We start from the raw sequence: 44,780 nt of genomic DNA on the forward strand, positions 1-44,780 counted from the left end.
CCTGGAGGTGGTGGCCGAGGGGGTGGAGACGACGGGGCAGCTGGGCTTCCTGCGGCTGCACGGGTGCGAGGGGTTCCAGGGGTATTTGTTCGGGCGGCCGGTGCCGGTGGATGTCTTCGCCCGCGAGCACGACCTGGGCGCGGCTGCGGGCACGCAGGCAGCATCGCCAGCGCCACAGCATCCGCAGCCCGCGCCCGCTGCCGCCTCTTTGCCCAAGGGCCCTGCCGCATGAGCGGGCCGGGCGTCCTGTGGGTGGACAGCGACACGCAGCACGCGGCGCTCGCGCGGCGGCTCATCGCCGTCAACCACCCCGACTGGCGCGTGGTCAACAGCCCGGGGCCAGAGGCCGCCATGGCCCCGCTCGCATCGCAGGCGTGGGACGCGGTGGTGCTGTGCCTCAAGCCTTCGGTGCAGGAGCTGCCCGACGTGCTCGAACTGTGTGCGGGCCGGCCCGTGCTGATGTGCATCGACGTCCAGCAGGAGGCCCTGGCCGCGCGCGCCTTTCGCTGTGGCCTGGGGGACTACGTGCTGCGCGATGCCGACGGCACGGCCCACCTGGGCGAGCTGCTGCACCGGCTGGCCGCGCTCATGAAGACCGCCAGCGTGCAGGGCCAGCAGTCCGTGCGCATGGTGGACGCACGCATCTGGCAGGACGCGCTCGCGCTGCTGCAGGAGCAGCGCTCTGCCCTGCAGGCCACGCTGGGCAGCATGAGCCAGGGCATCTTCAAGACCGGGCCCGACGGGCGCATCACCGTCTACAACCAGCGCGTGCTGGAACTGCTGAACCTGCCCGAATCCCTGATGGCGGCGCGACCTACGATGGCCGAGCTGACCCGCGTGCAGGCCGAGCGCGGCGATTTTGGCGAGGGCTACAGCCTGGTGGACCGGCGCGGGCACGAGTACGTGGCGCGCGGCGCCGTGGCCCCCGCGCCCGAGCTGTACTGGCGCAGCACGCGCGAAGGCCACACGCTGGAGGTGCGCACCACCACCTTGCCCGACGGCAGCCTGGTGCGCACCTTCACCGACGTGAGCGACTACGTGCGGGTGGAGAACGAGCTGCGCGAGAGCGAGATGCGCTTTCGCTCGCTCAGCGACCTGTCTTCCGACTGGTACTGGGAGCACGACGCCGAAGGCCGCTTCGTGCAGCTGGCGGGCGACCTGAGCGTCAACGGCCTGCCGCTGGCAGACGTGCTGGGCCACACCCGCTGGGAGCTGGGTGCGCTCAACATGACCGATGCCGACTGGGCCGCGCACCGCGCGGTGCTGCAGGCGCGCCAGCCGTTTCGCGACCTGGAACTGCACCGCCACCGGCCCGACGGCACCATGCACTGGATCTCGGTCAGCGGCGTGCCCGTGATCGATGCGCAGGGCACGCTGCGCGGCTACCGCGGCGTGGGCCGCGACATCACCGAGCGCAAGGCGGTGGCGAGCCAGATCGAGCGCCTGGCCTTCTACGACGTGCTCACCGGCCTGCCCAACCGCCGCATGCTGGTGGACCGCCTGCAACGCGCCATGGCGGCCGTGGGCCGCTCGGGTGCGCAGGGCGCGCTGCTGTTCATCGACCTCGACAACTTCAAGGACCTGAACGACACCCTGGGCCACGACACCGGCGACCAGCTGCTGCTGCAGGTGGCCCAGCGCCTGACCACCTGCGTGCGCGATGCCGACACGGTCTCGCGTTTTGGCGGCGATGAATTCGTGGTGCTGCTGGAGGGACTGAGCGCCGACGGCCCCCACGCCAGCGCCGAGGCCGCGCTGGTGGCCAGCCACATCGCCGCCACGCTGGGCACGCCCTACGCGCTGGGCGAGACCAGCCACCACAGCACGCCCAGCATCGGCATCGCGCTGTTCGGCCTGCAGACCGGCAGCGTGGACGAGCTGCTCAAGCACGCCGACCTGGCCATGTACCAGGCCAAGGCCGCGGGGCGCAACACCCAGCGCTTCTTCGACCCCGACATGCAGGCCGCCGTGAGCAACCGCTCCGCGCTGGAGGCCGACCTGCGCCGCGGCCTGCAGGAGCGCGAACTGGTGCTGTACTACCAGCCCGTGGTGGACGGCAAGGGCCGGCTGATGGGCGCCGAGGCGCTGGTGCGCTGGAAGCACCCGCGCCGCGGGCTCGTGTCGCCGGCCGAGTTCATCCCGCTGGCCGAGCAGACGGGGCTCATCCTGCCCATCGGGCAGTGGGTGCTCGAAGCCGCCTGCGCGCAGCTCGTGGCCTGGTCGCGGCACTCGCTCACGCGGCAGTTCTTCCTGTCGGTGAACGTGAGCGTGCGGCAGTTCCGCCAGCCCGACTTCGTCGAGCAGATGCTGGGCATCCTGCACAAGAGCGGTGCCAACCCCGAGCGCCTGAAGCTCGAGCTCACCGAGAGCCTGCTGCTGACCGACGTGGAGGACGTGATCTCGCGCATGGAGTACCTGCGCCGCTACGGCGTGGGCTTCTCGCTGGACGACTTCGGCACGGGATATTCGTCGCTGTCCTACCTCAAGCGCCTGCCGCTCGATCAGATCAAGATCGACCAGGGCTTCGTGCGCGACCTGCAGACCGACCCCAACGACGCGGCCATCGTGCGCACCATCCTGGCCCTGGCGCACAGCATGGACCTCACGGTGGTGGCCGAAGGCGTGGAGACCACGGGCCAGCTGGAGTTTCTGCAGCGCCACGGCTGCCAGGCCTTCCAGGGCTTTCTGTTCGGCCGCCCCATGCCGGCCGAGGTGCTGGAGCGGGCGCTGCGGCCTGCGCTGTGAGGCCGCGCACGGCCGCATCTCACCCGCAGGTTTTGGCAGGCAGCCCTGCGCCATGACAAAAAGCGGCGCCCGGGCGCGCGGCACAATCGGCGCATGACACATTGCATGCGCGCTTTCCGTCCCGTGTGGTCGCAGTCCCGTGTGGGGGCTGCGCTTCAGCCTGCGGTGGGGGGGCGATGAAAAAGCAGGTCCTGGTGGCCGGCGGCGGCATCGGCGGGCTGGCGGCTGCGCTGGCCGCATCGCGCGCGGGCTGGGAGGTGCGGCTGTACGAGCGTGCGGCCGCGTTCAGCGAGGTCGGCGCGGGCGTGCAGATCGGGCCCAACGTGGTGCGCCGCCTGCAGGCCTGGGGCCTGCAGCAGCCGCTGCAGGCCGTGGCGGCGTTTCCCAGCCGCCTGCAGGTGCGCAGCGCCGTCAGCGGCCGCGGCCTGGCCGAGCTGCCGCTGGGCCCGACGGCGGTGCAGCGCTACGGCGCGGCCTACGCCACCATCCACCGCGCCGACCTGCACGGCCTGCTGCTGGCCGCCGTCGAAAAATACACCGACACCCAGCTGCACCTGGCCCACGCCATCGACAGCTTTGCCGACGACGGGACCGCCGTCACCGTGCGCACCAGCCGCGGCAAGGAGGTGGAGGGCGATGCGCTCATCGGCGCCGACGGCCTGTGGAGCCGCACCCGCACGCAACTGCTGGGCCCCGTGCCGCCGCGCGTGACCGGCCACCTGGCCTACCGCGCCCTGGTGCCGCAGCACGCGCTGCCCCAGGCGCTGCGCACCGCCCAGGTCACCGCCTGGCTGGGCCCGCGCCTGCACGCGGTGCAGTACCCCGTGCGCCGGGGCGAGCTGCAGAACATCGTCGTCATCGTGCAGGGGCCGGTGCCGCACGACCTGGAGAACTGGGACCACGCCGCCAACGCCGCGGGCCTGGAGCACGCCCTGAAGGGCACCTGCACCGCGCTGCAGGACGTGGTGCGCAGCGTGGCCGCGCCAGGGGCCGCCGGCTGGCGCCTGTGGCCGCTGTGCGACCGCCCGCCGGTGCGCAGCGCGGGCGAGATGGCGCGCGGCCTGGTGGGCCTGCTGGGCGACGCGGCCCACCCCATGCGCCCTTACCTGGCCCAGGGCGCGGGCATGGCCATCGAAGACGCCGCGGAGCTGCAGCGCGCCCTGGCCATGCACGACCTGGAAGTGCCCCTGCGCCTGACCCGCTACGCCCTCAACCGCTGGCAGCGCAACGCGCGCGTGCAGGCGCGCTCCACCCGCAATGGCCGCATCTTCCACGCCACGGGGCCCGTGCGCTGGGGGCGCGATCTGTCGCTGCGCCTGCTGGGCGAGCGGGTGCTCGATGTGCCGTGGCTGTACCGGGGCGACGGGTCGATCGCCAGTTCTCTGTGATGCTATTTATTTGATAGCTGGTGGCGCTTTCCCATAGCGCGGTAGAGGCTGTTTCTGTTCGAAAGCAGCGGTGTGGGTCCGGGTGTGGCGGGCCGGGTGCGCCTTCAGCGCGGCTCGGCGGCGCGCAGCGGGCAGTCGGTGGCCACGCGCTCGGCCAGGGTCTGCCGCAGGCTCTGCAGTGCAGCGATGCGTGCGTCGATCTCTCCGAGTTTGCTGGCCAGCACCTCGGCCAGGGCGGGTGCCGGGTCCGGCGCGTCCCAGATGGCCGGCAGGCGGTCGCCGATCTCCGCCAGGGTGAAGCCCAGCTGCTGCGCGGTGCGGACGTACTGCACCAGCATCACCGCCTCGGGCGGGTAGTCGCGGTAGCCGTTGGCCAGGCGCCGCGCGCGGATCAGGCCCTGCTGCTCGTAAAAGCGCAGCGCCTCGCGGCTCAGGCCCGACGCGGTGGCGAGCTCACCGATCAGCATGGCCGTCGCCCTGGTGGGCCACCCGTTTGGCATCGGCCTCGGCGGCGGCCGCCAGCACCCAGCGCACGATGGCGATCTGCACGGGCAGCAGCAGCTCCTTTTGCGCGTAGCCCACAAAGCCGGGGTAGGCCGCAGGGTCCACCGTCAGCTCGCGGCCCAGGGTGAAGGGTGGCGTGGGCAGCAGGGCGGGGGAGCCCATCGCGGCCAGGTGGTCCTCGGACAGCGGCGTCAGGTCGGTTTGCGTGGTGGCGTCGGCTTCGGCACTGGCCGGCCAGCTGTCGGTGATCACCACGTCCACCGCCTGCGGCAGCGCGGACGGTTCCACGAATTCAACCTGCGGCAGCACCTCGTGAAAGCGCCGGTCGCACACCTGCACCAGCGCGAACCCCAGCACCTGTGCCAGTTCGTGCCACGAGCGGAACACGTTGGTGCTGGGCCCCCACAGGCACACGCGCGCGTCCTGCAGCGGCTTGATCCGGGTGTCCACGTAGTACGCATCGGTGAGCACCTCGCACGGGTGGCCCTGGGCCGACATCGCGTTGATCACCGGCCGGCGCGACGCCGCCGCAAACGCCGACAGCCGCGGGTGGTCGGACTCGCGCACCACGTACAGCGCATAGAACGGGTCCAGGTACCCGGCCAGGTCCTCGGGCCGCTCGCCGGTCTTGAGCAGATTCGGCAGCTCGGTGAACCCCAGGCCCAGCTGCCGGAATGCCTCGATGAAGGTCGTGCGCGTGCGGATGCCGTTGCCCTCGAACGACCACGCCACGGTGCCGCCAAGTGCGGGTGTCAGTGCGGGGCCCGGCGCCTCGCCCGCGAGCGCCCAGATGCGGCGGATGTCGTCAGGTTGCAGGTCGGTCAGTTGGAGAAGGTTCATGGGAGTGCCCGCTGCCGGGATGAAGGCGTGTAGAAGAGAAACAAAGAAAGAGCAGCACGCGTCGCAGAAAGTGCTTGACCCTGAAGCGTACTTCAGGCCTGAAGCTCGGCGCTTCCTTCACTTCGATGACCGCGTTGCCATGGCCACCATTCCTGCATTTTCCGAACCGCGCTACCTGCGCATCGTGCGCGCCAGCGGCTGGTACGACCTGCTCGTCACCTGGCCGTTCGCACTGCCCTGGACTTTTGCGTGGCTGTACGCGCAGCTCACCGCACTGGCCCAGGCGCTGGCCCTGCCAGGCACGCTGCACCCGCTCGACACCACGCACATGCTGTTTGCCAACCTGCTCGGGTCGGTGGTGGTGGTGTGGTCCATCGCCCGCATCGCAGCGCCGTCGCGGCGGCTCGGGCGGCTCGATGGACTGGCGCGCATGCTGTTCTCTGCGTGGCAGATCTATGCCGTGGCCCACGGGGCCAATGCCATCGTGCTGGGCTTCACCGCATTCGAGCTGCTGTTCGGGGTGTTGCAGTGGTGGCGGGTGCAGGGCACAGGCCCCGCCCAGTGCCCTCCGCGGGCCGCTGGCGTCAGCGCGCAGGGCCGTGCCGAGGCGCAGGCAGCAGCCTGAAGGCCAGCACCCCGGCTGCCAGCATGCCGGCGATGGTGAGCATCACCGCCACGTACGGGTCCGCGCCCCGCGCGGCAGCCAGCGATGCTGCCAGGCCCGTGGCCCACTGCATCAGCGCCACGCCCAGGAACAGCGCCATGGTAAAGACCGCCATGGCACGCCCGGTCATGGCCGCGGGGTAGGCCGAGCGCACGTCGGCGTACTGCAGCACCATGTAGCCCGACAGCAGCCCCACGGCGATGGAGCCCGCCACGTCCAGCCATTGCGCATGCAGCAGGCCCACGGCGGTGAACAGCGCGGTCAGCAGCAACGAGAAGCCCGTGATCCAGCGCCGCCGCCGCCCCGGCCCGGGGTCGAGCCGCCCGAACAGTGCGGGCGTGAACAGCGACACCAGCGACGACAGCATGGCCACGTTGCCGCTGGCCACCAGCGAGTAGCCGTGCCGCTCGATCAGCAGCGGCCCGAGCCACAGCCCGCGCAAGGTCAGGAACGACGCGTACGTCATCAGCGCCAGCAGCATGATGCCGGCCGTGTGCGGCAGCAGGAACAGCGCGCCGAAACCGCGCACCGCGGCACCCACCGATTCACGCGGCTGGGTGCCGTGGCCGGCCGCTGCAGGCTCGTGCACCTTCCAGAAGATGAGCAGCCAGGCCAGCGCCGCCAACACCGCCAGCACGGCAAACCCCATGCGCCAGGACGACTGCTGCACCAGCCACGCCAGCGGCGTGCCCGTGAACAGCATCCCAAGCCCGCCCACGCCCATGGCCACGCCCGACACCATCGCAAACCGGCTGGCCGCAAAGTAGCGTGCAATGAACACCGTGCAGACCAGGAAGGCCGGCGCGCAGCCCACGCCGATCAGCACCTGGCCCAGCAGCACCACGCCGTAGCCGGGCGCCAGGGCCGACAGCAGAGACCCGGCGATGGCCAGCGGAAACGCCACCAGCAGCGTGCGCCGCACGCCATACAGATCGATCCCCACGCCCATGAACAGCTGCATGGTGCCGAAGGCGAACGCAAAGGCACCGGCAAACACCCCCAGCGCCTGGGCCGACAGGCCGAACTCCGCCCGCAGCCCGGTGGCCATGATGGCCGTGATGGTGCGAAACGCCTGGCTCAGCGCAAAGCCGGACACCAGCGCCAGCAGCATGGCCCAGGCGGTGCGGGCGGGCAGCAGGGCAGGGGGCGGGGGCGACGCTGAGGGGGATGGGGGCGCAGGCAAGGGGTGGTCTCCAGAAAGAGGCGGCGCTCGGCAGTCATATCCGGCCCGCTGGGTCCGGCGAGCGTACCTGCTGATCGGCATGCCCGCTGTCGCCGGTGCGGACGCGCAGCCAAGGCGCCGAGGCGCGCGGCTGTGCGCAGCTGGTGTGCGGCCCGGTGTGGCAGATGGCTGTGGCAGGTGGCCGTGGCAGCGCCCGATCCGCCCCGCCTAGGGTATGTCCTGATCCCCTGCATGGGGTGCTACCTGCACCGCTGCGGGGCTGCTTTCTTTTCAACAGTTGCATGCAATCCAGCAATTCAAAAGCCCATTGGGATCGTCGGTGGTCTCAATGAGGGCTTGCCTGGGGTCTTTTGGTGCCGTCACGGGCACGCCACAGGCGCGGGGCAGACTTTAGAGGAGCCTCTCGATGTGGGGATCACCCCAATGACGGGCCGAAAGCCCTGGGGCACTCTTGTGGACATGCCTCTGCGGGGCTCCGAAGGATCTGGAATCCCGTGGCTTCGGCCTCGTGCCAGCAGGCTGGGAGGCCCCATCCGGCTTGGTACCGCCCACACGGGGTACCGGCAGGCAGCAGTGGCAAGGTTTGTGCTTGGTGGTAGCCGGGGCCGCGAGTCCGCAGGCCCCAAGGTGTGGATGTTGGATGGTTGTTGTCGGGTGTGCCGCCAAGGTGCACCGCGACGTCAGGAGTGACCGATGAAGAAGATGGTTGTGCTGGGTTCGGGTGCGCTGATAACTCTCATGCTGACGGGTTGCGCCAGCCAACCGCCTGCGCTGCAGGCTTTCTCCGAGCCCACGGACCGTGGCAGCATGCAGTTTGCATGCGGCAACGGCGAGAAGGTGGAAATGCAGTTCTTCCCCGACCAGGACATGGGCGTGCTGCTGCGCAGCGGCTGGACGGTGGACCTGCCCAAGCAGGCGGCTGAAACCGGCTACGCCTACAGCAACGGCCCGACCACCGTGCTGGGCAAAGGCAACGAGCTGACGATCCAGATCGGTCACCTGGCACCGATCTGGTGCCGCAGCAACCGCCCCATGATGGTGGCGGGCGGCACGCAAGGCAGCGTGCGCTGATTGCGTTTTTCTTTCATCGCCTGTGCGGCGGTGAAATGGCTGCGGAGTCCGTGATGGGCCCCGCGCCCTGCGGTCATCCCTGCCTGAGCCTGAGCACCTGGAGAGTGCCGTGCGGCGCTCTCATCCGCAGTGTGTGCGGGCTCTGATCGTGCAGACAGCAGTAGCGCAGTAGCGCAGTAGCGGCCATTGGATGGCCTGTTCACCGTGCAGTGAGCAGCCTCCTTGTTCGCGTGGGCCACGTCACAGGTCCGTGCGCAGCTTCCAGATCTCAGGGAACAGCACCACGTCCAGCATCTTGCGCAGGTAGCTCACGCCGCCGGTGCCGCCCGTGCCGCGCTTGAAGCCGATCACGCGCTCCACCGTGGTCACGTGCCGAAAGCGCCACAGGCGGAATGCGTCTTCCAGGTCGGTGAGCTCCTCGCCCAGCTGGTACAGGTCCCAGTGCTCCTTGGGGTTGCGGTACACCACCAGCCAGGCCTGCTCCACGCCGTCGCTTTCTGCGTAGGGCTGCGTCCAGTCGCGCTCCAGGTGGCTGGCGGGCACGGGGATGCCGCGGCGCGCCAGCAGGCGCAGGGCTTCGTCGTACAGCGACGGCGCCTCGTACGCGGCCTGCACCTGGGCCAGCAGGTCGGCGCGGTGCTCGTGGGGCTTGAGCATGGCGCGGTTCTTGTTGCCCAGGGCGAACTCGATGCTGCGGTACTGATAACTCTGGAACCCGCTGGACTGGCCCAGGTACGGGCGCATGGCGGTGTACTCGGGCGGCGTCATGGTGGCCAGCACGTCCCAGGCGTGCACCAGCTGCTCCATGATCTTGGAGACACGCGCCAGCATCTTGAAGGCCATCTGCAGCTCGTCGTTGGCGATGTGCGCAATGGCCGCGCGCAGCTCGTGCAGCATGAGCTTCATCCACAGCTCGCTGGTCTGGTGCTGCACGATGAACAGCATCTCGTCGTGCGCAGGCGACAGCGGCTTTTGCGCGGTGAGGATGGCGTCGAGCTGCAGGTAGTCGCCATAGCTCATCGACTGGCTGAAGTCGAGCTGGGCGCGTTCTTCATGCACGATGGACTCGGGCAGGGCGGCCGGCGTGTCGCTGGCGGGGACGGTGGTCTGGGAAAAAGGGCACATGGTGGGTCTCCTGCGTTCGCGTGGCGTCGTGCGTATTCGCGGTCGATCATTCAAGCCCGTTCGGGCGGAGCCTGTCGACGCCTTGCGCGGCACATCGACAAGCCCGGTGTGAACGGTTGAGGTGTTTTGGGATGCCGACAGGCCTCAGGTCACCGCGTGCGTCTGGTTGAACTCGGGCTTCTGCCAATCGCCACTCTCCAGCACCTGGCGCAGGTGCTCCACCGCATTCCACACGTCTTCAAACCCCAGGTACAGCGGCGTGAAGCCAAAGCGCAGGATGTCCTTGTGCGGGCCCGTGCCGCCGTCCCCTTTGCGGAAGTCGCCGATCACGCCGCGGGCGATCAGCGCCTGCACGATGGCGTAGGCGCCACTGCCCTGGCCGTTGACGCCCGCGCCTTCGTCGCGCGTCAGGCAGACCTGCGAGCCGCGCTGTGCGTGGTCGCGCGGCGTGGCCAGGCCCAGGCCGTGGCCTGCGCAGCGCTCCTCCACCAGGCGGATGAACAGGTCGGTGAGCGCGAGCGACTTGGTGCGCAGCGCGGCCATGCCGCCCAGTGCCTGCGCGGCGGTGAACACGTCCAGCCCGCACTGCAGGGCCGACAGGCTGATGATGGGCTGCGTGCCGCACAGGTAGCGCGTGATGCCGGGTGCAGGCTGGTAGTCAGGGGTGAACTGGAACGGCGCCGCGTGGCCCCACCAGCCCGACAGCGGCTGCCAGAAGCGGTCGGCGTGGCGCGGGTGTACCCACACAAACGCCGGCGCGCCGGGGCCGCCGTTGAGGTACTTGTAGCCACAGCCGACGGAAAAATCTGCACCCGCGCCGTTCAGGTCGACGGGCACCGCACCCGCGCTGTGCGCCAGGTCCCACACGCACAGGATGCCCTGGGCATGCGCGGCGGCCGTGATGGTGGCCATGTCGTGCATGGCGCCGGTGCGGTAGTTCACATGGGTGAGCATCAGCACGGCCACGTCGGGGGTCAGCGCGGCGGCGATGTCTTCGGGCTCCACCAGCACCAGCTCCAGCCCGCACTCCTTGCACAGGCCTTCGGCGATGTACAGGTCGGTGGGGAAGTTGCTGCGCTCGCTGACGATGCGCTTGCGCGCGGGGTTGTCCTCGCGGGCGATGTTCAGCGCCGCGCTCAGCACCTTGTAGAGGTTGATCGAAGTGCTGTCGGTGCAGACCACTTCGTTCGGGCCGGCGCCGATCAGCGGGGCCAGCTGGTTGCCCAGGCGCTGGGGCAGGTCGAACCAGCTCGCGGTGTTCCAGGATTTGATGAGGTCCGTGGCCCACTCGCGCGTCACCACATCGGCCACGCGCGCCGCGGCAGCCTTGGGCGCCACGCCCAGCGAGTTGCCGTCCAGGTAGATCACGCCCGGGGGCAGCGCGAAGTGCTCGCGCAGCGGGGCGATGGGGTCTTGTGCGTCGAGTGCGCGGCAGTCTTGTGCGGTGATGGTCATGGCAGAAAGGTGGTTGTTTGCTTCTGTTTTGATAGCTGCTGGCGCTTTATCAGCAAGCGGTAGCGGCCTAACAGCTTTAAAAAATGAGTGATCAGGCCAGCGCGCGCAGCACGGCACGCACCGGCGATGCGTCGGCGGTGGTGAGCCTGAGCGGCAGGGCGATCAGCTCGTAGTCGCCTTCGGGCACGTCGTCGAGCACCAGGTTCTCCAGCACGCGCAGACCGCGGCGGCGGATGACCTGGTGGCTGTCGAGCGTCTTGCTGTCGGCCGGGTCGATGCTGGCGGTGTCGATGCCCACCAGCAGCACGCCGAGGTCCGCCAGGCGCTCGATGGTGTCGGGGGCATAGGCCGCCAGGGCGCCGTCCCAACGGTCCTGGGGCATGTGCTGGTAGGTGCGCACCAGCACGCGCTGCGGCAGCGTGGCGTCTACCGCGTGGGCGATGTGCTCCCAGGTAATGAGCGGCCCGCGCGCGATCGCGTGGATCACGCGGCAGGGGCCCAGAAAGGCGTCGAGCGATATGTCACCGATGCTGGCGCCGTGCTCGTCGTAGTGCAGCGGCGCATCGGCATGCGCGCCCACATGGGGCGACAGCGTGATGGCGCTCACGTTGACCGGGCAGCCGGGCCCGATGGTGGCGCACCACTGCTGGCTGTACGCCGTGTCGCCCGGGAACACGGGGCTGCCCGCATGCACGGGCGGCGAAATGTCCCAGAGCCTGCGGGCGGTGGGGGAAGAGGGGCTGGTTGGCATGGGACAAAGTTTGCATGTCCCGGAAAACCCGTGGTGTCGGTTATTTCCAACACGGCGGCGGTTTTTGTTGAGGCTTCAACGATCTGCGAGGCTGCAGATCAGAAGAAGAGGCCGTCTGTCAGCGGCTGCAACCCATGCCGCATGCGCGGTCGGTGGCAGGCGTGATCATCGGCCTGAAAATCGCTGCTGGGCGACAGGCGGCGCTCGCAGGTGTCTCACGCGGCTTTTTCTCCCATCTTGCCGGTGAGCGCTGCGCAACTCGCCGGCACGTGGTCGGGCCGCGCATGGGGCTGGCGGTGTCGGTCACTTCCACCGCCAGCCCATCGGGCAGGGTGCCGCCCCTGTGCAGAGCCGACCCGCAGCGCAATGCGTGGCGACCAGGGCACTGCCGCGGCTTGATCGTTCAGCGAAGCCATGCAGATCGATTGCGCAGAGCTGCGCGGTGAACTGGCCAGCCAGGCTGGCGCGCCTGTTCTCGGGGTTATCCGAGGTACGGCCGCTCAGACACCAGCAACGCCTTCTTGGCGAAGTCGCGCCACGCGGGCGGCGCCTGCCGCCCCAGCACAATCAGCCCCACGACATACGCCTGAGCACGTCGCTGCAGCGGTTCGTTCTGCAGTACCTTTTCTGCTTGAACGACATCCCGCGTTGTCTGCATGATGTCGACAAAGCGGCGCAGCGCCAGGGACTCCTCGCTCTTGTCCTCATGCAGCTTGGCCACAAAAGGTTCCATATTGCGCCGGTGTTTCAGGGCCAAGCCCAGCGCACTCCAATATGCGTCCCCATCGATTCCTCGTTGGGCGTCCAGGCTCAAGCTGCGTTCCACCAGATCCGCAGGTGCACCGTCGGACGCTGCAATCAACCTCAGCGTGCGCTCGCTGCCGGAGTTGGCTTTCCACCGCCTGGCTGCCGCGTCGATCCTGCCTTGATGGAGTTCAAAGTAAATCTTTGCAGGATCATTGTCCAACAAGCCTTCTCCGGTTTCCAGACTGCGGTTATTCCGCAAAGCTTCCGACTTCGGCAACAGGTCCTGCACATTGGCGTTGACTCCGTTCATCAGCCGCCTGATGCGGGCGAGGTCGAGGGAGGCGAACTCCGCCAAGGCGGGGTTCTGGCTTGCCACACCATAGGCTTTCGATGCCTCTGGCCAATTGCCTGCCGATGAAAAATCGTACCCGGCAGCCAAAGCAAACCATGGGTTTCCAGGATGTTTTTGGTATCCCGCGACAAATGCAGCCTCGCGCGAAGGGCCGTGGTCCATGCATCGCACCGCTACGTATTGCATGCTTGGGTTCGCTGCATGTTGAGCGGACAGCGCTCTTTGCCGCTCGCAGGTGGCCGCGCGATCAGCAGAGCTGTCTTGCTGCGCGCGCAAGGCCACGACATCGAGAGCGTTGTGGGCCAGGCGCGTGCTCAAAACTTCTGGGTACTCAGGCAGCACAGACGCTTGCGTCAACCAGTCCATCAGGCTGGCCGACTCGGGAGAGTCCCACCGAGCGTGTGCCAGGATCACGGCTTTGCGGGTGTCTTCTTTTTCCACCACACCCAGGTTGGAGCGCCACGAGTTCGCGGGCGGCGCGCTCAGCACCGTCCGGGTACCGCCACTTCCCTTGGTTTGAATGCTCTTCGGGGGCTCTTCAAGCACTATCTGAACAGAGGTTGGAAGCCAACGCTCGTGCGGGACTTCGTGGGCCGCGGAGCCGGTGTAGCTCCCGTAGCCGACGCTCCACTCCATCAGGGGGCTTGCGAGGGCGATGTTGTAAACGTATTGACCGCTGATAACGTCCGGGGTTTCTTCAAAGGACTCGATCTCCTGGCCCTCCACGGTACGTGAACTCAATCGCAGAGATTTGTCGACGTCCACATTCAGATGTTGGGTGGCGCCGGGGGGCAGTGACAGTTTGTGGGCTCCTACCTGCGATATCACCGGGCGATCCAGGCCGTTGTGCACCCAGACGGTTGCCGTTCCTACACTGGCACTCGTGCCCATGAGGCTACCGATGATGCCGCCCGCCACCAGCAGGCGTGCCGACCCAGGCACCCAGCCGTCGGCCACCTGAAAGCGCGACCACCAATCCAGCCGCTTTTGCAAGGGTCGTTCCTGCCCCGTCACAAAAGTGCTGTATTGACGCGGGACTGCAGGCGCTGGGGGCGCTTCGCCCATGTCGGCGCCTTGTCCGACTGTTGTCTGCAATCGCCTTTCCGCATTGAGCATCTGGTCCAGCGCTGCGCGGCGCAACCGCCCCAGCGACCCACTGAAAGCTCGCACCCAGCCGTCGATCACGTTCAGCCAGTCTCCGATGTTGCTCAAGCCGGGCGCGCCCAGGGTGAACTCTTCCAGCATGGCGCTCCAGCTCGCGGCTCCGACCTGGCGCAGCGTCTCCTCATCCACGACGACCGAGTTGCGGGCGTTGTCGACCTCTTGCAGCAAGAGATACAACTCAAGTGCGTGGCTCACTACGCGGTTGCGCTCTGCATCACTGACTTTGCGCTTGGCCGTCACCATCGCCACCTGATTGGCCAACGCACCGTGTGCATCGGCAATGTTGGCCTGCAAGTGTTCCGTGTAGTGCACCAGCGACAGCAAGCCCCGCCAGTAGGCTTCCCAGCCGCGACCCGCCTTGCGCGCTTTGGCCAAAGCTGCCGTACGGCACAGGCGGTCGTGCTCCACGACCCGCCCTGTCAATGCCTCCATCTCCTCATCGATCGCCCGCAGGGTCGCACCCAATTCCTTGAGCTTGATGCCCTTGCCCCGGAAGCGAATCACGCCGTCCGCACTTTTGGCTGCGCCGTCCTGAATGGCGGTGAGCTGTGCTTTCTCATTCGACAAGATTTCCAGCTGCCGCAAATCCTGTTGCAGCGAATCGGGGTACAGGCCTTCCACCGAGTCGGGGCCCTCCCGGTACAGCCCGTCCAATTCCGCCGTACAGCGGGTGATGGAGCGAGACAAATAGCAGCCTCTGTAGCCGCGCTTGTACGATTCGCGGCCATATTCAATGCCCAATGCCGCCAGCGATTCTTCACGGGTTGCCGTAGGCAAGGGGGGATCGATGTCCTTCACCATGTCCGCGCACATCTTGCGCTTCAGTGCATCGGTGTTTTTGAACAGCCCCCAGGCCGAGCCCTCATCCAAAGGCACCGGCAGGTAGATTTGCTTGGCATTGGCTTCACGCTCATGGTTGAGCGGGTGACTTGCCCACATGCGCGAAATCTGCACCGCGTGCTGCTCGAAAATCCGGTGGGCGGCAGGGTCGCCCAGTGGCTTGGTAGGCTCACCAAACGTGGGGTCGTCAAGGATGTTGCGCAGCCTGGCGATGATGAGGGACTGGATTTCGAACAGATCCGCCGTCACACGCCCCGCCCGCACTTCTGCGTTCGCGAACGCCAGTGTTCTGTCCCAGGCCGTGTCTGCGGCCTGGCAGCGGTAGAGGGCGTTGATCAGTGCATCACTGCCTGTGAGGCTGACCGACACACGGTCTGCCTGGAACTCCATTTCGCGGGACAGTGCCCGCTCTGCGGCGAGAACCACCTTGAAAAAAGTGTCGACCACCGAGCGGATCGCCCACACCACCAGCGACAGGATCCAGCCTATCCAGGCGATGCGGATGTCAAAGCGAGACAGGCCTTGCAGAAAGCCATCCAGGCGGTCGCGCTTGGCCACCACATGCCCGGCAATCTGCTGGGCGATGTAAACCCAGCGCCCCACCGCCATGGACCTTTGCGCAAAGTGCCCGAACTCGTGGGCCAGCACGGCCTTGAACTCGGAGGCATTCAGCACGTTGACGAGCGGCAGGCCGATCTCCAGGTTCTTGCGGGACGGGAAGATAAGGTTCAACAGCGACAGGTCATAAAACACTGCCGCGTTGACCCGCGCAGACAAGAAGACCTTGCGGGGCCGCGGCGCCCGGGCATCGTCGGCCAGACGGTACAGGAAGGCGAAGAGTTTTGGTTGATCCTCTTCCTTGATTTCGGTGAGATCCGCGATGCTGTTGCGCTTGACGAACCAAATGGCCTTCAGCATGAAAAGCGCGATGAAACCCGCCGCCACTCCACCCAATAAAAGCCATAGGCCGTCATGCGGCGTTCGGGTGCTGGCACGGATCAGCGCATAAGACTTCCAGACAAACCAACCCGACAGCGAGAGGTAAAAACCGACGAACCCCAGAAGGGCCGCCAACGCAATCCAGGCATGGCGCCTGTAAGCCGGTGTTGCCTTGACCAGTTCCTCTGGATATGTCTTTGGCCCAGCTGGATAGTTCAGCTCCATGTGATCCCCCTGCCTTTTTGAGTAAATTTGCCGAGGAGTTTATTCGCGACGGCAGGTGCAACAAGCTCAGGCAGGTGTCGACGGACTGTGAGAGTTGTCCCAAGCTTGCCTTCGGCAGAAAGTGCTTGAATCGGCTGCAGCCGGTGATTCTGACCATGCTGTTTTAGCTTGTGCACAGAGCGATCGATCAGAACGGACTGCTGTATTTCAGGCTTGGATCGCTTGGTACGATGTTGGCTTTCGGCCAAAGGCGGACATTCGATGAGCGATTTCACTGTCGTGAAAGAAGGAACGTGGCTGTACGACGGCACAGTACCAACAGGCGTCCGTATTGTTAGCTGCTCGATTCGCTACGGATCGGGCGACTGGGAAGACCCACCGGAGATACAGGAGGATCAAACGGTTCCGGGATTTGACGTCCAGTGGGCCTCACCTACAACGCCGCGTGACTTTTGGAAGTATCCGTCTGCAGTGTTCCCCACACTGCGCGATGCATTAGCTCACGCGGAACAAGCAGCATGGGCCTCATCGACCTTGAAATGGAACCAGTTCTGACGGCGGCTATGGGCCCACTGCCGTCTTCCGACTTTGCCCGAACCGGACGTTCACATTTTTCCGGTCCAATGCAGTTCAATCTCACCGACTGCGATGGGGGTGAGGGAACTCACTGCAGCGGCCACGCTTTCAGCATTTACGAATCCTGAAATCTCGCAACTACGCACCACGCCATCGACGCTGAACCCCTCGCCAATGAGAAGAACTTGCCAAGTTTTCATGTTGTGCTGATGTCGGCTTCTGACCGGTAGGGGGTGCGGACGAAAACTTGGACTACTAGAAGGTAGTTCATGTATTCCTACGAAGACAGAACTCGTTCCGGCCAAGTCAGCATCACTGCGTTGGCTGCCTAGGTTTCACGAGTGAAAACTCGTGGCGAGGCTGACGCGCGAATAGAACGTCAGCCACTTTGGGTCCAAAGCCTCTTTGAGCAGCCTTTCTTTGGCTGAATCCGCGCCAAAGGCGGCACCAATCAGTGCCAAAGCGCGCGGCGAGCAATTCGCTACGGGCGCATTTGCGCTGCATCAATCACCCCTCCCCCACGGAACCAAACCCCCAAACCCAGTGTCAGTAAAATGAGAATCAATAACATTTAAAAAGCAGACTCCGATGACCACCCCGCACGACAGCTCTGCTGTGCCGCAGCATGCTTCCACTGGCCCCGCGCCATCCATAGCCCTTGACCGGCTGCCCCTGCACACCCCTGCGCTGGTGACGGGCCTGCATAGCGCCAGCGGCGAGCAGGAAGAAGGCACGGTGCTGCGTCTGATGGAGATCGGCTTTCTCCCCGGCGAGGCGGTGCGTGTGGTCGCGCGCGGTGGGTTCGGGGTGGACCCGATTGCGGTGCGGGTGGGGCAGGCCACGTTTGCGTTGCGCCGTAGCGAGGCGTCGATGGTGCAGGTGCAGGTCGAGGTGCAGCCATGAATGCGCGAAGCACGTCCGCTGCCACCAGCACAACCCCGCCATCGACAACTGCCCCGCTGCGCATCGCCCTGCTGGGCAACCCCAACTGCGGCAAGACCGCGCTCTTCAACCTGCTGACGGGTGCCCGCCAGAAGGTGGCCAACTATGCGGGCGTGACGGTCGAGCGCAAGGAAGGCTCGCTGCAGACCGCCAGCGGCCGGCGCGTGCGCGTGCTGGACCTGCCGGGCGCCTACAGCCTGCATGCGCAAAGCATGGACGAAGCCGTCACGCGCGACATCGTCACCGGGCAGCGGGCGGGCGAGCCCGCGCCCGAGGTGCTGGTCTGCGTGACCGATGCCACCCACCTGCGGCTGAACCTGCGCCTGGTGCTGGAGGCCCGCGCCCTGGGGCTGCCCATGGTGCTGGTACTGAACATGAGCGACGTGGCCGAGCGCCAGGGCATCGTGATCGACCGCGAGGCGCTGGCGCGTGAGCTGGGCATGCCGGTGCTGGCCACCGTGGGCGTGCGGGGCGGCGGTGCGCAAGAACTGGTGCAGTGGCTGGACACGGTGCAGCCTGCGGCGCTGGCTGCCGCGCAGGTGCCGCTGGCGATGCCCGAAGGCAGCGCGCAGCAGCAGGTGATGCAGCTGCACCAGCAGGTGCGCCGCATCATCGACCTGGCAGTGCGCGCGCCGCAGGTCAGCCTGCACCGCGACGACCGCATCGACGCGGTGGTGCTGCACCCGGTGTGGGGCATGGTGCTGCTGGCCGTGACGCTGTTCCTGATGTTCCAGGCGGTGTTCAGCTGGGCCGCTGCGCCCATGGACTGGATCAAGGCCGCCACGGAGGCCGCGGGCGCGTGGGTCAACGCGAACATGGGCGAGGGCACGCTGCGCAGCCTGCTCACCGACGGCATCATCGCCGGCGCGGGCGGGGTGGTGGTGTTCCTGCCGCAGATCCTGATCCTGTTCTTCTTCATCCTGGTGCTGGAAGACTCGGGCTACCTGCCGCGCGCGGCGTTTTTGCTGGACCGGGTGATGGGCGTGGTGGGCCTGTCGGGCCGCTCGTTCATCCCGCTGCTGTCGAGCTTTGCATGTGCCATCCCGGGCATCATGGCCACGCGATCCATCCCGAGCTGGCGCGACCGGCTGGTGACGATCATGATCGCGCCGCTCATGACGTGCTCGGCACGTTTGCCGGTGTATGCGCTGCTCATCGCGGCCTTCATCCCGGAGCGCACGGTGGCCGGTGTGTTCAACCTGCAGGGCTTGGTGCTGTTCGCGCTGTACGTGGCCGGCATCGTCAGCGCCATGGCGGTGGCCGCCGTGGCCCGGCTGGCGCGCACCAACACCGGTGCCGCGCCGCTGCTGATGGAGCTGCCCACCTACCGCTGGCCCAGCGTGCGCAGCCTGGCCATCGGCCTGTGGGAGCGCGCCAAGATCTTCCTGCGCCGCGTGGGCGGCATCATCCTGGCGCTCACCGTGCTGCTGTGGTTCTTGTCGTCGTTCCCGGCGCCACCGGTGGGCGCCACCGGGCCCGCCATCGAATACAGCCTGGCGGGCAAAATCGGCAGCCTGCTGGCGGTGGTGTTCGCGCCCATCGGCTTCAACTGGCAGATCTCCATCGCCCTGGTGCCCGGCATGGCCGCGCGCGAGGTGGCCGTGGGGGCCTTGGGCACCGTGTATGCGCTGTCGGCCACGGGCGAGGAGACCGCCGCGCAGTTGGGCCCGCTGATCGCCGCCCAATGGTCACTGGCCACGGCGCTGTCGCTGCTGGTGTGGTTCATCTTCGCGCCGCAGTGCCTGTCGACCATCGCCACCGTCAAGCGCGAGACCAACAGCTGGCGGTACCCGTTGATCATGACGGCGTACCTGTTTGCGCTGGCCTACCTGGCCAGCTTCGTGACGTACCGCATCGCACTGGCGATGGGTGGAGGGTAGACAACCATGGCGCAGGACATCATCGTCGGCGTGATCGTGGCCGTTGCCATGCTCTACGTGGCGTGGCGCTACATGCCCCAGGGCTGGCGGCAACGCCTGGGCCGGGTGCATCCGGCGCTGGTGCAGGCACCGGGCTGCGGCAGCGGGGACGGCGGTGGGGGGTGCAGCAGCTGCAGTAGCGGTGGCGGTGGCTGCGGTCCTGCAGCATCGTCGCCGGGCGAGGCTGCCGAGAAAACAGTGGCCATGCCACGCTCGCGGCATTGATATGGGTTGCTATATTATTTGTAGCTGCTTGCGCTTGTCCATCAAGCGGTAGAGGGCGCTGGAGCATCTAATAGGCTTGGATGGTTTGGATGGCCACATGCGTCACATACCCCCAATCCGTTCGGGCTGAGCCCGTCGAAGCCTTGCACGCTGGGGGCATGCCCTGGCTTCGACAGGCTCAGCCCGAACGGATGGTGAGGTCGCTGAGGCTGCAGTTCATCAGGCCGCGAGTTCGCTGAGGCTGAAGCTCATCAGGCCGATGGCCAGCGGTTGTCACGACGGCCATGGCCCGCTCGGATCAGCGCCGCATCAGCCCCGGCGCGCCGCCAGCGGTATCTCCACGAAGAAGCCCACGCCCCTTCCATCCAGTCCCTGGCCCAGCCGCACTTGCCCGCCCATGCGCAGCGCGGCTTGGCGCACGATGGCAAGGCCCAGGCCGGAGCCGTTGGTGGCATGGTCCCCATCGTTGTGGCTACCGCTGCCGGCCGCATGGCCCGGGCCGCGGTAGAAGCGTTCGAACACCTTGCCCTGCTCGGCCACTGGAATGCCCGGCCCGTCGTCCTGCACCGCCAATTGCAGCGTTGTGCCACCGTCGCCCACCCGCAGGCCGACAGCCACCGTGCCGCCTGCGAGCGAGTAGCGCACCGCGTTGTCCAGCAGGTTGTGCACCACCGATTCCAGCGCGGGCAGGTCCAGCCGCGCAGTCAGGCTGTCGGGCGCGTCCAGCGACAGTTCGATCTGCCGGGCCATGGCCCGCGGCGCGGCCTGCGCCAGCGCGGCGCGCAGCCACTGCGCCACGTCCAGGTCGCGCGGGGCTGGGCGCTGAGCTTCATCGAGCGCAGCCAGGTCCAGCAGTTGCTGCGCCAGGTGCGAGGTGCGGGCGATGGCCTGCTCCAGGTGCGCCTGGGCCTGCGTGCGCTCGGCTTCGCTTTGCGAACGTGCCATGACATGGGCTTGGGCGGTGATGACGGCCAGGGGCGTGCGGATCTCGTGGGCGGCGTCCTGCACGAAGGCGCGTTCGCGCTCGACTTTCTGGCGCATGCGGGCCAGCAGGGTGTCCAGGGACTGCTCCAGTGGCTTGAGCTCGCGGTGGCGGGCGTCGAAGCCCACAGGCTGCAGGTCGTCGTTGTTGCGCCGGGCGATGCGGCTGGCCAACTGCTGCAGCGGCTTGAGGCCGTTGCGCACCGACAGCCACACGGGCACCAGCACGAAGGGCATGGCCAGCAGCAGATAGGGCAGGATGAAGCGGCCGTTGTAAGCCAGAAAGGCTGCATCCGTGCGCTTGGGCTCGAACACCTGCAAGGCCCACCGGGCGTTGTGGCCTGTGTAGATGCGGTACACGGTGCCCTCTGCGATGGCTTCGGTAATCACGCCCACCGCCTCCGGGTGCCTGGGGGGGAGATTCAGGGTCTTCAACTCATGCGAGGCAAACACCGGATTGCCGTCTGCATCACTGAGTGCGTGCAGTGTCTTGCCAGGAAAAATGCCAATCTGGCGGCGTCGTATGTAGGTCCACGTTTCGGTGGAGTCGATGGCCGCTGCAGCGTGTGCGGGGTCGGTCACGTCCTGCAGAGACACCAGCAGGGCGTCTCCGTACTTTTGCAGGCCCGGGTCGTTGGTGATGGTGTGTTTGTAGGTCATGAAGATGTAGCACAGCAACACCCCCCAGACCAGCACAAACGCCAGCAGCACCGATACCACGCTGCGGCGCACCAGGGTGGGCTCGGCCAGCCGCTGCCATCTGGCGCGCAATGTCGTGCGTGCGCTCATGCTTGAAGCAGGTAACCCACGCCACGCACCGTGCGGATCAGCTCCGGCCCGATCTTGCGGCGCAGGTTGGACACATGCACTTCGATGGCGCCAAAGTCCACCGGCTCGCCCAGCGGGTCCAGCCGCTGCGCGATCACGCCCTTGGGCACCACGGCGCCGGGCTCGCGTGCCAGCTCCAGCAGCAGCTGAAACTCGCGCGGCGACAAGTCCAGCGCCTCGCTGCCACGCCGCACCTGGTGGCGCCGGGGCTCGATCACCAGCTCGCCCAGCACCCAGCGCTCGCTGGCCTGCCGCGCGCTGCGGCGCAGTACCGCGCGGATGCGCGACATCAGCTCGGCCGTGGCAAAGGGCTTGATCACGAAGTCGTCCGCGCCGCCGTCCAGCCCCGCCAGCCGGTCCTCCACCGCCGAGCGCGCGGTGATCACGATAACGGGCACCTGCTCCCCCTGCGCCCGCCAGCGTGCCAGCAGGTCGAACCCGCTGCCGTCGGGCAGCGTCAGGTCCAGCAGCACGCAGTCCACGGTGGTGGCATCCACTGTGGCGGGCGCGTCCACCGCGCGGCGCAGCCACTCGCTGGTCAGTCCCTCGACCTTCAGTGCCGACTGCAGGGCCCGGCCCAGGTCCAGGTCGTCTTCGATGAGCAGGATGTGCATGGGGGGATTGTGGCGGTTTGCACCACGGTTGGACGGGGCAACAGCATGTTGGCGCGCCGTCTTTGGCTGCGCTTAAGACACGCGCTGGACAATGACCGGAGGAGGGTAGGTATGAGAAAAATCAAGCGCCATGCCGCGATGTGGATGACTTGTCTGGCGGGCCATGCTGCGTGGGCCCAGGGTCAGGCCGAGGGTGCGGGTGCACCCCCGCAACTGGAGGGCGTGACGGTGACGGCGCGCCGCTCGCTCGAGCAGCGCTTCTTTGCTGCGGGCTCGCTGGTGGTGGTGGACCGCAACGACATCGAGCAGATGGGCGCTTTCTCGGTGGCCGATGTGCTGCGTCAGTTGCCCGGCGTGCAGGTGACGCCGTCAGGGGACGGCAGTGTGGAGATTCGCATGCGCGGCATGGACCGTGGCGCGACCCAGTTGCTGGTGGATGGACAGCGCGTAGGCAGCAAGCGATCGCAGTTGCCCATCGACCAACTGCCGCCAGAGCTGATCGAGCGCATCGAGGTGGTGCGCGCGCCGACGGCGGAGTTCTCAGGGGCCACGGGCGGCACCATCAACATCGTGCTGCGCCAGGCCACGGTCAAGCGCGAGACAGTGCTGCGCCTGACGGACAACCATGTGTGGGGGCGCGATGCGGGCCAGGCCTTCTTCTCGCGCACGGGTCCTATCGGCGCCACGCCGACACGGGCTGGCGATGAGAGTGATGCAGCGCCCAGCCCGCCGTGGTCGTACTTCGTGGCCGCGTCGGCCACAGGGCTGCTGCTGGGCTCGGACACCCACCGCAGCACGCAGCGTGCGGGTGTGGAAGTCGCCCAGTCGGACACCAGCGCTCGCTACCGGCGCACCGACTATGCGTTGGTCCCGCGCGTCAGCGGTCGGCTGTCGGCGCAAGACCAGCTCACGCTGCGCGCAACGTTCAGCCGGGGCGAGTTTGCCGGCGAGTCTGTCAGCGTGGGTAGCGGTGATGGAACCTATGCGCTGAGTTCACAGGAAGCGCACCGTTACGAGCGCCGCTACCTGCAGGCCGCGGCCGACTGGACGCACCGCTTTGCCGCCAGCAAGCTCGAAACCACACTCGCCACAAGCCGGGCAAGTGACACCGTGGACCGCGATGGAACGCTGGTCCGCGCTGCGGGAATGGCGGGGGCCGCTGCAGTGACCGACAGCTACAGCTTTCTGGATGACCGGCGGGAGGACCTGGTGAGCCTGAGTACCAAGCTCACCGGCACCACCAGCGCTTTGCTCTGGAGCGTGGGTGCGCAGCTGGAAGACCGTCAGTTGCACGTCCGCACGACAGCGAGTGGCGAGTTGCCGTCGAACACTGCGTTGGAGTCTGGAATCCGCCGCGCCGTACTGTGGGGGCAAAACGAATGGGAGCTGCCCGCCAACACCACGCTCACCCTCGGGTTGCGGGGCGAGCAGGTCACGCTCCATGGTGGCAGCTCGCTGGTGGCGGGCCAGAGGCAATGGAACATTTTGCAGCCCTCGCTGCACACGCGCACACCGCTGTCCGACGATCTGCAATGGCGCTTCAACCTGGCCCGCGTAACGCAGCTGCCGCGCGTGTGGGACCTGGTGGACCGGACCATTCCCAGCCAGGGCAGCAACAGCCTGAGCAACCCCGACACCATGGGCAACCCGAACCTTCGCCCTGAAGTGACGTGGACGCTGGACACAGGCTTCGAGCGCCGGCTGGCGGCGGGCCACATGGGCTTGAACGTTTTCGTGCGCAGGGTGAGCGATGCGCTCGCGCCCACGCTCCAGCTACAGGGCGCACGCTGGGTCGAGCAGCGCAGCAACGTGGGCGACGCCATGGTCTGGGGCCTGGAGACGGACGCCCGCACCGGCCTGGGTTGGCTGGGGCTGGCCAGCGACTGGACGCTGTCTGCCAACGCCAGCCTGCTGCAGTCGCGCATGACCAGTGGGCGCAACGAGGGCCAGCGCATTCCCGGGCAAGCCCGCTACATCGTCACGTTGACTGCAGCCCGCCCTATGCCGCGCGGCGGCGGTTGGTACGGCGGCGCCACGCTGTCGATGACCGGGCCTGCAGACCAGAATGTCGACCCGGTGTTGACGGGGCGCAGCCGTGCCCATGCGATGCTGGATGTGTACGTGGGGCAGTTGGTGCGGGGCCTGGGTTACTGGCGGCTCGGTATCTACAACGTGGGGGACGCACGCTTTCGCCGCGACCGTGTAGATGCATCGGGCCCGGTGCCGCTACTGAGCACCAGCAGCATGCGGCTGACACCGCGTGTGTACCTGACGGTGGGCACGCAGTTCTGACGGTGGCTGCCGCCTTGTCTTGCCCCTGGCTGCGCTGAGCGGTTCAATCCCACCTGTCTACCCATCGCCTGGAAATCATGGATGCTCCCAACGCTTTGATCGAACTGCGGCAGCTGTCTGCCGCCAATGCGGAGGTGTTTTCGTCGCTGCGCCGCGAACTGACAGCGGACAACCCGATACCCATGGGTCTCACGTTGGAGGAAGAACTGAGCCGCTCTCTGGACGGCTTCAGGGAGCAACTGGCGTATCCGGCGCCGAATGCCGTATTCGGAGTCTTTTGCGATGGTGTGTTGGCGGGGACGGCAGCCGTGGCATGGCAGAGCAAATTCGCATCGTCTCGCCACAAGGTATTGTTGTGGGGCACTTTTGTTTCCCCACGGTTCAGACGCCGAGGTTTTGCGCGCAGGCTGGTTGTGCGGGCCATTGAGCACGCACATGCTCAAGGTGCGCGGCGGATCAATCTCATGATGTATTTGCCCAACGATGCGGCGGCCCAGCTGTACCGGTCGCTGGGTTTCTCGACATACGGTGTGGAGCCGGAGGCCGTGTGTCTTGACGGGGCGTACTTCGACGCTGCGCTGATGAGCCTGCGGTTGGACTGAGCCCTGCGCGGGGTGGCCCTGTTACCTGCTCAGCCGTACAAGCGGCCTGAGGAAAGGGCTTGCAAGGCGTTCTGGAGGTTTGCGCGCGCCTGTGCCTCATAACGCTCGTGGAACCACTCCGAGCCATATATCCGCGGCCGCTCCACAAACCCCTGCAGCACCGCGCTGCGGCCCGCCACGTAACGCGGCCAGCGGACAAAGAAGTATTCACGCCGCACGTTGCGCTCGAACTGGCGGTAGACCGCCTCGCTCTGGCCGAGGATGGACAGGTCGATATCGACAACCCATTTCGCATCACCGGCCAGGGTGCCCGGGTTGTGGCGGGTGTCGAGGATGTGCTGGTGCACGCTGAGAACCATGGTTTCGGGCAGTCCCTGGCTGCGCAGGAAGCGCACGGCCCAGTCAGCGCTGCGCTGCTCGTTGTGGCGGCTCCACGGCCAGTAGACCGCGTCGTGGTACCACAGCGCCAGGGCCACGGCATGGGGGTCTTGCAGGGCACCGGGCTGCGGGTCCTGCACGGCGTGCAGGTGCCGCAGGCAGGCCCACAGGTGCGTGGTGTCGTGGTACGCGCGGGGCCAGTGGGCCCAGCTCAGGATGAGGCGGCGGCCCTCGGCGCGCCAGGCGGGGGTGTCGCGGCCCAGCGCCTGGCCCAGCGCGTTCCAGTGCGCCTGCAGTTCGGCGCTGTGGACGGGCTGGCGGCGCCAGGACATGGTGGAGCGGTGGATCAGGCCACGCGGCCGAGCAAAAGGTACTCCATGAGTGCCTTTTGCACGTGCATCCTGCTGTGGCTTCGGCGCGCGGCCTGCGGCCGCTTCATGTCCGCTGTGCGGACATGAGCCTGCGCCGAAACAGGCTGCTGGCGCTGGCGCGCCACCGGATTGCATGTCATGCAATCCGGCCGAGCAAAAGGTACTCCATGAGTGCCTTCTGCACGTGCATCCTGTTTTCTGCCTCGTCCCAGACCACCGACTGCGGCCCGTCGATCACATCGGCTTCGACCTCTTCGCCGCGGTGGGCGGGCAGGCAGTGCATGAAGAGGGCATCCGGCTTGGCGGCGGCCATCATCTCGGTGTCCACGCACCAGTCGGCAAAGGCTAATCTGCGCTCTTCGTTCTCGGCCTCGTAGCCCATGCTGGTCCACACGTCGGTGGTGACCAGGTCCGCACCCTGGCAGGCTTCGAGCGGGTTGCTAAAGAATTGATAGCTGCCCGCGCTGATCCCACGGGCGCCAGCAGCCAGTTTCTCGTCCACTTCGTAGCCGCGCGGGGTGCTCACATGCACCTTGAAGCCCAGCAGCGATGCCGCCTGCAGCCAGGTGTTGGCCATGTTGTTGCCGTCGCCCACCCAGGCCACGGTCTTGCCCTTGATGGCGCCGCGGTGCTCGATGTACGTGAAGATGTCCGCCAGGATCTGGCAGGGGTGGTATTCGTTGGTCAGGCCGTTGATGACGGGCACGCGCGAGTTGGCGGCGAAGCTTTCGATCTTGGCTTGTTCGTACGTGCGGATCATCACCAGGTCGACCATGCGGCTGATGACCTTGGCGCTGTCTTCGATGGGCTCGGCGCGGCCCAGCTGGCTGTCGCCCGTGGTCAGGTGCACCACGGAGCCGCCCAGCTGGTACATGCCGGCCTCGAAGCTCACGCGGGTGCGCGTGCTGGCCTTCTCGAAGATCATGGCCAGCGTGCGGTCCACCAGGGGGTGGTGCTTTTCGTAGGCCTTGAACTTCTTCTTGATGAGCGCGGCGCGCTCGAAGAGGTACGCGTATTCGTCGGCGGTGAGGTCGTTGAACTGCAGGTAATGTTTCAGCGTCATGGCGTGCTTGCTCTTCATTCAGCCAGGATGGCTTTGACCAGCGGGGTCAGCTTGGCGACGATCTCGTCGGCCTCGGCAGTGGTGAGGATCAGCGGCGGCACCAGGCGGATCACGGTGTCGGCGGTGACGGACAGCAGCAGGCCAGCCTCGGCCGCGCGGGCGATCAGGGCGCCGCAGGGCTTGGCAAGCTCGATGCCCAGCATCAGGCCCTGGCCGCGGATGTCCTTGACGCCCGGCAGGCTGCCCAGCTCGCGCTGCAGCGCCGCGCGCAGGTGGTCGCCCACCTTGGCCGCGTTGGCCAGCAGGCCATCTTCTTCCATGATGCGGATGGTCTCGACCCCGGCGCGCATGGCCAGCGGGTTGCCGCCGAAGGTGGTGCCGTGGTTGCCGGGCTGCAGCACGTTGGCGGCCTTGGGGCCGGCCACCACCGCGCCGATCGGCACGCCCGAGCCCAGGCCCTTGGCCAGGGGCATCACGTCGGGCACGATGCCCGCCCATTGGTGGGCGAACCACTTGCCGGTGCGGCCCATGCCGCACTGCACTTCGTCGATCATCATGAGCCAGCCGCGCTCGTCGCACAGCTTGCGCAGCTGCTGCAGGTATTCGATGCGCATGCCGTTGATGCCGCCTTCGCCCTGGATGGTCTCGAAGAACACGGCCACCACGTTGGGGTTGCCTTCGGTGGCCTTCTTGATGGCCTCGATGTCGTTGAGCGGCACGCGGATGAAGCCTTCAACCAGCGGGCCGAAGCCGTTGTGGATCTTGGGGTTGCCGGTGGCCGACATGGTGGCGATGGAGCGGCCATGGAACGCTTTCTCGTACACCACGATCTCGGGCTTGGCGATGCCCTTGTCCACGCCGAACTTGCGGGCGATCTTGAGGGCCGCCTCGTTGGCTTCGAGGCCCGAGTTGCAGAAGAACACGTTCTGCATGCCCGACAGCTCCACCAGTTTGGCGGCGAGCTGCTCTTGCAGCGGCACGTGGTAGTAGTTGGAGGTGTGGATCAGCTTGGTGAGCTGGTCCTGCAGCGCGGGCACGAGCTTGGCATGGTTGTGGCCCAGCGTGTTCACGGCGATGCCGCCCAGGCCGTCCAGGTATTCCTTGCCGTTGACGTCCCAGACTCGGCTGCCCTGACCGCGGGCCAGCGCGATGGGGACGCGGCCATAGGTGTTCATCACGTGGGGCGAAGCTGCCGGGGTGGTAGCGGTCATGCAGAAATCTCCTGACGGTGCGGTGAATGGGCTGCCCTGTTGGGATCAAAGCCCGAGAAAGCGAAGCACGATTCTAGGGGGAGCACGGTGAACGGCTGTTGACGATTGCGCATTACTGCAATGCCGTGCGTTGGCAGCAGTCCGGGCCTGATTCCCGATGCCGGCCGTGGATTAGAGGGGTAGCTCTTATATAAGAGTTAGAATGTCGCGTTGCGGTGCAGCATGCAGTGATCCTGCCTTGGGGCGCCCTTACTACCACTCCAATCCCCCGATGGTTTCCCCCTCCTCCAAAGAAGTCTTCATCCAGGGCATCACCCACGACGGGAAGACCTTTCGCCCCAGTGACTGGGCCGAGCGGCTGGCCGGGGTGATGAGCAGCTTCCGCCCGGGCGGGGCGCGGCCTGGCAGCCATCTGAGCTACTCGCCGTGGTGCATTCCGACGACGCTCAATGGCGTCAAGTGCGTGGTGGTGCACCGCGACCTGCAAGGGCACGAGCCCATGGCGTGGGATTTCGTCATCAACTTCGCACGCGACAACAACTTGCAGGTGGCCGAGGCCTGCCTGCTGCCCGACCCGCCGCCCAAGGGCTGAAGGCGCAGCGCCCGGGTTGTTTAGCGCTGGACGTTGCTGCCCGCAGGCCCCGCGCGCAGCAACTGGTCCGCCTGCAGCCGGTTCATCCAGGCCTTTTCCACGAACGGGTCGGTCACGCCGTAGTGCCCGTGCTTCACACGCATGAGCAGGTTGGCCGAGGTCATCATGCCGATGATGCCCTGCACCTCCTGGGCCGTGACCTCGCGGCCGATCTGCGCGGCGTAGGTCTTGAGCGCCTCGCCGGTAAAGACGCCCTTCACGTCGCCGCCGATGCTGCAGATGCGCGAGAACACCGCCTCCGCCAGCGGGCCCATGGCCTCCACCTTCTGCAGTTCCACATCGGCCGCCGCGGCGCCCAGCGACTGCGCAATGGTGGGCAGGTGCTCGTCCGGCAGGGCATCGGCGGGCAGGCTGCGCAGCACGTTCAGCGCCTTCATCAGCTCCTCCGGCCGGCTGCCCATGCTGCGAAAGGCAGATTCTGTGACGTCGGCCGAAGGCAGCATGGCGCCCAACTGCGGGCGGACCTGCTCCAGCACGTAGTCGATGAAGTCCCGCCCCAGCACCGGAAACTCGTTGGTCACCGCGCCGTTGAAGGCCTGGTTGCCCTTGAGCGTGAGCTCCTGCACCCGCGCGCGGTGCGAGCCGGTGCCGATGAACAGGAAGTATCCAGGGGTGTCGGGGCGGGTGTTGATGGCGTCGCGCGCGGCCTTGAGCGCGTGCAGCAGGTGGTCGCCGTCGGCGCTGCCCAGGGCGTGCTGCACCTCGTCGATGATGAGCACCACGTCCGTTCTGGCCTGGTCGATCAGTGCCTCGAAGGCGTGGGCCAGGGTGGTGCCGTCGTCCTTGCCCACGTCGGCCAGCTTGAAGCCAAACTTGAACCCTGCCGCCCCGGCCTCGACGCTGGCGACCTGTTGGAGGCGCTTCAAGATGCCCGAGCCGGGCGTCTGCAGGTCCTTGAGCGTCTTGCGGATGGCCTCGTGCACCAGGTCCGCCGGGTTGGCCTGGGGCTGGCTCCACAAATCCACATAGACCACGATGGCGCCCAGCGCCTCGAGCGCAGGGATGAGGTCGGTCGCGAGGAACGTGGTCTTGCCCACCCGCCGCTGGCCCGACAGGAACAGCCCGGAGCGCAGGGACGTGTCCAGGAACGAGGGCCTGAGCAACTGCGTGGCCATCTGCTCGGCAAGGGCGGTGCGGCGGAACGTCATGGTTTATGGATTTTTATGAAATTCCAATAATTATGATCAATCCATAATTTGCCGTAAAGCCTGATGGCGTGCATTCTGAAGCGACGGCTCTGGATAAGGAGCGCCAAACCGGCGCAAAGCGTTCGGAAACGAAAAAACCGCCCGAAGGCGGTTTTGTTCGTTTGCTGGCAGCGCACCCGTTACAAACGGCGAACGGCACATGCCGTTCGGGCTGTTTGCCTGAAGTGAATCAGGCGGAAAATGAGTTTTAAGCGGCTGCCAGAGCCAGGGTCTTCACCTTGGCAGACAGACGGCTCTTGTCGCGAGCAGCCTTGTTCTTGTGGAAGATGCCCTTGTCGGCCACGGAGTCCACCACGGCTTGCATCTTGGCGAACAGTTCGGTCGCCTTGGTCTTGTCGCCAGCCAGAACAGCCTTTTCGACGTTCTTGACAGCGGTACGGTACTTGGAGCGCAGCGAGGTGTTGGCTGCGTTCAGCTTGGTGTCCTGACGGACGCGCTTGCGGCCCGACGCCAGGCGCGGGTTCTTCTTCTTGGGTTTAGCGGATGCCATGATTTAGTTCCTTGAGTCTGAGGATGATGCCAGCAAAGCCCGCGATTATAGCCCAGACCGGGTTTCAGCTGCCACCACACTCAAAAGCCGGCGCAGCGCCATCGCCTGCGCACCCAGGGCGTGGGCTTCGCCCTGCCACCCGATGCGTCCCCGCCTGGGGAGAAGCCGCGCAGCGGCACAGGGGGAATACACTCCAGCGGTGTCATTGCTCAAAGCCGCCTCCACCGTTTCCCTGCTGACCCTGGCCTCCCGTGTGACGGGACTCATGAGCCAGTTGCTCATGGCCTCGATGTTCGGGGCCAACGCCCTGACCGACGCCTTCCAGGTCGCCTTCCGCATCCCCAACCTGTTCCGGCGGCTGTTTGCCGAAGGGGCGTTCAGCCAGGCCTTCGTGCCGGTGCTGGGCACCGCCAAGACGCAGCAGGGCGAGGAAGCCACGCACAAGCTCATCTCCGCGGTGGCCACCGCCCTGGCCTGGGTGTTGCTGCTGGTATGCATCCTGGGCGTGGTCGGCGCGCCGCTGCTGGTGTGGGCGCTGGCCAGCGGCCTGCGCCAGAACGCCGAGGCCTACGACGCAGCGGTGCTGATGACGCGCTTCATGTTCCCGTACATCGGCTTCATGTCCATGGTCGCGCTGTCGGCGGGCATCCTCAACACCTGGAAGCACTTCGCCGTGCCCGCCGCATCGCCCGTGCTGCTCAACGTGTGCATGATCGCCGCGGCCTGGCTGGGTGCGCCGCAGCTGGAGGCCCGCGGCATCGAGCCCATCTACGCCATGGCCGGCGGTGTGATGCTGGGGGGCGTGCTGCAGCTGGCCGTGCAGATACCGGCCCTGGTGCGCCTGGGTCTCATGCCGCGCATCGGCGTCACCTGGGGCACCGTGCGTGCCGCCTGGGCCGACCCCAGCGTGCGCCGCGTGCTCACGCTCATGGGGCCGGCGGTGCTGGGCGTGGGGGTGGCGCAGATCTCGCTCATGATCAACACGCAGATCGCCTCGTACCTGGCGCCGGGCAGCGTGACCTGGCTGTTCTATGCGGACCGGTTGATGGAATTCCCCACCGCGCTGCTGGGCGTGGCGCTGGGCGTGGTGCTCACCCCACAGCTCACGGCGGCCAAGGCGGCGGGCGATGCCGAGAAGTACTCGGCCATGCTCGACTGGGGCCTGCGCATCGTGGTGCTGCTGGCCGTGCCCTGCGCGGTGGCACTGCTGACCTTTTCCACACCGCTGGTGGCCACGCTGTTCCACTACGGCAAGCTCACCGACGACGATGTGGGGCAGATTGCGCTCGCGCTGTCGGGCTACGGCGCCGGGCTGATCGGCATCGTGGCCATCAAGGTGCTGGCGCCCGGCTACTACGCCAGCCAGGACGTGCGCACGCCCGTGAAGATCGCCATTGCCGTGCTGGTCATCACGCAGTTGCTCAACATCGCGCTGGTGCCTTTCATCGCCCACGCGGGCCTGGCCTTGTCGATTGGTCTCGGGGCCCTGGTCAACGCGCTGTGGCTGCTGATCGGCCTGCTGCGGCGCGGCAGCTACCAGCCGCTGCCGGGCTGGGGCATGTTCGCCTTGCAGGTGATTGCCGCCAGCGCCTTGCTGGCCGTGCTGCTGCTCTGGGGCTCGCAGCATTTCGACTGGGTGGACATGAAGGGGCAGACCCTGCGGCGCATAGGGCTGCTGGCGGCGCTCATGGCGGCCGCTGCCGCGCTGTATTTCGGCGCGCTGTGGGCGGCGGGGCTCAAGCTGCGCCAGTTGCTGCGGCGCTGATGCCGGTGATGCTGGTAACAGCCTGGCAAAACCTGGGTTTGTGCAGCTTGACGCCAGGGCAGGGTGCACTTACAACAACGCCATGCCCCTGAGTCTTTCCGTGCCCACCTCGCTCGAGTACTTTGCATCGCTGGTGCAGAGCGACGACCACTTTCCGCTGCTGGAAGCCGCCGCCAGCCTCGCCCAGGACGAGTACCCCGAAATGGACGTGCAGCTGCTGCTGGGCGACATGGACCAGCTGCTCGCGCGCATCAAGCGCCGCCTGCCGGTCGATGCGCCCGCGCTGCAGCGCCTGCGCACGCTCAACCAGTTCTTCTTTGCCGACCTGGGCTTCGCCGGCAACATCAACAACTACTACGACCCCGAGAACAGCTACCTCAACGCCGTGCTGCGCACGCGTCGGGGCATTCCGATCTCGCTGGCCATCCTGTGGATGGAACTGGCGCAGGGCCTGGGCCTGCACGCGCGCGGCATCGCCTTCCCGGGGCACTTCATGGTCAAGGTGCTGCTGCCCAAGGGGCAGGTGGTGCTCGACCCGATCTCGGGCCAGTCGCTCAGCCGCGAGGAGCTGTCCGAGCGGCTGGAGCCCTACAAGCGCCAGAGCGGCCTGGTGGACGACTACGACGTGCCCCTGGGCCTGTACCTGCAGGCCGCCACGCCACGCGACATCATTGCGCGCATGCTTCGCAACCTGAAGGAAGTGCACCGCACCCAGCAGGACTGGCAGCGGCTGATCTGCGTGCTGGACCGCCTCATCGTGCTGCAGCCGCAAGCCTGGGGCGAGTGGCGCGACCGGGGCCTGGCGCATGCCGAACGCGGCAACAACGCCGAAGCCGTGGTGGACCTGGAAACCTATCTTGACCATGTCGAGGACGGCCTCGACATCGACCTGATCTCCGACCGCCTGAGCGCCTTGCGCAGCGCGGGCTGACCTGCTGCAGCGCAGGCAGGCAGGCACGCCTGCCGCCTGCGCGCCGGGCACCTTGGGGTCAGCGCGGAACGAAACCCCGTGCCTAGAACGGCGCGCCGTCCGCTGGCAGGGCCGCCTGCAGTTGAAACAGCTGCCGGCGCAGCTCGGTGTTCTCGGCCGTGAGTTCGGCCACGCGGTGGCGCAGCGCCTGCAGTTCATCAGCGCCTGAGCCTGCGCCTGCGCCAGTGTCGGCGTCAGCGCCTTCGGCCTCTGGCGACGGGGCGTCTTCCTTGGGCTTGCGCTTGTTGAGTTCACGCACGCGCTTGGCGGCCTGCTTGAGCTCGTCCTTGCCCGCTGCGACGGCGGCCACCTGCTCCTCGGCAGGCAGCGTAGCCACGGCAGCGGCGGCGTTGATGGAGATGGTGCCGGACTTCACCGCGGCCACCAGCTCGGGCGCGGCCTGCTTCTGGATTTTCTCGATCATCACCACCTGGCTGCTGCTCAGGCGGGCGGCCTTGGCGATCGCCTCGCGGCTGCTCAACGGGTCGGGCGCGGGCAGTGCGGCCATCGCTTCGGGGGCGGCTGCGGGCACATCGGCCATGGCCGTGGCGGCCGACTCAGCGGGTTCGGCCGCCGTGGTGGCGCGGGCCTTGCGGTCCGCGATGATCTCGCGCTTGCGCAGGGCCAGCACACCGCGCTGGAAGTCGGACACGCTGCGGCGCCCCAGGTGCTGGTCGATCATCCACAGGTGCACGTCTTCCATCGACTGAAAGCGCGGGTTCTGCACCGTCTGGAAGGGCAGGCCGTGCTTTTGGCAGATGCCATAGCGGTTGTGGCCGTCCACCAGCACATCGCCCCACAGCACCAGCGCATCGCGGCAGCCTTCGGCCAGGATGCTGCGCTCCAGCGCCTCGTGCTCGTCAGGGGTCAGGGGTTCGATATAGGCTTTGAGTTCTTCGTTGACGACGATGTTCATGGCAGGCAGGGCAGGGCTTGGGAGGGCGAATCGGAGGCGGGCAAGGGGCGCGATTGTAGACATGCCCGGCCACCGGCCCCGCGCAATCGCCCCGCTGCGCTGCGCTGATGCAGCAGCTCAGCGGCCGCTGACCCTTCGCTCACCGGTCGCGCGCATCCCGCAGCGCCAGCCAGCCTGCCACGGCCGTGAAGGCCACCACCACGGCCACGATGATCCAGAAGCCGTGCGGCTCGTCCGCCAGCGGCACGCCGCCCACGTTCATGCCGAACAGGCCCGCCAGGATGTTGATGGGCAGGGCCAGCACCGTGACCACCGTCAGCACGAACAGGCTGCGGCTGTTGGCCTCCTGTACGCTCGCGGCGATCTCTTCCTGCAGCAGCTTGATGCGCTCCTGCAGGCCCTGCATGTCGCGCAGCACCACCGAGAACTCTTCGGTCGAGTCGCGCAGCTCCTGCGCGTCGTCCGCCCCCATCCAGGCGGGCGGGTGCTGCAGCAGCCGAAAGAGCGCCGCAGGCTCCGGCGCCAGCAGCCGCTGCAGGCGTACCAGCAGCCGCCGCAGCACGCCCAGGCGGGCGCGCTTGTGGTCCAGGCGGCCTGCCAGCAGCGCGTCTTCCACATCGTCGATGCGCTGCGTCACGCCACGCACGATGTTCACCAGGCCCGACGCCTGCGTGCGCATCAGCTCGGCCAGCAGCCCCACGCTGGAGCGCGGCGCCTGCCCGCTGCGCACCGCCGTGCGCAAGGCATCCACCGACCGCAGGGGGCGCGTGCGCCCCGTCACCATCAGGTGCGGCGCCACGCTGGTCCACAGCGTGGCGATGTCCGACGGCTCGAACGCGAAGTCGAAATGCGCGTCGTTGAGCACCGCGATCAGCGTGTCGTCGTCGCGCTCGATGCGGGTAGAGACCGATCGGTCCTTGAGCGCGTCGAAGAACGCTTCGGGCAAGTGGGCATGCCGCTCCATCCAGCGCACGGCCTGGGCCTGGCTCAGGTTGAAGTGCAGCCACAGGAACTCGCCCTGGGCTGCGTCGGTGATGCCATGCGCCTGCAATGCCAGCCACTGGGCGGCCTGCACCGAGTCCACCTCCCGCGGCAGGGCGTCGTCGCCCAGCAGATAGCCGCAGATGAGCCCTGCGGCATCGCCACCATAGTTGAGGCTGGCGTGGAGGGCGCCCGGAACAGGCGGGCTGGGGGGAGCGGGGGTTGCAGGCGTGGGCACGGACGTGCATGATGGAGCGCCGTTGTGACGCTGCGGTGACAGATCATGGTGCTGTCATGCCGCTGTCACGGCAACGTCACTCGCCGGGAGCACCATGGCGCTCTTTGTGTGAAGACCCTGACGCCCATGCTCTACAACAACGCCCTCGACACCCAGGAACTGATGCAGCGCATCGCCAATGACCTGATCGACAGCTACGACGAAGAACTGGAGCTGGAGATCGAAGACCGCGAGGTGGATGACATCGGCGCGCCCACGGCCGCCGACAAGCTCGCACGCCAGCAGTATTTCAAGGAACTGTTCCGCCTGCAGGGCGAACTGGTCAAGCTGCAGGACTGGGTACAGCACAGCCGCGAGAAGGTGGTGATCCTGTTCGAGGGGCGCGACGCCGCGGGCAAGGGCGGCGTGATCAAGCGCATCACCCAGCGCCTGAACCCCCGCGTGGCCCGCGTGGCCGCACTGCCCGCACCGAACGACCGCGAGCGCACGCAGTGGTACTTCCAGCGCTATGTGGCGCACCTGCCAGCCGCTGGCGAAATGGTGCTGTTCGACCGCAGCTGGTACAACCGCGCCGGCGTGGAGCGCGTGATGGGCTTTTGCTCGGACGACGAGTACGAAGAGTTCTTCCGCACCGTGCCCGAGTTCGAGAAGATGCTCGTGCGCTCGGGCATCCGCCTCATCAAGTACTGGTTCTCCATCACCGACGAAGAGCAGCACCTGCGCTTTCTGGGCCGCATCCACGACCCGCTCAAGCAGTGGAAGCTCAGCCCCATGGACCTGGAGAGCCGGGTGCGCTGGGAGGCCTACACCAAGGCCAAGGAAACCATGCTCGAGCGCACCCACATCCCCGAAGCCCCCTGGTGGGTGGTGCAGGCCGTCGACAAGAAAAAGGCGCGGCTGAACTGCATCGCGCACCTGCTGTCGCAGATGCCGTATGAAGAGGTGCCGCACCCCACCGTGGTGCTGCCCGAGCGCGTGCGCAACCCCGAGTACCTGCGCCAGCCCGTGCCTGCGTCGATGTACGTGCCCGAGGTGTACTGAGCCGCCTGGCTCAGGCAGCCTGGGCGGTGAGCGGCTCCAGGCGCCCGCCGGCTTGAGTGCCCTCTGCATGGGGCGATAGCCGGATCGGCTGCGGGCCTGTTGGATTGCTCGGCAAGTTGGCCGGCTCGCCGGCTCGCCGCTTGGCAGTTAGGCAGTTAGGCAGTTAGGCAGGTCCGCAGTGCGCTCGGTTGCTGGTTCAGCAAACCAATTGCGGTGCTACTATTTTTATAGCTGCTACCGCTTGCACATCAAGCGATAGGGCATCAAAAAATCAAAATCCAGTGCGCGCTACGCCGTGCCTTTGAGCATCTGGATCGTCGAGATCACATCCCGCACCTTGAAGGGCTTGAGCAGCACGCGCCGCACCTGCAGGGCCTTCATCTGCACGGCGGTGGAGGCGTCGACCTGGTCCGTGGTGACGGCCACGGGCACCTGGGCGTCCACCGCGAACTGGGCGCTGCGCACCCGCTCCAGCAAGGCCACCGCTTCGGCCACCTCATCCAGCGACACGATGACGCCCGAGAAGCCTTTGTTCGTCAACTGCTGCTGCGCGTTGCGCACGCTGTTGACCTGGCGCACCGGCGGCAGGTTCAGTTGGCGCGCGGTGGCCACGATGATGCTGCCCGTCAGCGAGCTGGGCTCGACCAGCAGGATGTCTTGCTGCGAGGTGGGGCTCATGGGGCCACCTCCTCGCGGGCGCGGCGCACCAGTTCTTCCACCGCCAGGTCGCGCAGTGACCCGAGGATGGCCAGGTCGACCTCGTCGAGTTGGCGCGGTGTGCGGTCGATCAGGCACAGCGTGCCGATGTTCTGCCCGCCCGGCATCTTGAGCGGCGCACCGGCGTAGAACTGGATGTGGGGGTCGCCGGTGACCATGGGGTTGTCGGCAAAGCGGTCGTCCAGCGTCACATCGGGCACCACCATGGTCTCGTCCTGCAGGATGGCGTGGCCGCAAAACGAGATGCCGCGCCCGGTCTCGCACACGTCCAGCCCGACGCGGGCCTTGAACCACTGTCGGTCTTCGTCGATGAGCGACAGCAGCACGATGGGCATGTCGAACTCGTCGGCAGCGAAAGCGGTGAGCCGGTCGAAGCGCTCTTCGGGTGGGGTGTCCAGGATCAGCAGCTGGCGCAGGGCCTGCAGGCGGTCATCCTCGTTGGCGGGGCGAGGGGGCTCTTTCATGGCGGTGTGGGGTAGCAGTCGCGATGGCGTCGATTATGGCCGTGGCTGTGGCCACTGCGCGGGCACCTCGTGGGTCAGTGGGGTTGACCCCGCCCCGCGCCCTGGGAGGGCGTGCCGCCCCGGCCGAACTGGTGCCAGGCGCGGCGCAACTGCGTGTCGGAGCTGAAGCCCGCCATCTGCGCCGCCTGCGTCACGTTGCGCCCGGACTGCAGCGCCGCCTCGGCCGTGGCCAGGCGGATGCGGCGCAGGTAGGCCAGCGGGGCAATGCCCGCATGCTCCAGAAACAGCCGCGTGAGGTGCCGCGGCGAGGTATGCGCCACCTCGGCCATGGCGGGCACGCTCCACTGGGCTTGGGGCTGCTGGCCCACGGCGTCCTGCACGCGGTGCAGGGCGGCGTGCAGGTGGTTGCGGTGGTGCAGAAACGGCGAGAACTGCGGGTCATCCGGCCCGCGGCGCAGCACGATCACCATGGCCTGCGCCACCTGCACCGCCACCGTGGGGCCGCACAGGTCCGAAATGCGGTGCAGCAGCAGGTCGATGCCGGTGGTGACGCCCGCGCTGGTGTACACCGGCCCGTCGGTCACGAACACGCGGTTGGCGGCCACGTCGCAGCGCGGGTCCACCTCGGCCAGCTCGTCCAGGTGCAGATGGTGCGTGGTGGCGTGCCGCCCGGTCAGTAGCCCCGCGTGCGCCGCCAGCACGGCACCCGCGCACACGGTCACCAGTTCCAGCTGCCCGGCCACCAGCCGCAGGCCGCGCAGCCAGTGCAGCAGCGCCTGCGCTTCTTGGCCGCTCACATCGATGCGCTGGCCCACCAGGCCGACCAGCACCACCCACGCCGGGCTGGGCAGCGTGTCGGGCAGCGGTGCCAGCCCGCTGATCGCGACCCCCACCGACGAGAGTGACTCGGGCGTGGGGCTCACGAAGTGCTGCACGAATCGCTCGGGCAAGCCGCGCGCGCGCAAGGTCTGGTTGGCGATGCGCAGTGCCTCGGCCGGGCCCGCCCAGTCCAGCACCAGGCTGCCGGGCAGCAGGGCGAAGTAGACGTGGATGGGGGTGGGGGTGGGTGGGGTCAGGGCTGCGGGTTCCATGGCGTGTCCAATTGGCGGGCAGTGCGCTTTGACAGCGCCTCGCTCACCAGGCGCGTCACCAGATGCAGGCTCATGTCGATGCCCGCGCTGATGCCGGCCGACGTGACCAGGGCGCCCCGGTCCACCCAGCGCACATTCTCTCGCACGTCGAGCGCCGGAAACTGCGCGCGCAGGTCGGCAATGTCTTCCCAGTGCGTGGTCACAGGCCCGTCGGTGACCACGCCGGCTGCCGCCAGGATGAACGCGCCGGTGCACACCGACGCCGTGATCTGCGCGCCGCGCGCCGCCTGGGCGACCCAGGCACGGGTCTGGGCGCAGGCTGCGGCGGCATCCACCACGCCGCCGGGCACGATGAGCACGTCGGGCGCCGTGGCGGTGGTGAAGTCGGCGTCCGGCAGCACGCGCAGGCCGGCACGCGCCTGCACGGGCGCCAGGCTTCGGGCCACGCACTGCACGGCAAACGGCGCGGGTGCGCCGGGCTGCAGGCGCTGCTGCATGCGCGTGGCGGTGGTGAACACTTCGTAGGGGCCACCCAGGTCCAGCGCTTCCACCTCGTCGAAGACGAGGATGGCGATGTTCAGGGGGTGTGGAGCTGCAGTGATTGAGGTCATGGCCGTGGTGAAGTCGAAGAAAAGACGTAGCGCGGGTAGGTGGCCTGCGCGGCGGCCGGGGCCTGCAGGTCCAGGTCGACCGTGCAAAACGGCTGCGCGGGCGAGGTGCGCGCCAGCAGCGCGCCGTCGGGGCTGATGACCCAGCCCGCGCCGCCGTAGGTGCCGGCGGCGGTGTCCACGCGGTTGGACGACAGGCTGTAGGCCCCGGTGCGTGCGGCGGCCACGGTGCCCACGGCCAGCCACTTGGCGGTGGTGGCGGCAGCCGTCGCGCGCGGCGACAGGATGGCCTGCACGCCACCCAGCGCGGCGTAGTCGCCGTAGGTGTCCAGGGCCCAGAGTTCGGAGCAGATGTTGAGCCCGAACGCGAGCGCCCCGGCGTCAAAGCGGGGAAAGGCCGCATCGCCGCGCTCGAACCAGTGTGCCTCCCAGCCGCCGGGCTCGTCAGGCAGGTGGAACTTGCGCCGCAGCGGCGTGTAGCCGCCCAGGCGCGACCAGGCAAAGCCTTCGTTGAGGCGCCGCCCGCCCACCGTGACCGGGCGTGCGCCCACCACCCAGTCCGCGCCCAGCTCGTGCAGGCGCGCCTGCCAGGCATCGCTCAGCGCCACGGCGGCATCCCAGCGGGCGGGGTCCGGGGGCAGGGTCTCCCACACGGGCTCGACGAACGCAAACTCGGGCAGCAGCACCAGCGTCGACCGCTCGGCGCGGGTGTGCGCGCACAGCGCCGCCCAGGCGCGGTCGAGCAGCGCGGGGAGGTGGGGGAGTTCACAGACGGTGGCGCGCATGATGGTGGGTCCTGGTGTGTGGGTTTTTGGGTGATCCATCGGGCATCCGTCCAGCGTCATCACGGTGCCATCACTATGGGACATCGCAGTGAGACGGGGCGGATGCCATGGTTCAAGGCATGGCGCCTATGGTGCCTGGCCTCCAGGTACACGTCCGAACCCCGCGGGACAGGTTTCGATCAAATTGAGACATCCCGCAGGCCCGATGGGCGGACCCGGCGCACGCCACCGTCCACGGCGCAGTTGAAGGACTTGGAATATGGCAAAAAATGGCCTCTACCGCTTGCCTGGATTACGCTAGAAGCTATCAAATTGATAGTGGATGCGCGCAGGGCCCGAGATGCTGTTAAGGTGGCTAGGGTTTTCCCTTATCTGTCGATCACGCTTTTCTCCAGCGCCCTCGTCATCGAGGCCTCCCCGACACCGCCTCTGCCACTGCCTCTACCGCTTCATCCACACCCATGGCCCGACGTTCACGCATGTTCTCCCTGTCGGCGCTGACGCGGGCGTACCAGCGCAACCTCAAGGCCCTGGTGCGCGCCACGCGGCCCGCGGCCACGCCCAAGAAGACCAAATCGCTGAAGGCGGTGTCGCCCTTGCGGGCAGGGGCTTTGGCCCCCGCGCGGGCGCCTGCGGCCCCACGCAGTGCCAGCCGCGTGCGCAAGCCGCGGGTGGCGGCGGTGCGGGGCGAGTGGCTGGCCGGCGTGGCCCCGGGGCCGGCCGGGGCGCGGCGCTACCACCTGTTCGTGCCGCCGGGGTTGGTGGCACGGCCTGGCGAGACCTTTCCGCTCCTGGTGATGCTGCACGGCTGCGGCCAGACGGGGCGCGATCTGGCCGTGTCGTCGCGCATGAACCGGCTGGCCGCGCGCGAGCGCTTCCTGGTGCTGTACCCCGAACAGGAGCGCGTGGCCAACGCACACGGCTGCTGGAACTGGTTCGAACGCCGCAGCGGCAAGGCCGAGGCCGAAGCGGCCACGCTGCTGGCTGCCGTCGACAAGGTGGCCCGCCGCCAGCCGGTGGACCTGTCGCGCGTGGGAGTGGCGGGCTTGTCGGCGGGGGCCAGCATGGCGGTGCTCATGGCGGCCACCTACCCCCACCGGTTCTGCGCAGTGGCCATGCACTCGGGGGTGGCCCCGGGCACGGCAGAGTCCGCTGCCACCGCCATGGCCGCGATGGGCGGACGGCGCGAGGCGCAGTTGCCCGAGCCCGTGCTGGGGGCTGCGGCCGATCTGCCTGCGCAGCCCCGCGGTGCCACGGCCACGGCCGCCGCCGCAGTGGCCGCAGGCGCGCCGGGGGCCGCCGCCGCGCTGCCCCCCCTGCTGGTACTGCACGGCAACGCCGACAGCGTGGTGTCGGTGCGCAATGCCACCGCCACGGCGGCGCTGTGGGCCGACAAGCTGGGTGCCCGCGCCGGGGCGGTGCGCATCCTGCAGCGCGGGCAACGCCACGCCACGCAGGTGACGGAGTTCAAGGCCCGCGGCCGCACCGTGGTGGCACTGCGCGAGGTAGTGGGCCTGGCGCACGCATGGAGCGGCGGCGCGGCCGACCAGCCCTACAGCGACCCGGCCGGGCCCGATGCGTCCGCGCTCATCTGGGCTTTTGTGGCCAAACAGTTCGATCGCAGGAAAGCCTGATCAAAAACAGCGGCTGGCGCTTGATGGACAAGCGCTGGAAGCTATGCTTTTGGTAGCGTCTGGCGCGGGTGTCCGGCGCGGTGTCGGGCGCAACGCAGGTCAGCCCGTTCGATCCATCCAGGCAGAGGGCCGGCCGTGCCGCGGCGCATGCGCCCGGCCTCCCGCCCGCCCGTCTTTTTTTCTACCGCAACTGGCGCGGCGCTCCCGCAGCGGGCAGGGCCGGCGCTGCCTGTCCAACGCCACCGCCACCGTGCCCTGCCTGCAACTGAAAGGCTGCCACCACCTGCTGCAGGTCGTGGGCCTGATGCTGCAGCGCGGCGGCTGCTGCCGTGGCTTCCTCCACCAGTGCTGCGTTCTGCTGCGTGCCCTGGTCCATCTGCGCCACGGCCTGGTTGATCTGCTCGATGCCGTCGGTCTGCTCGCGGCTGGCCTGGCTGATCTCCTCGATCACCGACGACACGCGCTGCACGCTGTCCACCACGTTCTGCATGGTGGTTCCTCGGCCGACCGGCCGATGAGCGCCTTGATCTCCTTGGCCGCCTCGGACGAGCGCTGCGCCAGGCTGCGCACCTCGCTGGCCACCACCGCAAAGCCCCGGCCCTGTTCGCCTGCGCGCGCGGCCTCCACCGCAGCGTTCAGCGCGAGGATGTTGGTCTGGAACGCAATGCCCTCGATCACCCCGGTGATGTCCGACACCTTGCGCGACGACGCATCGATGGAGCCCATGGTCAGCACCACCTTCTCGACCACCGCGCCGCCCTGGCGTGCTACCTCGGAGGCCGACTGCGCGAGCACGCTGGCCTGGCGCGCGTTGTCGGCGTTCTGCTTCACGTTGGACGTCATCTCTTCCATCGACGCGGCCGTTTGCGCCAGCGCGCTGGCCTGCGACTCGGTGCGGCCTGACAGGTCGTGGTTGCCCAGCGCGATCTCCCGCGATGCGCTGGCGATGTGCTCGGTACCGTCGCGCACGCGCTGCACGATGCGGTGCAGGCTGTCGCGCATGGCCTGCATGTCCAGCATCAGGCTCGACTGGTCGCCCGTGCGGGTGGCCACGTCCACCGACAAATCGCCTTCGGAGATGCTGCGCGCAATGGTGCGGGCATAACCGGGCTCGCCGCCCAGCTGGCGCAGCGGGGTGCGCGCGATCAGCGTGCCCTCCACCAGCAGCGCCGCGCCCAGCGCCAGCGCTATGGCGCAAAAGCCCAGGGCGCGCTTCCAGATGGCTGCATCCACGGTGTCGATGTACACGCCCGAGCCGATCACCCAGCCCCAGGGCGCAAAGCCTTTGACGTACGAGGTCTTCTCCACCGGCGTGTCGCTGCCCGCCTTGGGTCACAGATAGGGCACGAACCCCGCACCGTTGGCCTGCACCATGCGCACGAAGTCCACGAACAGCTGCTTGCCGTTCGGGTCCTTGTTGGCGGTCAGGCAACTCGCTCGGCACAAACCCGCACTGCCGCTGGCGGGGCTGGAAAACTTGTTATGAATCCAAGCAATTAAATATTATTAAGGTTTCTCGGCAATAAAAATGATTTTATTCGCAACTCTTTTTATGCTTATTTATTCGAAAGACTCCATCTGATGGGAGCATGACATCTTCTCCATCGGTGCCCGCTCTTGCCGAATAATTCCAGAAAATCAGGGTAGAGTTTTCTTTGGTGATCTTGCAATGATGTTTCATGAAGTATTTGATTTGGATGTTTCGTGTTACTGATCCTTGGGGCGGGATTTCAATGAAATTGGGATTGGAGCCAATTGGATAATATAGGGGAATCCTATTTAGTGCTTCCGTTTCTTCGAATCCTGAGAAATTAATTCCACGAACAAGCAGCGAGAATGGTGCTGCATCTTCTCTAATTTTTAAAATGTGTGAAGATTTATTTTGCAATGTTATTGCTAACTCTTCATTGGCATCATTGTATTTAATATAAATTTTGTAATCTATAATGTTACTTGATGTCTCGCCGCTGAAAGAGATCTCGGTGAATGAAACAATAATTAATGTTAAAAGTAGTTTAAGCATTTTATTTTGGATGTGTGCATCGATTGCCCTTTCTTAACTGTATTTTGTCTCTATTCTTATTTCTTGCTAATCTTCGAAATATTTATTGCTTATTGAGTGACCCACGTTTGTGTCACATGTAAAAACTGGCTTTGTATTTTTCCGGATTTTTTTAAAAAGCGTCTTCAATTTTTTTCATCGACTCGCCGGTGTGTTTTCCCTCTTTATCCAAGGCCGTTTAATTGAGGGTTTATTGCCCGCTTTGAGTGAAGTACAGATTCTTAGGTTGATCAGCGTTGTTGTTTGAGAAGTATTCAATGTAAGCCGCTTCTGGTTTGGCGGAGTTTCTGCAAAATTTATACCAAATTCTCACTGCAATTCCGATGTTGAGTTTTTTAATTTCTTCATCTCCCCCAAAGGCGGAATATGCGTGTTCTAGCCTGCTTAGGCGGATGCTCACTAGTTTATTGCTGGCGTAATCTTTTACAATGATCTTTTGTTCATTTTTTTGTATCAAGTGTCCCGCTAAATTTCTGTCCGAAATTTTTTCTTCGCTACCATCCGGTACGGGATAAACACATTTTGCATTTGAAAATGTTGCAAAAAATATTGTTAATATAAAAATATGTGTTTTTTTCATTTATTAATCAAATGGTAAATTTTTTTTATATGCGGTTATTGATTTTTTTTGCCGAAGTTTTTCCGCTATTGGGTATTTCACCATTACTAACATAGTCTATTGAACTGTTGGGGTTGTTTGCTTTAAAACTCTCTGATTTTTTACACAGATTTTCAACATCTTCGTTTTGCGCCCGGGTGCACCCCAGGGTTGCGTTCCAGCCTTGGCGGGCAGATAGTGGTTCCTTTAGGCCTGAACCTCCTCCATGAATCCACCGCCCTCTATCGTCTGTTGTTCTCCATTTGGCGGTTCCGAATGCTTTGCTGGATTTTGGGTATTCGCAATAGGTGAATTTTCCAGTATATTCGCCTGAAGCCCCATCTTTCGACAACTAGCGGGGTTGGCTTCGTCGGGTAGTTGCTGCGATGCTTTAAATACAGTCTTTATAGAAAGAACAGGCTGCAATAAAAAATATCATAAAATAAATAGGTATAAAAGCTAACCCCGCAATAATCCAATTTTTCAATCCATATTTAAGTCCAAAAATGTAAGTGAGAGCTATTATTGAGAGTGATAATAAATCTCTTTGTACGTCATTATTAAT

General features: G+C 66.3%; 42 protein-coding genes and 1 pseudogene. 16 read left to right on the forward strand and 27 right to left on the reverse strand.

Features of this window, described 5'->3' with window-relative positions; all coding sequences use genetic code 11:
* The 3 genes from ASG27_RS08435 to ASG27_RS08445 all read left to right on the forward strand — a co-directional run.
* Positions 1–232 (forward strand): EAL domain-containing protein (locus ASG27_RS08435; protein WP_156370665.1); only part of this gene is annotated, 232 nt, incomplete at its 5' end.
* On the forward strand, positions 229–2,745 hold the full coding sequence (locus ASG27_RS08440; protein WP_056416870.1) for a putative bifunctional diguanylate cyclase/phosphodiesterase: 2,517 nt from the start codon (positions 229–231) through the stop codon (positions 2,743–2,745). The genes ASG27_RS08435 and ASG27_RS08440, both read left to right, overlap by 4 nt.
* Before the next feature lie 176 nt (positions 2,746–2,921).
* Positions 2,922–4,133, forward strand: a complete 1,212-nt coding sequence (locus ASG27_RS08445; protein ID WP_056416873.1) for an FAD-dependent monooxygenase — start codon at positions 2,922–2,924, stop codon at positions 4,131–4,133.
* A 104-nt stretch (positions 4,134–4,237) separates the two neighbouring features.
* Here ASG27_RS08445 and ASG27_RS08450 read toward each other — a convergent pair whose 3' ends face one another.
* On the reverse strand, positions 4,238–4,600 hold the full coding sequence (locus ASG27_RS08450) for a MerR family transcriptional regulator (RefSeq protein WP_056416876.1): 363 nt from the start codon (positions 4,598–4,600) through the stop codon (positions 4,238–4,240).
* Entirely contained in the window at positions 4,587–5,477 is an 891-nt protein-coding gene (locus ASG27_RS08455) for an ornithine carbamoyltransferase (protein WP_056416878.1), read from the reverse strand. Before ASG27_RS08455 ends, ASG27_RS08450 begins: the two co-directional genes overlap by 14 nt.
* Positions 5,478–5,616: 139 nt before the next feature.
* Here ASG27_RS08455 and ASG27_RS08460 point away from each other — a divergent pair, with 139 nt between their 5' ends.
* Positions 5,617–6,102, forward strand: coding sequence for a hypothetical protein (locus ASG27_RS08460; RefSeq protein WP_056416881.1), 486 nt, complete (start codon positions 5,617–5,619; stop codon positions 6,100–6,102).
* On the opposite strand, the gene ASG27_RS08465 is transcribed toward ASG27_RS08460, so the two are convergent.
* Positions 6,062–7,324: an MFS transporter gene (locus tag ASG27_RS08465; RefSeq protein ID WP_200912423.1), complete on the reverse strand. Its 1,263-nt coding sequence runs from the start codon at positions 7,322–7,324 to the stop codon at positions 6,062–6,064. The two genes, ASG27_RS08460 and ASG27_RS08465, sit on opposite strands and share 41 nt — an antisense overlap.
* A gap of 693 nt (positions 7,325–8,017) precedes the next feature.
* On the opposite strand from ASG27_RS08465, the gene ASG27_RS08470 reads away from it, so the two are divergent.
* The gene (locus ASG27_RS08470) at positions 8,018–8,395 is read left to right on the forward strand and encodes an MliC family protein (RefSeq protein ID WP_056416888.1); all 378 of its coding nucleotides are present in this window, start codon (positions 8,018–8,020) and stop codon (positions 8,393–8,395) included.
* A 240-nt stretch (positions 8,396–8,635) separates the two neighbouring features.
* On the opposite strand, the gene kynA is transcribed toward ASG27_RS08470, so the two are convergent.
* From kynA to ASG27_RS26600, 5 genes are all read right to left on the reverse strand, one after another.
* Complete coding sequence (kynA, locus tag ASG27_RS08475; RefSeq protein ID WP_056416891.1) at positions 8,636–9,520, reverse strand: tryptophan 2,3-dioxygenase; 885 nt, start codon at positions 9,518–9,520, stop codon at positions 8,636–8,638.
* Positions 9,521–9,664: 144 nt separating this feature from the next.
* Positions 9,665–10,975 (reverse strand): kynureninase, encoded by a 1,311-nt coding sequence (gene kynU, locus ASG27_RS08480; RefSeq protein ID WP_056416894.1) that lies wholly within the window; start codon positions 10,973–10,975, stop codon positions 9,665–9,667.
* A gap of 91 nt (positions 10,976–11,066) precedes the next feature.
* A complete protein-coding gene (gene kynB, locus ASG27_RS08485) occupies positions 11,067–11,726 on the reverse strand; it encodes an arylformamidase (RefSeq protein ID WP_056416896.1) in 660 nt (219 codons plus the stop codon).
* 481 nt (positions 11,727–12,207) lie between these two features.
* Entirely contained in the window at positions 12,208–15,993 is a 3,786-nt protein-coding gene (locus ASG27_RS08490; protein WP_056416900.1) for a M48 family metallopeptidase, read from the reverse strand.
* On the reverse strand, positions 15,984–16,268 hold the full coding sequence (locus tag ASG27_RS26600; RefSeq protein WP_156370667.1) for a hypothetical protein: 285 nt from the start codon (positions 16,266–16,268) through the stop codon (positions 15,984–15,986). Before ASG27_RS26600 ends, ASG27_RS08490 begins: the two co-directional genes overlap by 10 nt.
* Here ASG27_RS26600 and ASG27_RS26605 point away from each other — a divergent pair.
* Positions 16,255–16,548 carry a hypothetical protein gene (locus ASG27_RS26605; RefSeq protein WP_156370669.1) on the forward strand — a complete coding sequence of 98 codons (294 nt, stop codon included), beginning with the start codon at positions 16,255–16,257 and terminating at the stop codon, positions 16,546–16,548. The two genes, ASG27_RS26600 and ASG27_RS26605, sit on opposite strands and share 14 nt — an antisense overlap.
* Positions 16,549–16,598: 50 nt before the next feature.
* Here the strand turns inward: ASG27_RS26605 and ASG27_RS26610 are convergent, their stop codons facing one another.
* Positions 16,599–16,769, reverse strand: coding sequence for a hypothetical protein (locus ASG27_RS26610; RefSeq protein ID WP_156370671.1), 171 nt, complete (start codon positions 16,767–16,769; stop codon positions 16,599–16,601).
* 388 nt (positions 16,770–17,157) lie between these two features.
* Here ASG27_RS26610 and ASG27_RS08495 point away from each other — a divergent pair, with 388 nt between their 5' ends.
* The 3 genes from ASG27_RS08495 to ASG27_RS08505 are packed head-to-tail and all read left to right on the forward strand — an operon-like array spanning position 17,158 to position 19,655.
* Entirely contained in the window at positions 17,158–17,472 is a 315-nt protein-coding gene (locus ASG27_RS08495; RefSeq protein ID WP_056416902.1) for a FeoA family protein, read from the forward strand.
* Complete coding sequence (gene feoB / locus ASG27_RS08500; RefSeq protein ID WP_056416905.1) at positions 17,469–19,391, forward strand: ferrous iron transporter B; 1,923 nt, start codon at positions 17,469–17,471, stop codon at positions 19,389–19,391. The genes ASG27_RS08495 and feoB overlap by 4 nt, the downstream gene beginning before the upstream one ends.
* Before the next feature lie 6 nt (positions 19,392–19,397).
* On the forward strand, positions 19,398–19,655 hold the full coding sequence (locus ASG27_RS08505) for a hypothetical protein (RefSeq protein ID WP_056416908.1): 258 nt from the start codon (positions 19,398–19,400) through the stop codon (positions 19,653–19,655).
* 309 nt (positions 19,656–19,964) lie between these two features.
* Here ASG27_RS08505 and ASG27_RS08510 read toward each other — a convergent pair whose 3' ends face one another.
* Together ASG27_RS08510 and ASG27_RS08515 are read right to left on the reverse strand one after the other, a co-directional pair.
* Positions 19,965–21,425 carry a sensor histidine kinase gene (locus ASG27_RS08510; protein ID WP_056416909.1) on the reverse strand — a complete coding sequence of 487 codons (1,461 nt, stop codon included), beginning with the start codon at positions 21,423–21,425 and terminating at the stop codon, positions 19,965–19,967.
* On the reverse strand, positions 21,422–22,078 hold the full coding sequence (locus ASG27_RS08515) for a response regulator (RefSeq protein ID WP_056167888.1): 657 nt from the start codon (positions 22,076–22,078) through the stop codon (positions 21,422–21,424). Before ASG27_RS08515 ends, ASG27_RS08510 begins: the two co-directional genes overlap by 4 nt.
* A 111-nt stretch (positions 22,079–22,189) precedes the next feature.
* Between ASG27_RS08515 and ASG27_RS08520 the strand changes: the two genes are divergently transcribed.
* Together ASG27_RS08520 and ASG27_RS08525 are read left to right on the forward strand one after the other, a co-directional pair.
* On the forward strand, positions 22,190–24,370 hold the full coding sequence (locus ASG27_RS08520; RefSeq protein ID WP_162240441.1) for a TonB-dependent receptor plug domain-containing protein: 2,181 nt from the start codon (positions 22,190–22,192) through the stop codon (positions 24,368–24,370).
* Positions 24,371–24,447: 77 nt separating this feature from the next.
* Positions 24,448–24,972 (forward strand): GNAT family N-acetyltransferase, encoded by a 525-nt coding sequence (locus ASG27_RS08525; RefSeq protein ID WP_082485944.1) that lies wholly within the window; start codon positions 24,448–24,450, stop codon positions 24,970–24,972.
* A 29-nt stretch (positions 24,973–25,001) separates the two neighbouring features.
* On the opposite strand, the gene ASG27_RS08530 is transcribed toward ASG27_RS08525, so the two are convergent.
* The 3 genes from ASG27_RS08530 to ASG27_RS08540 all read right to left on the reverse strand — a co-directional run bounded on the left by ASG27_RS08530 (position 25,002) and on the right by ASG27_RS08540 (position 27,995).
* Positions 25,002–25,682: an HD domain-containing protein gene (locus tag ASG27_RS08530; RefSeq protein ID WP_056416916.1), complete on the reverse strand. Its 681-nt coding sequence runs from the start codon at positions 25,680–25,682 to the stop codon at positions 25,002–25,004.
* Between the two features lie 175 nt (positions 25,683–25,857).
* Complete coding sequence (gene argF / locus ASG27_RS08535; protein WP_200912424.1) at positions 25,858–26,784, reverse strand: ornithine carbamoyltransferase; 927 nt, start codon at positions 26,782–26,784, stop codon at positions 25,858–25,860.
* A 14-nt stretch (positions 26,785–26,798) separates the two neighbouring features.
* A complete protein-coding gene (locus ASG27_RS08540) occupies positions 26,799–27,995 on the reverse strand; it encodes an aspartate aminotransferase family protein (protein ID WP_056416922.1) in 1,197 nt (398 codons plus the stop codon).
* Positions 27,996–28,266: 271 nt separating this feature from the next.
* Here ASG27_RS08540 and ASG27_RS08545 point away from each other — a divergent pair, with 271 nt between their 5' ends.
* Positions 28,267–28,587 carry a DUF3579 domain-containing protein gene (locus ASG27_RS08545; protein WP_056416924.1) on the forward strand — a complete coding sequence of 107 codons (321 nt, stop codon included), beginning with the start codon at positions 28,267–28,269 and terminating at the stop codon, positions 28,585–28,587.
* A 20-nt stretch (positions 28,588–28,607) separates the two neighbouring features.
* Here ASG27_RS08545 and ASG27_RS08550 read toward each other — a convergent pair whose 3' ends face one another.
* Positions 28,608–29,795: an AAA family ATPase gene (locus tag ASG27_RS08550; RefSeq protein ID WP_056416927.1), complete on the reverse strand. Its 1,188-nt coding sequence runs from the start codon at positions 29,793–29,795 to the stop codon at positions 28,608–28,610.
* Between the two features lie 247 nt (positions 29,796–30,042).
* Entirely contained in the window at positions 30,043–30,345 is a 303-nt protein-coding gene (gene rpsT / locus ASG27_RS08555) for a 30S ribosomal protein S20 (protein ID WP_056167912.1), read from the reverse strand.
* 199 nt (positions 30,346–30,544) lie between these two features.
* Between rpsT and murJ the strand changes: the two genes are divergently transcribed.
* Together murJ and ASG27_RS08565 are read left to right on the forward strand one after the other, a co-directional pair.
* Positions 30,545–32,110, forward strand: a complete 1,566-nt coding sequence (gene murJ / locus ASG27_RS08560; protein ID WP_056416930.1) for a murein biosynthesis integral membrane protein MurJ — start codon at positions 30,545–30,547, stop codon at positions 32,108–32,110.
* Positions 32,111–32,192: 82 nt separating this feature from the next.
* Positions 32,193–33,041, forward strand: coding sequence for a SirB1 family protein (locus tag ASG27_RS08565; protein WP_056416933.1), 849 nt, complete (start codon positions 32,193–32,195; stop codon positions 33,039–33,041).
* Between the two features lie 82 nt (positions 33,042–33,123).
* Here ASG27_RS08565 and ASG27_RS08570 read toward each other — a convergent pair whose 3' ends face one another.
* Both ASG27_RS08570 and ASG27_RS08575 read right to left on the reverse strand, forming a co-directional pair.
* Entirely contained in the window at positions 33,124–33,996 is an 873-nt protein-coding gene (locus tag ASG27_RS08570; protein WP_056416934.1) for a hypothetical protein, read from the reverse strand.
* A 139-nt stretch (positions 33,997–34,135) separates the two neighbouring features.
* Complete coding sequence (locus tag ASG27_RS08575; RefSeq protein ID WP_200912425.1) at positions 34,136–35,215, reverse strand: transporter; 1,080 nt, start codon at positions 35,213–35,215, stop codon at positions 34,136–34,138.
* A gap of 126 nt (positions 35,216–35,341) precedes the next feature.
* Here ASG27_RS08575 and ppk2 point away from each other — a divergent pair, with 126 nt between their 5' ends.
* A complete protein-coding gene (gene ppk2, locus ASG27_RS08580; RefSeq protein WP_056169174.1) occupies positions 35,342–36,256 on the forward strand; it encodes a polyphosphate kinase 2 in 915 nt (304 codons plus the stop codon).
* Positions 36,257–36,544: 288 nt separating this feature from the next.
* Here ppk2 and ASG27_RS08585 read toward each other — a convergent pair whose 3' ends face one another.
* The 5 genes from ASG27_RS08585 to ASG27_RS08605 form a co-directional block, all read right to left on the reverse strand.
* A complete protein-coding gene (locus ASG27_RS08585; RefSeq protein WP_056416938.1) occupies positions 36,545–36,934 on the reverse strand; it encodes a histidine kinase in 390 nt (129 codons plus the stop codon).
* On the reverse strand, positions 36,931–37,437 hold the full coding sequence (locus ASG27_RS08590) for a GAF domain-containing protein (protein WP_056416940.1): 507 nt from the start codon (positions 37,435–37,437) through the stop codon (positions 36,931–36,933). The genes ASG27_RS08585 and ASG27_RS08590 overlap by 4 nt, the downstream gene beginning before the upstream one ends.
* Before the next feature lie 74 nt (positions 37,438–37,511).
* Positions 37,512–38,528, reverse strand: coding sequence for a GlxA family transcriptional regulator (locus ASG27_RS08595; protein ID WP_056416942.1), 1,017 nt, complete (start codon positions 38,526–38,528; stop codon positions 37,512–37,514).
* Positions 38,510–39,139, reverse strand: coding sequence for a DJ-1/PfpI family protein (locus ASG27_RS08600; protein WP_056167932.1), 630 nt, complete (start codon positions 39,137–39,139; stop codon positions 38,510–38,512). Before ASG27_RS08600 ends, ASG27_RS08595 begins: the two co-directional genes overlap by 19 nt.
* Complete coding sequence (locus tag ASG27_RS08605) at positions 39,136–39,921, reverse strand: carbon-nitrogen hydrolase family protein (protein ID WP_056416945.1); 786 nt, start codon at positions 39,919–39,921, stop codon at positions 39,136–39,138. Before ASG27_RS08605 ends, ASG27_RS08600 begins: the two co-directional genes overlap by 4 nt.
* Positions 39,922–40,382: 461 nt before the next feature.
* On the opposite strand from ASG27_RS08605, the gene ASG27_RS08610 reads away from it, so the two are divergent.
* The gene (locus ASG27_RS08610) at positions 40,383–41,555 is read left to right on the forward strand and encodes an extracellular catalytic domain type 1 short-chain-length polyhydroxyalkanoate depolymerase (protein WP_056416948.1); all 1,173 of its coding nucleotides are present in this window, start codon (positions 40,383–40,385) and stop codon (positions 41,553–41,555) included.
* 181 nt (positions 41,556–41,736) lie between these two features.
* Here ASG27_RS08610 and ASG27_RS26615 read toward each other — a convergent pair.
* The 4 genes and pseudogenes from ASG27_RS26615 to ASG27_RS27980 form a co-directional block, all read right to left on the reverse strand.
* Positions 41,737–42,983, reverse strand: a pseudogene (locus ASG27_RS26615) (methyl-accepting chemotaxis protein); the annotation flags it as partial.
* Positions 42,984–43,089: 106 nt separating this feature from the next.
* The gene (locus ASG27_RS26620; RefSeq protein WP_156370673.1) at positions 43,090–43,578 is read right to left on the reverse strand and encodes a hypothetical protein; all 489 of its coding nucleotides are present in this window, start codon (positions 43,576–43,578) and stop codon (positions 43,090–43,092) included.
* Between the two features lie 229 nt (positions 43,579–43,807).
* On the reverse strand, positions 43,808–44,197 hold the full coding sequence (locus ASG27_RS26625) for a hypothetical protein (protein ID WP_156370674.1): 390 nt from the start codon (positions 44,195–44,197) through the stop codon (positions 43,808–43,810).
* A 25-nt stretch (positions 44,198–44,222) separates the two neighbouring features.
* Positions 44,223–44,567 carry a L,D-transpeptidase family protein gene (locus ASG27_RS27980; protein ID WP_156370676.1) on the reverse strand — a complete coding sequence of 115 codons (345 nt, stop codon included), beginning with the start codon at positions 44,565–44,567 and terminating at the stop codon, positions 44,223–44,225.
* Positions 44,568–44,780: the final 213 nt, after the last annotated feature.

This window comes from Acidovorax sp. Leaf191 (assembly GCF_001424425.1).
Classification (GTDB): Bacteria; Pseudomonadota; Gammaproteobacteria; order Burkholderiales; family Burkholderiaceae_C; genus Acidovorax.

Bases quoted from the DNA above. Each gene is read 5' to 3' on its own strand.
- ASG27_RS08470 (WP_056416888.1), top strand. From the start codon at position 8,018: ATGAAGAAGATGGTTGTGCTGGGTTCGGGTGCGCTGATAACTCTCATG.
- ASG27_RS08605 (WP_056416945.1), bottom strand. From the start codon at position 39,921: ATGCGCGCCACCGTCTGTGAACTCCCCCACCTCCCCGCGCTGCTCGAC.
- kynU (WP_056416894.1), bottom strand. From the start codon at position 10,975: ATGACCATCACCGCACAAGACTGCCGCGCACTCGACGCACAAGACCCC.
- kynB (WP_056416896.1), bottom strand. From the start codon at position 11,726: ATGCCAACCAGCCCCTCTTCCCCCACCGCCCGCAGGCTCTGGGACATT.
- ASG27_RS08490 (WP_056416900.1), bottom strand. From the start codon at position 15,993: ATGGAGCTGAACTATCCAGCTGGGCCAAAGACATATCCAGAGGAACTG.
- ASG27_RS08450 (WP_056416876.1), bottom strand. From the start codon at position 4,600: ATGCTGATCGGTGAGCTCGCCACCGCGTCGGGCCTGAGCCGCGAGGCG.
- ASG27_RS26620 (WP_156370673.1), bottom strand. From the start codon at position 43,578: ATGCTTAAACTACTTTTAACATTAATTATTGTTTCATTCACCGAGATC.
- ASG27_RS08570 (WP_056416934.1), bottom strand. From the start codon at position 33,996: ATGAACATCGTCGTCAACGAAGAACTCAAAGCCTATATCGAACCCCTG.
- feoB (WP_056416905.1), top strand. From the start codon at position 17,469: ATGAATGCGCGAAGCACGTCCGCTGCCACCAGCACAACCCCGCCATCG.
- kynA (WP_056416891.1), bottom strand. From the start codon at position 9,520: ATGTGCCCTTTTTCCCAGACCACCGTCCCCGCCAGCGACACGCCGGCC.
- ASG27_RS26625 (WP_156370674.1), bottom strand. From the start codon at position 44,197: ATGAAAAAAACACATATTTTTATATTAACAATATTTTTTGCAACATTT.
- ASG27_RS08455 (WP_056416878.1), bottom strand. From the start codon at position 5,477: ATGAACCTTCTCCAACTGACCGACCTGCAACCTGACGACATCCGCCGC.
- ASG27_RS08440 (WP_056416870.1), top strand. From the start codon at position 229: ATGAGCGGGCCGGGCGTCCTGTGGGTGGACAGCGACACGCAGCACGCG.
- ASG27_RS26605 (WP_156370669.1), top strand. From the start codon at position 16,255: ATGAGCGATTTCACTGTCGTGAAAGAAGGAACGTGGCTGTACGACGGC.
- ASG27_RS08595 (WP_056416942.1), bottom strand. From the start codon at position 38,528: ATGGAACCCGCAGCCCTGACCCCACCCACCCCCACCCCCATCCACGTC.
- ASG27_RS08550 (WP_056416927.1), bottom strand. From the start codon at position 29,795: ATGACGTTCCGCCGCACCGCCCTTGCCGAGCAGATGGCCACGCAGTTG.
- ASG27_RS08585 (WP_056416938.1), bottom strand. From the start codon at position 36,934: ATGAGCCCCACCTCGCAGCAAGACATCCTGCTGGTCGAGCCCAGCTCG.
- ppk2 (WP_056169174.1), top strand. From the start codon at position 35,342: ATGCTCTACAACAACGCCCTCGACACCCAGGAACTGATGCAGCGCATC.
- ASG27_RS08590 (WP_056416940.1), bottom strand. From the start codon at position 37,437: ATGAAAGAGCCCCCTCGCCCCGCCAACGAGGATGACCGCCTGCAGGCC.
- ASG27_RS08540 (WP_056416922.1), bottom strand. From the start codon at position 27,995: ATGACCGCTACCACCCCGGCAGCTTCGCCCCACGTGATGAACACCTAT.
- ASG27_RS08520 (WP_162240441.1), top strand. From the start codon at position 22,190: ATGAGAAAAATCAAGCGCCATGCCGCGATGTGGATGACTTGTCTGGCG.
- ASG27_RS08445 (WP_056416873.1), top strand. From the start codon at position 2,922: ATGAAAAAGCAGGTCCTGGTGGCCGGCGGCGGCATCGGCGGGCTGGCG.
- ASG27_RS08460 (WP_056416881.1), top strand. From the start codon at position 5,617: ATGGCCACCATTCCTGCATTTTCCGAACCGCGCTACCTGCGCATCGTG.
- ASG27_RS08565 (WP_056416933.1), top strand. From the start codon at position 32,193: ATGCCCCTGAGTCTTTCCGTGCCCACCTCGCTCGAGTACTTTGCATCG.
- ASG27_RS08610 (WP_056416948.1), top strand. From the start codon at position 40,383: ATGGCCCGACGTTCACGCATGTTCTCCCTGTCGGCGCTGACGCGGGCG.
- argF (WP_200912424.1), bottom strand. From the start codon at position 26,784: ATGACGCTGAAACATTACCTGCAGTTCAACGACCTCACCGCCGACGAA.
- rpsT (WP_056167912.1), bottom strand. From the start codon at position 30,345: ATGGCATCCGCTAAACCCAAGAAGAAGAACCCGCGCCTGGCGTCGGGC.
- ASG27_RS08525 (WP_082485944.1), top strand. From the start codon at position 24,448: ATGGATGCTCCCAACGCTTTGATCGAACTGCGGCAGCTGTCTGCCGCC.
- ASG27_RS26610 (WP_156370671.1), bottom strand. From the start codon at position 16,769: ATGAAAACTTGGCAAGTTCTTCTCATTGGCGAGGGGTTCAGCGTCGAT.
- ASG27_RS08600 (WP_056167932.1), bottom strand. From the start codon at position 39,139: ATGACCTCAATCACTGCAGCTCCACACCCCCTGAACATCGCCATCCTC.
- ASG27_RS08515 (WP_056167888.1), bottom strand. From the start codon at position 22,078: ATGCACATCCTGCTCATCGAAGACGACCTGGACCTGGGCCGGGCCCTG.
- ASG27_RS08545 (WP_056416924.1), top strand. From the start codon at position 28,267: ATGGTTTCCCCCTCCTCCAAAGAAGTCTTCATCCAGGGCATCACCCAC.
- ASG27_RS08505 (WP_056416908.1), top strand. From the start codon at position 19,398: ATGGCGCAGGACATCATCGTCGGCGTGATCGTGGCCGTTGCCATGCTC.
- ASG27_RS08510 (WP_056416909.1), bottom strand. From the start codon at position 21,425: ATGAGCGCACGCACGACATTGCGCGCCAGATGGCAGCGGCTGGCCGAG.
- ASG27_RS08530 (WP_056416916.1), bottom strand. From the start codon at position 25,682: ATGTCCTGGCGCCGCCAGCCCGTCCACAGCGCCGAACTGCAGGCGCAC.
- ASG27_RS08495 (WP_056416902.1), top strand. From the start codon at position 17,158: ATGACCACCCCGCACGACAGCTCTGCTGTGCCGCAGCATGCTTCCACT.